This window comes from Emticicia agri (assembly GCF_004168285.1).
Classification (GTDB): Bacteria; Bacteroidota; Bacteroidia; order Cytophagales; family Spirosomataceae; genus Emticicia; species Emticicia agri.
This window is the reverse complement of sequence record NZ_SEWF01000024.1, coordinates 57672-107377: the sequence shown is the minus strand read 5'-3', so window position 1 is coordinate 107377 and position 49706 is coordinate 57672. Positions and strand designations below refer to the sequence as shown.

At 39.0% G+C, this 49706-nt stretch carries 42 protein-coding genes and 1 pseudogene (1 of these 43 only partly in view); 22 read left to right on the top strand and 21 right to left on the bottom strand.

Annotated elements, in window-relative coordinates; genetic code table 11:
- Window positions 1–38: 38 nt before the first annotated feature.
- Window positions 39–1202, top strand: a pseudogene (locus EWM59_RS16625) (IS256 family transposase); the annotation flags it as partial.
- A gap of 19 nt (window positions 1203–1221) precedes the next feature.
- On the opposite strand, the gene EWM59_RS28800 reads toward EWM59_RS16625, so the two are convergent.
- The 8 genes from EWM59_RS28800 to plsY all read right to left on the bottom strand — a co-directional run bounded on the left by EWM59_RS28800 (window position 1222) and on the right by plsY (window position 8684).
- Window positions 1222–1407, bottom strand: a complete 186-nt coding sequence (locus tag EWM59_RS28800) for a DUF1016 N-terminal domain-containing protein (RefSeq protein ID WP_207220002.1) — start codon at window positions 1405–1407, stop codon at window positions 1222–1224.
- Complete coding sequence (locus EWM59_RS28795; RefSeq protein ID WP_374755951.1) at window positions 1385–1684, bottom strand: DUF1016 N-terminal domain-containing protein; 300 nt, start codon at window positions 1682–1684, stop codon at window positions 1385–1387. Before EWM59_RS28795 ends, EWM59_RS28800 begins: the two co-directional genes overlap by 23 nt.
- A gap of 102 nt (window positions 1685–1786) precedes the next feature.
- Window positions 1787–2776, bottom strand: a complete 990-nt coding sequence (locus EWM59_RS16615; RefSeq protein WP_130022352.1) for a VWA domain-containing protein — start codon at window positions 2774–2776, stop codon at window positions 1787–1789.
- Between the two features lie 188 nt (window positions 2777–2964).
- Window positions 2965–3786, bottom strand: a complete 822-nt coding sequence (gene murQ / locus EWM59_RS16610; protein WP_130022351.1) for an N-acetylmuramic acid 6-phosphate etherase — start codon at window positions 3784–3786, stop codon at window positions 2965–2967.
- Window positions 3787–3946: 160 nt separating this feature from the next.
- Entirely contained in the window at window positions 3947–5065 is a 1119-nt protein-coding gene (locus EWM59_RS16605) for an FG-GAP and VCBS repeat-containing protein (protein ID WP_130022350.1), read from the bottom strand.
- A gap of 104 nt (window positions 5066–5169) precedes the next feature.
- The gene (locus EWM59_RS16600; protein WP_229239375.1) at window positions 5170–6558 is read right to left on the bottom strand and encodes an FAD-binding oxidoreductase; all 1389 of its coding nucleotides are present in this window, start codon (window positions 6556–6558) and stop codon (window positions 5170–5172) included.
- Window positions 6559–6564: 6 nt separating this feature from the next.
- Window positions 6565–7944, bottom strand: coding sequence for a dipeptidase (locus EWM59_RS16595; RefSeq protein ID WP_130022349.1), 1380 nt, complete (start codon window positions 7942–7944; stop codon window positions 6565–6567).
- A gap of 134 nt (window positions 7945–8078) precedes the next feature.
- Window positions 8079–8684 (bottom strand): glycerol-3-phosphate 1-O-acyltransferase PlsY, encoded by a 606-nt coding sequence (gene plsY / locus EWM59_RS16590; protein WP_229239374.1) that lies wholly within the window; start codon window positions 8682–8684, stop codon window positions 8079–8081.
- Between the two features lie 466 nt (window positions 8685–9150).
- Between plsY and EWM59_RS16585 the strand changes: the two genes are divergently transcribed.
- Both EWM59_RS16585 and rnhB read left to right on the top strand, forming a co-directional pair.
- Complete coding sequence (locus tag EWM59_RS16585; RefSeq protein ID WP_130022348.1) at window positions 9151–10539, top strand: MATE family efflux transporter; 1389 nt, start codon at window positions 9151–9153, stop codon at window positions 10537–10539.
- Complete coding sequence (rnhB, locus tag EWM59_RS16580) at window positions 10536–11129, top strand: ribonuclease HII (RefSeq protein WP_130022347.1); 594 nt, start codon at window positions 10536–10538, stop codon at window positions 11127–11129. The genes EWM59_RS16585 and rnhB overlap by 4 nt, the downstream gene beginning before the upstream one ends.
- Window positions 11130–11177: 48 nt before the next feature.
- Here the strand turns inward: rnhB and EWM59_RS16575 are convergent, their stop codons facing one another.
- The 3 genes from EWM59_RS16575 to EWM59_RS16565 form a co-directional block, all read right to left on the bottom strand.
- Entirely contained in the window at window positions 11178–12014 is an 837-nt protein-coding gene (locus tag EWM59_RS16575) for a sugar phosphate isomerase/epimerase family protein (RefSeq protein WP_130022346.1), read from the bottom strand.
- A gap of 114 nt (window positions 12015–12128) precedes the next feature.
- Window positions 12129–12929, bottom strand: a complete 801-nt coding sequence (locus tag EWM59_RS16570) for a PKD domain-containing protein (protein WP_130022345.1) — start codon at window positions 12927–12929, stop codon at window positions 12129–12131.
- 136 nt (window positions 12930–13065) lie between these two features.
- Window positions 13066–13848 (bottom strand): TIGR00266 family protein, encoded by a 783-nt coding sequence (locus EWM59_RS16565; protein WP_130022344.1) that lies wholly within the window; start codon window positions 13846–13848, stop codon window positions 13066–13068.
- 258 nt (window positions 13849–14106) lie between these two features.
- Here EWM59_RS16565 and EWM59_RS16560 point away from each other — a divergent pair, with 258 nt between their 5' ends.
- The gene (locus EWM59_RS16560) at window positions 14107–14526 is read left to right on the top strand and encodes a hypothetical protein (RefSeq protein WP_130022343.1); all 420 of its coding nucleotides are present in this window, start codon (window positions 14107–14109) and stop codon (window positions 14524–14526) included.
- Between the two features lie 40 nt (window positions 14527–14566).
- Here the strand turns inward: EWM59_RS16560 and EWM59_RS16555 are convergent, their stop codons facing one another.
- Window positions 14567–14872 carry a YtxH domain-containing protein gene (locus tag EWM59_RS16555; protein ID WP_130022342.1) on the bottom strand — a complete coding sequence of 102 codons (306 nt, stop codon included), beginning with the start codon at window positions 14870–14872 and terminating at the stop codon, window positions 14567–14569.
- Between the two features lie 126 nt (window positions 14873–14998).
- Between EWM59_RS16555 and EWM59_RS16550 the strand changes: the two genes are divergently transcribed.
- Complete coding sequence (locus EWM59_RS16550) at window positions 14999–15667, top strand: YdcF family protein (protein WP_130022341.1); 669 nt, start codon at window positions 14999–15001, stop codon at window positions 15665–15667.
- A 27-nt stretch (window positions 15668–15694) separates the two neighbouring features.
- On the opposite strand, the gene EWM59_RS16545 is transcribed toward EWM59_RS16550, so the two are convergent.
- Window positions 15695–16057, bottom strand: a complete 363-nt coding sequence (locus EWM59_RS16545) for a CoA-binding protein (protein WP_130022340.1) — start codon at window positions 16055–16057, stop codon at window positions 15695–15697.
- Window positions 16058–16272: 215 nt separating this feature from the next.
- On the opposite strand from EWM59_RS16545, the gene EWM59_RS16540 reads away from it, so the two are divergent.
- Window positions 16273–16854 (top strand): NUMOD4 domain-containing protein, encoded by a 582-nt coding sequence (locus EWM59_RS16540; protein WP_130022339.1) that lies wholly within the window; start codon window positions 16273–16275, stop codon window positions 16852–16854.
- A gap of 134 nt (window positions 16855–16988) precedes the next feature.
- Here the strand turns inward: EWM59_RS16540 and EWM59_RS16535 are convergent, their stop codons facing one another.
- Both EWM59_RS16535 and blaOXA read right to left on the bottom strand, forming a co-directional pair.
- A complete protein-coding gene (locus tag EWM59_RS16535; RefSeq protein ID WP_130022338.1) occupies window positions 16989–17747 on the bottom strand; it encodes a LytR/AlgR family response regulator transcription factor in 759 nt (252 codons plus the stop codon).
- Window positions 17748–17778: 31 nt separating this feature from the next.
- Entirely contained in the window at window positions 17779–18567 is a 789-nt protein-coding gene (gene blaOXA, locus EWM59_RS16530) for a class D beta-lactamase (protein ID WP_130022337.1), read from the bottom strand.
- A gap of 214 nt (window positions 18568–18781) precedes the next feature.
- Between blaOXA and moaD the strand changes: the two genes are divergently transcribed.
- Both moaD and EWM59_RS16520 read left to right on the top strand, forming a co-directional pair.
- On the top strand, window positions 18782–19024 hold the full coding sequence (gene moaD / locus EWM59_RS16525; protein ID WP_130022336.1) for a molybdopterin converting factor subunit 1: 243 nt from the start codon (window positions 18782–18784) through the stop codon (window positions 19022–19024).
- Window positions 19025–19041: 17 nt separating this feature from the next.
- Window positions 19042–19458 carry a molybdenum cofactor biosynthesis protein MoaE gene (locus tag EWM59_RS16520; RefSeq protein WP_130022335.1) on the top strand — a complete coding sequence of 139 codons (417 nt, stop codon included), beginning with the start codon at window positions 19042–19044 and terminating at the stop codon, window positions 19456–19458.
- Window positions 19459–19467: 9 nt separating this feature from the next.
- Here EWM59_RS16520 and EWM59_RS16515 read toward each other — a convergent pair whose 3' ends face one another.
- From EWM59_RS16515 to EWM59_RS16505, 3 genes are read right to left on the bottom strand one after another with little or no spacing between them, the layout of a single operon-like run.
- Complete coding sequence (locus EWM59_RS16515; RefSeq protein ID WP_130022334.1) at window positions 19468–20025, bottom strand: NTP transferase domain-containing protein; 558 nt, start codon at window positions 20023–20025, stop codon at window positions 19468–19470.
- On the bottom strand, window positions 20022–20504 hold the full coding sequence (moaC, locus tag EWM59_RS16510; RefSeq protein ID WP_130022333.1) for a cyclic pyranopterin monophosphate synthase MoaC: 483 nt from the start codon (window positions 20502–20504) through the stop codon (window positions 20022–20024). The genes EWM59_RS16515 and moaC overlap by 4 nt, the downstream gene beginning before the upstream one ends.
- A gap of 10 nt (window positions 20505–20514) precedes the next feature.
- The gene (locus EWM59_RS16505) at window positions 20515–22413 is read right to left on the bottom strand and encodes a RecQ family ATP-dependent DNA helicase (RefSeq protein WP_130022332.1); all 1899 of its coding nucleotides are present in this window, start codon (window positions 22411–22413) and stop codon (window positions 20515–20517) included.
- A gap of 292 nt (window positions 22414–22705) precedes the next feature.
- Between EWM59_RS16505 and EWM59_RS16500 the strand changes: the two genes are divergently transcribed.
- Both EWM59_RS16500 and EWM59_RS16495 read left to right on the top strand, forming a co-directional pair.
- Window positions 22706–25390: a T9SS type A sorting domain-containing protein gene (locus EWM59_RS16500; protein ID WP_165372197.1), complete on the top strand. Its 2685-nt coding sequence runs from the start codon at window positions 22706–22708 to the stop codon at window positions 25388–25390.
- A gap of 286 nt (window positions 25391–25676) precedes the next feature.
- The gene (locus EWM59_RS16495) at window positions 25677–26981 is read left to right on the top strand and encodes a D-alanyl-D-alanine carboxypeptidase/D-alanyl-D-alanine-endopeptidase (protein WP_130022330.1); all 1305 of its coding nucleotides are present in this window, start codon (window positions 25677–25679) and stop codon (window positions 26979–26981) included.
- A gap of 351 nt (window positions 26982–27332) precedes the next feature.
- Here EWM59_RS16495 and EWM59_RS16490 read toward each other — a convergent pair whose 3' ends face one another.
- Entirely contained in the window at window positions 27333–33302 is a 5970-nt protein-coding gene (locus tag EWM59_RS16490; protein ID WP_130022329.1) for a 3-coathanger stack domain-containing protein, read from the bottom strand.
- Between the two features lie 888 nt (window positions 33303–34190).
- Between EWM59_RS16490 and EWM59_RS16485 the strand changes: the two genes are divergently transcribed.
- The 4 genes from EWM59_RS16485 (at window position 34191) to EWM59_RS16470 (ending at window position 39611) form a co-directional block, all read left to right on the top strand.
- Entirely contained in the window at window positions 34191–35408 is a 1218-nt protein-coding gene (locus EWM59_RS16485; RefSeq protein ID WP_130022328.1) for an anhydro-N-acetylmuramic acid kinase, read from the top strand.
- Between the two features lie 98 nt (window positions 35409–35506).
- Entirely contained in the window at window positions 35507–37390 is a 1884-nt protein-coding gene (locus tag EWM59_RS16480; protein ID WP_165372196.1) for a 3-coathanger stack domain-containing protein, read from the top strand.
- Between the two features lie 109 nt (window positions 37391–37499).
- Window positions 37500–38321 carry a helix-turn-helix domain-containing protein gene (locus tag EWM59_RS16475; protein ID WP_310587870.1) on the top strand — a complete coding sequence of 274 codons (822 nt, stop codon included), beginning with the start codon at window positions 37500–37502 and terminating at the stop codon, window positions 38319–38321.
- Window positions 38322–38486: 165 nt separating this feature from the next.
- A complete protein-coding gene (locus tag EWM59_RS16470; RefSeq protein WP_130022325.1) occupies window positions 38487–39611 on the top strand; it encodes an epoxide hydrolase family protein in 1125 nt (374 codons plus the stop codon).
- Window positions 39612–39821: 210 nt separating this feature from the next.
- Here EWM59_RS16470 and EWM59_RS16465 read toward each other — a convergent pair whose 3' ends face one another.
- Window positions 39822–42377 (bottom strand): phosphoenolpyruvate carboxylase, encoded by a 2556-nt coding sequence (locus EWM59_RS16465; RefSeq protein ID WP_130022324.1) that lies wholly within the window; start codon window positions 42375–42377, stop codon window positions 39822–39824.
- Window positions 42378–42600: 223 nt separating this feature from the next.
- Between EWM59_RS16465 and EWM59_RS16460 the strand changes: the two genes are divergently transcribed.
- The 8 genes from EWM59_RS16460 to folK all read left to right on the top strand — a co-directional run bounded on the left by EWM59_RS16460 (window position 42601) and on the right by folK (window position 49605).
- Window positions 42601–43749: a cysteine desulfurase family protein gene (locus EWM59_RS16460; RefSeq protein ID WP_130022323.1), complete on the top strand. Its 1149-nt coding sequence runs from the start codon at window positions 42601–42603 to the stop codon at window positions 43747–43749.
- A 135-nt stretch (window positions 43750–43884) separates the two neighbouring features.
- On the top strand, window positions 43885–44361 hold the full coding sequence (locus EWM59_RS16455; protein WP_130022322.1) for a nucleoside deaminase: 477 nt from the start codon (window positions 43885–43887) through the stop codon (window positions 44359–44361).
- 33 nt (window positions 44362–44394) lie between these two features.
- On the top strand, window positions 44395–45507 hold the full coding sequence (locus EWM59_RS16450; RefSeq protein ID WP_130022321.1) for an XdhC family protein: 1113 nt from the start codon (window positions 44395–44397) through the stop codon (window positions 45505–45507).
- Between the two features lie 228 nt (window positions 45508–45735).
- On the top strand, window positions 45736–46431 hold the full coding sequence (locus EWM59_RS16445; protein WP_130022320.1) for a hypothetical protein: 696 nt from the start codon (window positions 45736–45738) through the stop codon (window positions 46429–46431).
- A gap of 65 nt (window positions 46432–46496) precedes the next feature.
- Window positions 46497–47687, top strand: a complete 1191-nt coding sequence (locus EWM59_RS16440; protein WP_130022319.1) for a molybdopterin molybdotransferase MoeA — start codon at window positions 46497–46499, stop codon at window positions 47685–47687.
- Window positions 47688–47967: 280 nt separating this feature from the next.
- Entirely contained in the window at window positions 47968–48378 is a 411-nt protein-coding gene (locus EWM59_RS16435; RefSeq protein WP_130022318.1) for a glutathione S-transferase family protein, read from the top strand.
- Window positions 48359–49117: a phosphoglycerol geranylgeranyltransferase gene (locus tag EWM59_RS16430; protein WP_130022317.1), complete on the top strand. Its 759-nt coding sequence runs from the start codon at window positions 48359–48361 to the stop codon at window positions 49115–49117. The genes EWM59_RS16435 and EWM59_RS16430 overlap by 20 nt, the downstream gene beginning before the upstream one ends.
- Window positions 49117–49605, top strand: coding sequence for a 2-amino-4-hydroxy-6-hydroxymethyldihydropteridine diphosphokinase (gene folK, locus EWM59_RS16425; RefSeq protein ID WP_130022316.1), 489 nt, complete (start codon window positions 49117–49119; stop codon window positions 49603–49605). The genes EWM59_RS16430 and folK overlap by 1 nt, the downstream gene beginning before the upstream one ends.
- A gap of 44 nt (window positions 49606–49649) precedes the next feature.
- Here folK and EWM59_RS16420 read toward each other — a convergent pair whose 3' ends face one another.
- Window positions 49650–49706, bottom strand: partial view of a TolC family protein gene (locus EWM59_RS16420; protein WP_130022315.1) — the 3' end only. It continues 1272 nt past the right edge of the window; 57 of the gene's 1329 nt are visible here — the last part of the coding sequence; its start codon lies off the right edge, out of view; the stop codon is at window positions 49650–49652.

Sequence of the window (49706 nt, the reverse complement as noted above, 5' to 3'; positions counted from 1 at the left end):
AGGGATTTTTGCGCCATTGATGAATCGGATCGCCGAAGCGACATTTTCTGGAAGCAGCTTTAGCGGGGGAATTGGAAAGCCATCTGGCAGAATCAAAAGCAAAAGGGATAGTTAATCGTAAAAATGGAAAGACAAGCAAACAGGTAAAGAGTTTATCTGGGGAATTTGAACTGGAGAATAGTAGAGACCGTTCAGGGACTTTTGAGCCTATGATTTTGCCAAAGAGACAGGTAATAATCACAGAAGAACTTGAAGCTAAAGTTATAGGTTTATATGGTTTAGGGATGTCTACCAGAGATATATCTTCACATATCAAGGAGCTATATCAAATGGATATTTCAGCTACGCAGTTATCAACCATTACAGACAAAGTAATTCCAGCCATGCAGGAATGGCGTAGCAGACCCTTAGAGAGCATCTACCCTATTGTTTTTATGGATTGCATACATTATAAAGTTAAGGAAGATGGCAGAGTGGTTTCACGAGCTATATACAACATTTTAGGAGTAGACTTAGAGGGGAAAAAAGACTTAATAGGTATGTACGTGGCAGAAACAGAGGGTGCTAAGTTCTGGCTTTCTGTCTTAACAGATTTAAAACGAAGAGGTGTAGAGGACATTTTAATTGCTTGCATTGATGGATTGAAAGGCTTCCCAGAAGCAATAGCTACTGTATATCCCCAAACCCAAATACAGCTCTGCATTGTCCATCAGATACGGAATAGTTTAAAATACGTTCCTGAAAAGGATAAAAAGGCTTTTATAGCTGACCTGAAACTTGTTTACACTGCTGTAAACAAAGAAGAAGGTTTTAGACAATTAGAAGCTTTAGAAGCTAAGTGGGGCAAGAAATATATTATTGCTGTTCAATCCTGGTTTACTAATTGGGAAAACTTATCAAGTTTCTACGAGTATGCAGAAGACATTAGAAGATTGATTTATACCGCAGCGGCGGCCGCAACAAATCCTATAGAGGGTTTTCATCGTCAAGTCAGGAAGGTTACCAAAACTAAAGGTTCGTTTACTTCAGATACAGCACTCTTGAAACTGATATATCTGGTTGTACAGAGAATCTCTCAAAAGTGGACTATGCCTGTCCGAAATTGGAGTGTTACTTTATCGCAGTTATACATCATTTTTGGTAATAGAATGAAATTTCATAATTTTGAAAAAACTCACTTGAAGACAACTCCAAGTGAGTAGTAAAAATACTTGACACAGTTCAGTTTACACTCCCCCATTTGGCTAAAAGTAAAACTTCCTCTTTATTCTTACTTAGTGCTATCCGATGGAATAGCATGCTTTTCATTTGTCTCTTTAATTCTCGTACACTCCAGTTTTCAATTTCCGTCTGGCGTACATAAAATTCAATTTCAAGAGGCTCATCAGACTTTAAAAATTTCTTCAAAATAATGACTCCAAGTTAATTTGTGAGACACTGTCTCACTATTTGGGAAACTAAGATATAATTTCCTCATATAGAAAACGTTGGAACGACTAAATCCTTTGCCATATAGTGTAGATAAATCTTGTGAAAGTTTATCAAGTAAACCACTACCATACTCGGCTTTTTCGTTTCCCTTTTGTTCAAATTCGACAATATACTGACCTATAAACCAGTAAGTCTGAACTAAAATAGTATTGATACTTTGAGCAGCTTTTTGGCGAGCGTTTTTTAACGTAATACCAATTTCTTAAAGTAGGTCTTCATATTTTTCAGACGGGGCTGACAATTTACTCATAATATGTCTTATCAATTACTTTTTCTAAAGATAAAAGATAGATTTTCAATCCTCCAAAATATTCCCAACAAAAGTATTCTTAAAAAAGAAGGCGGTGAGTAAGAAAGCTACTGCCCAGTTGAGGTAGATGTAATAGAAGTCTTCAACATCGCGGTAGACACTATCCTTGATTTTTACTTTTTCCAGACGGTTGATTTGGACGAAGATGTTTTTGAGAGTTTGGTTATCAGTAGCCGTAAAGAATTGCCCGTTGCCTTCTTGTGCAATCTTTTTCAGCGTAGATTCATCTACTTTTACATTCTGGCTGTCTCGTCCTACCAGAATGGTATAAACTTTTATGCCGAACGATTTGGCTAAATCTGCCGCTGTCAGTGGGTCGAGTGTTCCGGCTGTGTTGTCTCCGTCGCTTAGAATAATGGCTACCTTACTATTACCCGGTACATCTCTTAACCGATTAATGCAAGTAGCTAAAGCGCTCCCGATGGCCGTGCCGGACGTTTGTATCATGCCACTGTTTATCTCATTCAGATACTCATTCAGCATCTCATAATCGGTGGTAAGCGGACAAATGGAGTAAGAATCGGCGGCGAAAATAACTAACCCAATACGGTCTTGGAAACGTCCTTTAATGAACTCACGGGCTACATTTTTTGCGGCATCCAGTCGGTTAGGATTCAGGTCTTTTTCTAACATCGACTCTGAAATATCCATTGCCAGCATAATATCTATCCCTTCTGAAAACTGTTCCTTACTTTCTTTCACCCGTTGCGGACGAGCCAATGAAAGCAGAACGCAGGCAATACCTAATACGAAAAACAAAGGGGGGAGAAAACGCAGATAACTTACTAAACGGGTTTTAAGCTGGGGATTGCTCAACGACAACCCTAATTTTTGCTGACCTCTGTTATAAAATAACCATCGAAGCAGAAACAAAAAGGGGATTCCGGCTATGGCATACAGATAGATTCTATCAGCCCAAACGAACGAACGCAGGGTTTGAGGAGTAAGCCAATCTATCGAAAACCAATCCCACATGAGTTAATGATGAATTGTGAATTAGCGAATGATTGTCTGAACTCTGATTTACCTGATTTAATGATTTTAGTGATTGAAATAGAAAAATTGTTAATGTATTTAGCAATTAAGTTTAGTGATTATAAATCAATAAATTTAAATCAGTGTAATCTCAAAATCAGTTAAATCAAAGTTCAGACAATTTCCATTCAATTCTTATAATTATCTATCGCATTTCTAACACTGCCATATTGAAGTACCAGGGCATGAGCTTCGTCGTGTGGGATTTTCAGTTCGTTCATCACCATTCGGGTAGCTCTTTCAATGAGTTTGAGGTTGGTTAATTGCATATCTACCATTTTGTTTCCTCTTACTCTTCCCAGTTGAATCATCACAGAGGTAGAAATCATATTCAATACTAATTTCTGGGCAGTGCCTGCTTTCATGCGTGTACTACCTGTTACAAACTCCGGTCCTACTACGGCTTCAACAGGGTATTCTGCCTCGGCGGCTATGGCACTTCCGGTATTACAAACCACACAACCGGTCAGGATTCCATGCTGACGGGCTGTTCTTAAACCTCCTACCACATAAGGTGTACGACCAGAAGCAGCAATGCCAATTAAAGTGTCTTTTTCGTTGATTTTATATTTCTCTAAATCTATCCACGCCTGTTCTATATCATCTTCAGCATTTTCAACAGCTTTTCTGATGGCTTTATCGCCACCAGCCATTATACCTACTACCATGCCATGCGGGACACCAAAAGTAGGAGGACATTCGGAAGCATCTACTATTCCTAAGCGACCGCTTGTTCCGGCACCGATATAAAAAATTCTGCCGCCTGCTTTCATGCGGGGTACTATCTGACTCACTAAAGCTTCAATTTGCGGAATACACTTTTCGACAGCATGAGGTACTGTCTTATCTTCATTATTGATATTTACCAGTAATTCCCGCACCGACATCTTTTCAAGATTATCATAATGCGAACTTGATTCTGTTGCCAGTTTTTCTAAGCCAAGAGACATAATTAAGTTTTATAGTAGTTTTGTTTTATGTATCACGATTTTTTAAATCGTCGAAAGCGTCGTTAAAAGCAATAATAATATAAATGTATTCAACTTAACGTGTTGACGATTTCCGTAGCGACGAACCGTAAAAATCGTGCGGGCGGCGTACCGCATACAATTACTTATTCCAATAAATAATCAGGTTTTTAGAGGCTCTTCCTGCAGCAATTAAATCTATCTTACCATCACCATCTAAATCGGCACTTTGCATATCTTCACAAGCCATCGTGTTATCATCTATTGTATATTCGCTCCATTGCGATAGTGTTTTATCAGGGATATAAAATCTGATGCCTACTTTTTTATCTTTGTTAGGTTCACGCCAGCCTACGGCTATTTGTGGTCTGCCTAATTTCAGAAAGTCGGCTAAAGCAAGGGCATGCCCCTGACTCAGGTTTTCGTTCAGCACAACAGGTTCTTTCGTAGGGCTTACCCATACCAGTTTATTGCCGTGCATGGGCTGAACGGTTGCAAAATAGCCATTTTTGCTCACTTCTGTATATTTTACTTCTCCTATCTGCATATTTTCATGCGTTTTGCCCGATTTTTCCCACTTATCTATGTACTGATAGGTTCGCAAGCCTTCTTTTCCGCCAATAGTAAGCCAGGTAGTATTTTTATCTTCTTTTATCTCAAAATTATGTGTCAGGTGCATAGTCGAATCAATCAAGGTTCGCTTCCATTCGGTTTTAGGATTTTTGGGCATGTTATATCCCCATATTTTTACACCTGCGCCTTCGCCATTTTTGTTTCCTAATCCATGTAGCGGCACAACTACCAACTGGTAGGTATTTCCGGTTTTTACCCATTTCATCCGGTGAATGGTTACTTCATGATGCAATTCAACGGCTTCCCATTTTTGTGTAGGGTCGGCAGGACGAATCAGGTAATGAACCGAACCCGACTTACTAAGGTCGTTTGTCTCGCCCGGATTCCAGTTGGCACCAACAGCTACTTCTACTTTTCCATCGCCGTCTATATCTCTTGCGGCAATACAAACATTGTCACGGGCTGTCAGGTTCTCAATCATCACAAAACGTTTCCAGTCTCCGTTCCTGTACCAGACAAACTGTTTCTGGTCGGCCATTAATATATCCGGTTTTTTATCTCCGTCTACATCGCCAATGGCTAAACCATAGCCAATACTTACCTGATTGTCAATGGTTTGAGGAACGAAATTGGGTGTTTGCGCAAAACAAATCTGAACAAATAACAGCACACAAAGAAAAGTTTTCATAGGTTTGAGGGGAGTCAATGAAACATTTGCAAAGTTTATAATAAAATTTATTTATTACGACTGTCGGAACAATAAACTTTGATGGAGATAGTGGCTAAGAGAAATTAATCAAGTGATGGCAGTAGCTTGCCAGGATTCATGAGATTAAGAGGGTCGAGCGCTTGCTTGATAGCCCACATTGTATGTATGGCTTTACCATGTTCCAAGGTCATATAAGATAATTTACCTATCCCTATCCCATGTTCGCCTGTGCAGGTACCTTCCATTGCTAAAGCACGTTTTACTAACCGCTTATTAAGGGCTTTGGCTTTCTCAAATTCTTCCGGGTCATTCGGGTCAATTACAATCGTCAGATGAAAATTCCCATCACCTACATGCCCCAGGATGGGTGCATATATATCCGTTTCCTGAATATCTTTCTGGGTTTCAGTAATACATTTCGCTAATCTTGAAATCGGTACACAAACATCGGTTGACATCAATTGTCCATCTTTTCGCAACGCTACAGAGGCAGGAGCGGCATCGGTACGGGCACGCCATAGTTTAATACGGGCGGCTTCGTCTTTCTCCCAGATAAACTCATTCGCATCAAAACTATGAGCAATGGCTTCTACTTGTGTAATTTGCTCTTCTAATTCGGTCTGTGAACCATGAAATTCTAAGAAAAGTGTGGGTACTTCGGCATAACTCAGGGCAGAATAGCAGTTGATAGCTGTCATCATCTGCGCATCTAACAATTCGATTTTAGCCATTGGTATTCCTTTCTGAATAGTCTGAATAGCCGTATTCACTGCCGCTTCTACTGTGGGGAAAGAACAAACCGCCGCATAGATGGCTTGCGGATAACTATGGAGTTTAATAGTTAATTCAGTAATCACCCCAAGTGTACCTTCTGCTCCTACAAAAAGATGGGTGAGGTCGTACCCTGCCGAAGATTTTTTGGCTTTGCTTCCGGTTCTGATAATTTGTCCGTTAGCTAATACCACTTCAAGCGATAGTACATTTTCTTTCATGGTGCCATATCGCACGGCATTGGTCCCTGATGCACGGGTGCTTGCCATACCGCCCAGAGTAGCATTTACACCCGGGCCAATCGGAAAGAAGAAGCCGCTACCCTGTAATGCTTCATCTAACTGGTTGCGGGTAACACCGGGCTGAATGGTAGCGTACATATCTGCCTGATTGATTTCCAGCATCTGATTCATCAACCGGAGGTCTATGCAAACACCGCCTTTCAAAGCCAATATATGCCCCTCTACAGAAGTGCCTGCGCCAAATGGGATAATGGATATCTGATGAGTGGCACAAATCTTGACAATTTCAGAGATTTCTTCAGTAGAAGATGGATACACCACATAATCGGGCGGGGTGCAGGCATGATAACTAAATCCAACCCCATGTTCGTTCCGAATAGTTTCATTGTCTATAATACGGTCGTGTAATAGTTGCTGTAACTGCTCAAAAACGATTTGCTTCGCTTGTGTATCCATCATGATAACTTATTTCATTAAGGCTGCGTAATGCTTATAAAACAAAGGAATAGTTTCGATACCCTTAAAAAAATTAACCAGCCCATAATGTTCGTTTGGTGAGTGTAGCGCATCAGAATCAAGTCCAAAACCAAACAAGATAGATTTTAAGCCTAATTCTTTTTCGAATAATGCTACAATCGGAATACTTCCACCACCACGGGTTGGTACAGGTTTTTTGCCATAGGCTTCTTCCATTGCTAACATAGCGGCTTTATAGCCTGCCGATTCGGTTGGCGTAACATAAGGTTGCCCTCCATGATGGCGTGTAACCGTTACCTTCACTGTAGGTGGTGCAATGGCTTTGAAATGGGCGTCAAATAGTTCGGCTATTTCTTCCCAGTCCTGATCCGGTACCAGACGCATCGATATTTTAGCAAAGGCTTTCGAGGGTAAAACAGTCTTTGAACCTTCTCCTGTATAGCCTCCCCAGATACCATTTACATCTAAAGTAGGGCGAATAGAAGCACGCTCACGAGTGGTATACCCTTTTTCGCCTGTTACTTCGGCAATAGCCAAATCAGCTTTATAATCTTCTAAATCAAATGGTGCTGCTTCTAAAGCATCTCTTTCTTCCTGAGTCAGCTCGGCTACTTTATCATAAAAACCTTTCACAGTTATTTTTCCGTCAGCATCATGCAAAGAGGCAATCATCTGACACAATACATTTACCGGATTGGCTACTGCCCCGCCATATACCCCCGAGTGTAAATCACGGTTCGGCCCGGTAACTGATACTTCCATATAAGTTAATCCACGTAGACCTGTTTCTACTGATGGAATATCGTTGGCAATAATTGAAGTATCAGAAATAAGAATGACATCGGCTTTCAGTTTTTCTTTGTTTTCTTTTACAAAAGTACCCAGATGCTCAGAGCCCACTTCTTCCTCTCCCTCAAACATAATCTTTACATTGCAAGGCAGATTTCCATCGGCCAGCATCATTTCAATGGCTTTTACGTGCATATAAATCTGCCCTTTATCATCGCAGGATCCACGGGCAAAAATAGCCCCTTCGGGGTGTATTTTTGTCTTTTTGATAGTAGGCTCAAACGGCGGAGAATCCCATAATTCGTAAGGGTCGGCAGGTTGAACGTCGTAGTGTCCATAAACGAGAATAGTCGGTAAAGCTGTATCTACAATTTTTTCGGCATATACTACCGGGTGTCCGGCAGTAGGCACAATTTCGGCTGTATCAAGTCCGGCGGCTAATAATTTTTCTTTAATATATTCGGCTGCACGAATCATGTCAGGCTGAAATTTAGAATCGGCACTGACAGACGGAATCCTTAGAAAATCAAACAACTCATTTAAAAAACGGTCTTTGTTCTGGTCTATATAGGTACTCATATATATGTGTTATTGTTTGCCCGGGTATATCGGGCAAGCGTATTACTTGTTGATAAATAAAAGCAAAAAAATATCTTTTCTGTACTACAAAGTAAAGTAATTGATGGAGAGAATACAATTTTAGAAAGGGTGATTTATTTCTTAGTACCGAATTTATTTTCGGTTCCTTTCATTAAACGCTGAATATTATGGCGGTGAGTAAATACCAGAATAAGGAACAACGCAGCGGCAAAAGCAATATAATAGGGGTCTCGATTAGGGTTTACCTGCCACACGTTCAATGCAATCTGTACAGGAAAAGCCAAAGCACCTATCATAGAACCTAAAGAAACGTATCTGGTAAGAAAAACAATGATAAAGAAAACCACCATGCATATAATCACAGTCATCGGAAAAGACGCTGCTATCACACCTAATGCGGTTGCTACGCCTTTGCCACCTCTGAATTGAGCAAAAACCGGGTAAAGGTGCCCGATTACAGCAGCAAGCCCCATGAGCATTGGTAAATATCTGGTGGTATCAGGAAACAAAAAACTTGCAGCAAGCACAGCAAGAAAGCCTTTGAGGAAGTCGATGATAAGAACGATAATGCCTGCTTTTCGGCCAAAAGTACGTAAAGAGTTGGTTGCTCCTGCATTACCACTTCCATGCTGACGAACGTCTATTCCATGAAAGATTCTACCATACCAAACAGCCGTAGGGATAGACCCTAACAAATAGGCAATTACAACGCCCATCATAATCATACAAATTCCCTTGTTTAAATAATGAAGGCGCAAATCTATAAAAAAATTGTGAGATTTGAAGATTTAAAATTTTATTAAAATTTATAAATAGCTGATAGTGAGAGTATTGTCAATTGAAAATTTTTTTATAAAATTGTATATTTTTCTTAAAGAAGATTTTTGTTTATTATCTCTCACGATAAATATCATATATAAAAGTTTGTTGTATTTCACAATACAAGTTACTAAACCGATTTAGGTTCAGGTGAAAATTTTTTTGTAAACATTAAATCTTTTTTCTTGAGTCAATGTTATTTAAGAAGACATACTATTTTTATGGGTTAAGATATAAGGTCTACGCTTCCCACAACAAACATTTAATTCCTGAAAAAGTGTGCCTGTCTTTAGGTCTTCTGCTAAAGATTATTGTACAACAAACGCAAATTTGGCAAAATCAGGCTTGCTATTTCCTTCAAAAGCTATGAAAGTAAATCTATTATCTGCTTCTTTTAAAGAAGAAACAAGTAAAACTTTATCGTTGGCTATACCCATTATAGTGGCTCAGTTAGGCAGTATTCTTATGGGGGTAACCGACAACATTATGGTAGGCCACTATTTAGGTAAAATAGGCCTGGGTGTGGCAGGCATTGCCAACTCTATTGCTTTTGTGATTTCGTCTATTGGCATCGGAGGACTTGCGGTTGTAGCACCATTGATATCTAAAGCCAAAGCAGAACGAAATATACCGGAAGTCAATCGTCTGTTCAGAGCAGGTTGGTGGGCTGCCGTTTGGTTCGGACTGATATTGGGAGCGATAGGGTTTATTTGTGTTTACTTTTTTGATATTTTTCAGCAATCTGCCGAAATCAATGCCAAGTCCCCTACTTTCATGGGTATCATTATTGTATCAAGCTTTTTTACTTTTCTGTTTATTGCTTCCAAGCAATTATCAGATGGATTGTCGCGTACATATGTAGCCATGATTATTACTATACTCGGGCTTGTCTTCAACTTTGTATTCAATGCCATACTTATTAATGGCTATCTTGGTTTTCCGGCTATGGGGCTCAATGGTGCGGCTGTTTCTACACTTTTTACAAGAATATTGATGGTGATAGCAATGCTGGCATATTTGTATAAAGCCAAAGCATTCAGAAAATACCTTAACCGGAAATATAATCCACTACCTGTAAGTGATTTAGTGAAGTATATTTTTAAAATCGGAGTGCCAAGTGGTTTACAGTTTTTCTTTGAAATAGCTGCTTTTTCGTTAGCAGTCATAATGATGGGATGGTTGGGCGAGAATCAACTGGCGGCTCATCAGATTGCTATAAATGTGGCATCTGTAACTTATATGATGGCTGCAGGCCTGGGTGTGGCAGGTGGTATAAGGGTAGGTGAGGGTAGAGGATTAAAAAATATTCAGAAAATAAAAATGTCAGGCAATGTAGCATTATTGCTGGTCATAGCTTTTATGACCTTAATGATGTTTTTAATGATTGGCCTGGACAGGTTTTTAATAGGCTTATATATTTCAGACCCTGAGGTAGTAAAAATAGCAGTCAGACTGATGCTCATAGCGGCCGTTTTTCAGTTGTCAGATGGCATACAGGTAGTAGCCTTGGGTATTCTTAGGGGCATTGCCGATGTAAATATTCCGACCTGGATTACCATGTTTGCTTATTGGGTTGTAGCTTTGCCATTAGGTTATTTCTTAGGCTTCACTCTGAAACAAGATGCTATCGGCATTTGGATAGGGTTATTTGCAGGCTTAACTATGTCGGCTATTTTGCTTACTTCACGCTTTTATTATATGGTAGGTAAAATGAAAAAATCTGAACAGTATTCTTTAGAAACAGCAGGTGCATGAAAGAGAAAAATCTTTGGTCATACTATAACAAACACGTAATAGAAGCAGGTCTTGATGAAGCTGGTAGAGGGTGTCTGGCCGGACCTGTATTGGCAGCAGCAGTAATTCTACCCAAAGACTATAAACATTCATTGCTGAATGATTCAAAGCAACTAACCAAAAAACAACGCAATAAGCTACGTACAGAAATAGAAAAAGATGCACTGGCCTATTATGTAGCAAAAGCTACAGAGGCCGAGATAGATAAAATTAATATTTCAAAGGCAAGTTTTTTAGCGATGCACCGGGCAGTAGAAGCTTTGAAAATTCAGCCGGAACATTTGTTGGTAGATGGCAATCGCTTTGTGCCTTATCCGCTTATTCCGCATACTTGTATTGTAAAAGGCGATGAGAAATTTTTGTCAATAGCCGCCGCTTCTATTTTAGCCAAGACCTATCGTGACGATCTGATGGAAGAGTTAAGTTTAGAGTTTCCCTCTTATCGATGGCATGAAAATGCGGGGTATCCTACCATCCATCACCGAAATGCCATTCTTCAAAACGGGCTTACGCCTTATCACCGGTTGACATTCAAGTGTATTAAATATTAAGTGTTATGTGTATCACGATTTTTCAAATCGTGATACAAGTAAAAACTATCAGAATTTCAAATCTTTCAGATAAGCCGCATCGTTTTTCATACTTTCAATCGGGCTTACCGGATATTGCTCCTGCTCTACCAGATAATACTTAATACCTGCATCTTTTGCTGCACGCAATAGGGTTTTATAGTCAATAATCCCTTTTTCCAAATCTGTTTGTTTGGGTTTAGGGTCTTTGGTTTCCAATTGTTTTACATGGCAAAGTTCGTAGCGTTTGCCATATTCTTTCAGGTGAGCCAATGTATCTTCGCCTGAGGCTTCAATCCAGCACATATCTAACTCAAACATCACTAACGATGGGTCGGTATTTTCTAATAAAATACGCTGACCTTTTACACCGTTTGCATTTTGGAAAGAGTATGAGTGATTATGATAACCGTATTTGATACCATATTTTTTGGCAGTTTCGCCATGTTTACTGAAAGTCTCTGCTTTTTGTTTCCAGGCATCAGCCGATGGTTGCATACCAATAGCCGGACAAATCACATAACTTAAACCGGCTTCTGCACATTTCGCAATCATTGCCTCGTTGGTATCAGGCAAACCTAAATGGGTACTTACCATTTTCACACCGATATCAGATAAATAACTTTTTGCCTCTTTCGGAGTCATTCCCCAGAACGGGTCTTTCGAGTAGCTCTCAAAGTACTCATAGCCCATATCAGCCAATTGTTTCATATAACCTTTAGGGTCTTTAGGCAATACATCACGGATACTGTATAGCTGACAACCAAATTGTTTCAGCGTTCCTTTAGCTTCTACTCTGTTCGCTATCAGGGCCAATGCTGCCAGAGAAGCAGATTGTTGTAAGAATTTTCTGCGATCAATCATCATAGTTTTTTGCAGGAGGTTTTGGTTTTAATTAAATACACGGCAAGTTAGTAGATTTTATAGCACAAATGGAATGATAAGTATCATTTTTTTGTGATGTTAAATCATAATTTAATCTTATCGTTCGGTCAGACAACAAGTATTATCATATCTGATAATTAATATACCTTTGAGATCTTCAACTTCAACCTTATACTTAATCCAAAAACTTTCAGTATCACAGCTACAGGTTTTATTATCTTTTTTTAATACTTCTATCACTTCTATTTTTTGAGGACTATTGTAATGAGACAATCGGCCTCCTATATAATACTTAAGATACATACCTGGTCGGCGATCGGGTCCTAATATATATTGTCCTATTTCATTATAACCTTTTATGAAAATAGTTTCTATAAAGCGCTCAAAAGTTTTAGGACCTTCTCTTTTAGGATCATGAGTAATAACAAAATCAATGGGTACTGAGTAGTCTTTGTATATTGATGTCTTATAAGCACAACAAAACCAAAACTGATTCTCAAATTTTACTCCTTCTTCACCATCAATAAATGAGAGCTTTCCTAAACTAAAGGTGCCTTCAAAACTCATGCGAGTTGGAATCCTTACGGTTTCAACAAGTACTTTTCGTTGCTTTGTGTGACTCTTACCATTAGCCGAAGTGGCTGTTAGCGATACCATATAAGTAGTATTCTTTATATACTGAATAGTTGTGTCAAAGGCCGTAGAGGTAACATCGTTGCCAAAATCCCAATGAAATTTTGAGGCATTTTTAGAAGTGTTTTTATAAATTACTTTGCCGTGCGTATCAACTTTAAAAGTAAAATCGGCTTTTGGTGCTATAGGGTCATCTATAGAGCAACTTTCAGAAATGCAAAAAAAGAACCCTGCAAGGGTAAAACAGTATATTGCTTTTTTCATGAGGTATAGATTGATAGTACAATTGTATCTTAATATGGATAAAAAAGCACCATATTTCTTAATCTTTAACGTATAATTAACAAAAAAAGGCACAGATAGCCAACTACCTGCGCCTTTACCTAAAACATATAAAATCTTAACCTTCAAACATTTTACCTAAGCCACCTAATACAGAGCCGCTTTCTTTATTGGCATTACCGCCATAAGGAGCCAGACGCTGAATCAGTTTTGAAATAGGCAATGACTGAATCCAGACTTTACCTGTGCCACGAAGCGTAGCCAAGAATAAGCCTTCACCACCAAAAACCATCGATTTAAGGCTGCCGGCCCGCTCAATATCAAATTGGAGTTGTGGTTCGAAACCTACTACGCAACCCGTATCTACACGTAAAGTTTCATTATTCAACTGGCGTTCGATAACCACACCACCAGAGTGAATGAATGCCATGCCATCGCCTTGTAGTTTTTCAAGAATAAAACCCTCGCCACCAAAGAAACCTGAACCGAGGCGTTGGTTAAAATGGATAGAAATGCTTGTACCCATAGCCGCACACAAGAAAGCATCTTTTTGCACAATCAGGGTGTTACCCATAATCTCAGATAGATTAACTGCTTTAATAGTTCCCGGATAAGGTGCTGCAAAGGCTACTTTACGTTTCATCTGAGGGACACGGTTGGTAAAGTGAGTCATAAAAATAGACTCGCCCATCAGCGCACGACTACCTGCCTGCAATAATTTACCAAAAAAACTTTGTTGTGGCTGCGAGCCATCACCCATTTTGGTTTCAAACTGAATGCCGTCTTCCATGAAGAGCATTGAGCCTGCCTCGGCAATGACGGTTTCATAAGGGTCAAGTTCGATTTCGACAATCTGAATGTCTTCACCAAATATTTTGTAATCAATTTCGTGAGAACGCATAGCTATATAATTGGGTTTATAATTTTGCGACGAATATAGAGGTTTAGCAGAATATCTTTCAAAAAAAACTACATAAATGGGTAGATTGTTGAGGGAGTGGTAAATTTCAGAATATTTTAAAATCTTTCCAACCTTTTAGCCTTATTTAGTATCATTGTAGTAGATGTAGAGAATTTTAGACAATATGACGTGGAACGATTTTTGGACTAAAAACTCTGATAATACGAAAGATAGCTTAAAAAATTAAAGAAAGACGTTATGAAAAGGTTAATGGTATTGATGATGGTGGCATTGGCAACTGCCTGTGCAAAAGACGAGGTAACAGAACAGAAGGCTTCGTTTGGTAGTACAATTGAAACAGCTTATTCTAAAGCAGTAGTGCTACAGGAAGGTGTTGAAGTAAAAGTAACAAAAATAGAGGACAGTCGTTGTCCGAAAAGCGTGGTTTGTGTTTGGGAAGGAATGGTGAAGGTTTTCATAAGTGTTTCTGAAAAAGGTGCAACAAAGGAAGCAGTGATTGAAATAAAAGGTGGCGAGCAAAAGCCTGCTTCTACTACAGTAGAACTGAATGGTACTACTTATGCAATTGAGGTAACAGACGTATCGCCTTATCCACAAACACCAGACCCAATCAGTTTGCAGGATTACAAAATCAGCTTTACAATCAGGAAAGCTTAATAAAAAAAGAAAGGCTAACCAATCGGTTAGCCTTTCTTTTTTACTCCTGTGGTTCGGTTGGCGGCGGTGTCGGATTTTCAGGTTTGTTACCACCGAATAAATCCTGTAAGAATTTTTCAGCTCCCGGAAAATACTGCTTCAACGCTTCTGCTCCTTCGGTTTTCAGTTTCTCAAAATATTCAGGTGCCTTGTCAAGTGCTTCTTCTGCTTCACCCTTAAATTTTGTACCTTTCTCTTTTAAATCGGCCAATGCCTTTTCTCCCTCTTCGGTCTGTAAATATTTGTGTAACGCTACACCCGCAGCTGCTCCCAGTACGAATGTGGCTAAGTGTTTTGCATTTACCATTGTCTTAAATTGATTTGTTTTAATTAAATAACCAAAACTTAATTTCTGACGAAATTATGCAGTAAAAGTATCAATAATTTATGATGATAATCTATAATTTTGCCCATAGGTAAAAAATATTGATAAATGGACGAAAACCTTATTGACTATTACGCCCGCCTGTTGTTTGACTATCATTTTTTGCAACAGCCACTACAAAAGGCTGATTGTATTTTTGTATTAGGCAGCCACGACCCCAGTGTGGCCGACTACGCTGCCCAGTTGTATAACGAGGGTTTTGCTCCATATATTATTTTTTCGGGTGGAGTAGTGCGTCCGGTAGGAGAATTAAGAAATACAGTGCCCAAAACTGAGGCAGAAGCATTTTTTGATATTGCCATAAGCAGGGGGGTGCCTGCCGAAGCTATTCTGTTAGAAAACGAAGCTACTAATACAGGGGCAAATTTTATATGTACAAAAAAACTACTGCAAGAGAAGAACCTGAATTTTAAGCGTTTTATACTGGTTCAGAAACCTTATATGATTCGGCGGACTTATGCTACGGCAATGGTACAGTTTAAAGAATTTGATTTTGTTGTTTCAGCTTTGCCCGATACTTATGATTCGTATATAGCTCGTTGTCTGGCTGAGGGTATTACTAAAGAACGGGTAATTAGTAATATGACAGGAGATTTACAAAGACTAAAGATTTATCCCGACAAGGGTTTTCTGATAGCGATGGACATACCGGAAGAAGTCTGGTCGGCTTACGAGAGGCTGCTGGAGTTAGGATTTGAAGGACGTATGGCAAGTTGAGTAACTTGCCATTTAATAAACAGCTTGTTAATATTGCCCTGTAGAAAGCATCACAAGGGTGCACGCCTCTAAAGGTTCTATTTTATTTTTAGCGAGCAAGGCTTCAAACTCAGGATTTTCTGTGCCCGGATTAAATATCACTCTCTTGGGTTTTAAACCTACAATATACTCATAATACTCGGGCTGACGTTTGGGGCTGATATACATCGTAACAGTATCTACACGCTCTAATGCAGGTTTACTGGTGTGTATTTCGTTACCGCCGATTTTCCCCTGGTCTCTGCCTATAAGTTCAATTTCATGGCCATGATATAATAACCTGTTGGCAGCTAAAAATGCGTAACGTGTTGGGTCGGTGGATGCGCCTATAATTAAAGTTTTTTTTGACATATGCCGTGCTTTATAGAATTAAAACATTTATATAAATAGCTTTCGTTCCTGAGTTTTGTATTAAACCTTTATTTTAAAAAACAATTTTTTGTATAAAATGTTGTTATAATGCAAGAAATCCTTAACTGTCGATACTTATACCCATACTTCTGCTGGCATACTTTTTTATTATAGATATGACATAGTTAAGAATCAATAATTATATAATTTTTGTGATGAATAGAGGACTGAATAGTGAAAAAAATGCTCTTTGGGCAGAACGATGGACACCCGTTGTCATTGACGTAGAAGGAGTTGAAAATCCGCCTCGCTATGAGGTCTCAAATTTTGGTCGGCTCCGTAGCTTGCAGAACGATGCTAAAGGTACAATTATCAAAGGCTCGGTTATTCAGGGATACAGATCACTGAATGTAAGGTTACCTAAGGGAAAAACGTTTAACCGTTATATTCATAAATTAGTGGCCGAAACTTTTGTGAAAAGAGAAAGTGCTGACCATAAGTTTGTTATCCACCTCGACTACGACAAAATGAATAACCATTTTGAAAACCTGAAATGGGTAACAAAAGATGAAATGGTAGAACACAACCGCGAAAATCCTGCTGTAAAGAATAAACCGATTCCGAGAAACACAAAGAACTACAAGCTGACTGAAACAAAGGTCAGAATGATAAAAAAGATGCTTCAGAACGAAAATACCCGACTGAAAATGATAGCAAAACAGTTTGGTATTACGCATACACAACTGAATCGTATACGCTCGGGCGAAAACTGGGGCTATCTGAAAACAGAAGAGTAATAATTGCTTGCTTATTGATGTGATAGAATACTTTGCTGAAGTATCCGGGTCTTCTCTGTGTACATTTATACAAAAATAAAACAGGAACAACATGCGCTGCTCCTGTATATATTTGTAAACTTTTTAGTTGAAGTTTACCGAAGAGTTATTTTGCCCAGCTCAGTCAGAAAATCCTCTTTTCTGCGACGGGCTACTTCTACCTCATAATTGTCTGACATGATAGCAAAGCCGCCTTCGCCTTTTACGTATTTTTTTACGTGACGCAGGTTAATCAGGTGTTGATTATGTACCCTGCAAAAGTTATAAGGGGTCAATAATTCCTCATATTCTTTTACATTTTTTGAAACAATGATTTTCTTTTTGTCGGCCAGATGAAAAACAGTATAGCTACCATCGGACTCACACCGGATAATTTCTGAAATCGGAATATAAAAAACGCCTTCCTGTGTCGGAAGCGCCAGTTGCATATTTTCGTTTTTAGGTGTCCGGATATTCTGCAACAATAATTCTATACTATGATTGGTGTCTTTCTTCTTGATTCGGTCTATTACCTTTTCAACCGAATAATCAAGGTCATCTATATCTACAGGTTTAAGCAGATAATCAATGGCACCAAACTTAAAAGCCTGAATGGCATACTGGTCATAACCCGTTACAAATATTACCTCAAACTTTACTTCGGGCATGGCATTGAGCATATCAAATCCGGTTTTGCCTGGCATTTGTATATCTAAGAATACCAGATCCGGTTTCAGGCGTTGGATAGTAGCAATACCCTCATCTGCTGAATGAGCGGCACCTAAAAGTTCTATTTCAGGATAACGTTCCAATAATTTGGCAAGAGCCTGGCTGCCTCTTACTTCATCATCAATAATCAGGGTTTTAATTTTCATAAAAGATAGTTTTCTATAGCGTTTTTGGGTATTAGATAATGCCTAATTTTTTTAAAATGGTATTGGTTATTTCAATCCTGTCTGCTCCAAAATTGGGCATATCTTTTTCTACAGGTTTATAGATGCGGGTAGCAAAAAAATATATATTGTCTTTCTTTTCTATATACCCTACATACCAACCTATGTCTTTAGGAGGCGTATCGTACCAACCTGTTTTGGCTCTCAGCACATAGTCAGCTGTTTTTTCCCGAATCATGATTCTCTTTACAATCTCAAATGTTCTTGCAGAGAAAGGCAGTTTCTCTTCATGTAGTTTTACCAGAAACTCAATCTGGTTTTTAGGAGATATATTCAGGCTCGACCCCAGCCAGAAAGTTGTCAATCCTGCACTAATGTCTTTATTGCCGTAATCAAGGGCTTGCAGGTATTGCTGATAGTTTTTCTCACCAATTCTACGGGCCAGTTCCTGATAAAACCAGACTGTTGAATTTTTATAAGCATTTTTCAAATCGTGGTCGGTATTCCATGTTTCAATCCGGCGCTTCTGTCCGTCCCATTTAATTACCTCATTTTCATCTTTAATCACTCCTGTTTCTAAAGCTATCAGCGAGTTAGGTATCTTGAAAGTTGAAGCCGGTGAAGTGGGTCTGACAAACTCGGCTTTATCGCTTACTATATATTCTTTCTTTTGATAATCGTATAAAAAGAAGCCGCCTTCTACATCTTTTTCCTTAAAGTATTGGCTAAAATCTTCAATTTTCTGAGAGAAAATATTTTGCGAAAATCCGAGAATAAAAATAAAAGTAAGTAGTTTTTTCATTCTAATGAAGCATGAAGTAAATTTGGACTGATTTCTAACAAAAATAGGTAGCTCACGAGGAATTATCGATGAAATAGTCTGTTTTTTTGCGAAGATTTTTATTCTACAAAAAATCAGGATGTCAGAGTTATCTAACAATCATCTGTCAGCTATTTTACTGAAAGCAATTCAATCAATGTTTTTAGTGTTATAATAGAAAATATCCATTGAAAAAATGAATTTAAAAGTATTATGTTTCGGTATTACAAGAGACATTATCGGTCAGTTTGAATATAGGCTTTCCCTGCCGACAGAAGCAACCGTAGCTGATTTGAAAAATCAGCTTTCAATGCAATTTCCTAAGTTTGCTACTTTAAAATCGTTGCGTATTGCCTTGAATGAAGAATATGCAGAAGATACGATGACGTTGAAAGAAAATGATGAAATAGTACTGATTCCACCTGTGAGTGGAGGTTAAAAAATCTGATGCCAAGTATGATAGATATTCAGCTTTTACATACCCCACTTTCTGAACAGGCTTGTCTCGATTTTGTGAAAACCGACGATACCGGAGGAATTGTGGTTTTTGTAGGAACCGTACGCAACCAGACCAAAGGAAAAGCTGTAGTAAGGCTTGATTTTGAGGCCTATGAGCCAATGGCTATTTCAGAAATGCGGAAAATAGCCGTACAGGCTGTTGAGCAATTCTCTCTCAAAAAAATTTCGGTTCACCATCGGGTAGGAACTTTGGCTATTGGTGAAGTACCGGTAGTGATTGCGGTTTCATCAGCACATCGGAAAGCCGCTTTTGATGCCTGTGAGCTTGTAATTGATACCCTGAAAGAAACAGTACCCATCTGGAAAAAAGAGATTTTTGAAGATGGAGAGGTATGGGTATCGGCTACGCCTTAATAGTACTAACTATGCTTTAAGATTGATTTTAAAATCGTTAAATTCTGCCTTTGTATTCACATTCTTCAAAAAGCCTTTGTCTTCGATGTGTATCAACTGCACATCATTGTTTTGCAGAAATATCTTAGGGCTTTTATGGCCTGCCTTTATAAAGTCCCTCATCAGAGGGTATGTTTTGGGCTCATAAATAGTAATCAAAGGTTCAGGTGCATTGATTTCGGGGTTATAAAAGGCCGTTGCCATTTTTCCCGGATTCCGATGCCTGACTAATATTTCGAGGGCTTCTTCAGATACCAAAGGCATATCACAGGCTAATACCAGCCATGCCGTTTCAGGATTGTACTCAAATGCAGACAGAACGCCACTCGCAGGGCCGTTGGCAAGAGTATCAATAATGACATTTTCAGATAGCCCTTGTTCTTGTCTGGAAGAAAAATAGACGTCTGAACAAAACTTGCTTAACAGTTGAAACAGGTATTCTCTTTGGGAGAGTCCATGATAATTAAGCAGGCTTTTATCTGTTCCCATACGTGAGCTTTTACCCCCAATCAGAATCAGTCCGTTCATTCGGTATCTAATTTAAAATCTCTTTTACCTCCGGTTTTTTCAATTAAACGGGTTTCTTTAATGACAATATTGTGCGAAAAAGCCTTACACATATCATATACTGTCAAGGCCGCAATGCTTGCTCCGGTCAGTGCTTCCATTTCTACGCCTGTTTTGCCTGTAAGCGAAGCAGTACACTCTATTACTACTTCTTTTTTCTCATTCAGCATAATCGTAAGCTGGCAGTTTTCAAGCCCTAAAGGATGGCATAGGGGTATTAAGTCTCCTGTGCGTTTAGCGGCCATTACTCCGGCAATAATAGCTGTCTGAAACACCGGCCCTTTTTTGGTATGAATTTCGTCGTTCTGTAGCTTTTCGAGTATGGCTTCATCTAAAACCACAACGCTTCGGGCTTTGGCAAGGCGTCTGGTAATGCTTTTTTCGCTTACATCAACCATTGATGGATTGCCCGAGGCATCTATATGAGTAAATTCTGACATATATTTCTTTTTATTTCTTCTGTAAAACCCCTAACTCGCTATACCATATTTCTTCATTTTCAATCATTTTTCTGATTACTTCCGTCACAAAGTCTTTATTACTAAAGAAATGATAATCTACTACATGAATGATATTGGCAGGCAGAATCTCCAGTATTTTTTGTCTGTACCTGGCATAAATATCAAGAGGTACTTCCCGTTTTTTTTGTTTCAGACAATTGTCGCATATACCGCAGGTAGCTTCGGTGTATTCATCGAAGTATTGCTGTAAAAACTGCATCCGGCACCTTCTTTCCTCTTGGGCAAACTGTACAACGGCATCAACCCTTTCAGTATCTTTTGTTTTTCTCCGATGATATTCAGCCCTGTCAATGGCTAAATAATTAGCATCTTGTCGGGCAGTCAGAAAAGTGAGCTGAGGTTTGCTTTTTTGTTTCTGGTAAGTAGCTATTCCTGCTTCATGCAGGTATTCAAGCATTTTTTCTACCTCTGCACTTTGTGCAAAGAAATTGCGGGCTATGGCACTCTCTGCAATGGTTGTGAATTCGGTAAACAATTGACCGCCATACATCCGTAGCAGTATTTTGGTAAACTTATCATAATTGGCATTTTTAATCTGAAAATTATATAAGCCATGATTGTCTATTTTAAAAACCAACTTGGAGGGACTGAAAAACGAATCGCTTAGTTGTATGAGTCCCTCATCTTCTAATTTTTTCAGGGCATTGTGGGTATCATTGGCTATTAAACCAAAAGTGCCGATAAATTCCTGAAAGTCGAAATCATAGCTTTCAAAGTTTTCTGCGCCTACGGCCAGTTTAAAATAATTGGCTAATGCCTGATACACTCGTTTCAGGTTCTCTATAGGGGGATATTTCTGCTCTATCTGTTTATAAATATCCGTCAGGTCAGATTTAAAGTAGAGCAGTATCGCATAAGATTTTAACCCATCTCTTCCGGCTCGCCCGGATTCCTGATAATAAGCTTCGAGGTTTTCGGGCAAATCAAGGTGTACAACTACTCTTACATCGGGTTTGTCTATGCCCATGCCAAAGGCATTGGTAGCTACTATTACCCTCACCTGATTTTTAATCCATGCTTCCTGTTTTTTAAAGCGGTCGCTCATGGCCAATCCGGCATGATAAAACTCAGCACTTATTCTGTTACGATTCAGCCAGTCGGCAATCTCTTTGGTTCTTCTGCGGCTTCTTACATATACAATGGCAGAACCTTGTACTTTCTGAAGAATCTCAAACAATTTTCGTTCTTTGCTTTCTTCGCAAAAGGCTGAGTAAGAAATATTGTGCCGGGCAAAACTCTGCTGGAATATTTTAGTGTTGCGTAAGCCTAATTTTTGCTGAATATCCTGCTTTACATCTTTGGTAGCTGTGGCCGTAAGGGCAATCATAGGGGCATTAGGTGCAAATTTTCTGAAATCAGGAATTTTCAGATAAGGTGGCCGGAAATCATACCCCCATTGCGAGATGCAGTGTGCTTCGTCAATAGCTAATAAACATACTTTCATCCGTTTTGTACGCTCCTGCATAATTTCTGTCAGCAGGCGTTCAGGAGAAACATAAAGAAACTTATAGTCGCCATAAACAAAATTATCAAGGGTATAATCAATTTCAGTGCGGTGCATGCCCGAATAAATAGCTGCAGCTTTAATTCCTCTTCTTTTTAATTGCTCTACCTGGTCTTTCATCAGAGCAATGAGTGGCGTAATCACAATGCACACTCCCTCCATTTGTAAGGCAGGTACCTGAAAACAAACAGATTTCCCCCCGCCCGTCGGCAGAATCGCCAGCGTATCATTTCCGGCCAGTACAGAATTAATAATTTCGTCCTGCAAAGGTCGGAAAGAATCATATTTCCAATATTTTAATAATATTTCTTTTGATGCTTGCATCGTTCAAAACCCGGTTTCCGTCTATAATGCAAAGATAAGATTTCGGTTTGTTAATCCGATATTTTGCTTTAAGCAGGCAGTAATTAGTTTTAAGAAAAAGATAAAACCGGGGCTTTTTAGAAATTGAGCCGATAAATAATACTTATGGGATTATTTCTAATATTCGCTCCATAAAAGCGTTATTATATTCGTTAGAATTTCTACCTTGTATAAAAATTCAAAACAACCTTTACCCATTGAATTACGTATTTTTTTTAGACCCTGCAAAAATCAGGAAATGAAGTTAAAGATTATGAGAAAAATTTACCTATCTGGCATACTATCTCTCTTGGTAATGTCAGCAATTGCCCAGAAAACTGTTAAACCACGCCATGAAGAGCTTGCGAAGACAAACCCTAATAAAATTGAATTTATGAAGGGGAAGATGATTGTGTGTCCGGGCAATTATGTTGATGCAAACACTTATATTCCTCCTGCCAAAGAAGTAGAAGATGCGCTGAAAGGGAAATATGTGCGCTCTACTGCCAAAGCTACTTTTATCGTAAACTACAGTGGCTTTTCGCCTGCTGCTCAGAAAGCCTTTCAATTAGCAGTTGATATATGGTCTAATCTTATCAGTTCGCCAGTGCCTATTCGTATTGATGCTATCTGGCACCCGATTGATAGTGGTAATAATGAGGGTACTATTTTAGGACAGGCAAGCCCGGGTGATTTTACACGCAATTTCCCCGGACAACAGAGGGTCAGTACGTGGTATCCGATTGCATTAGCTGAGAAAATAGCCGGGCAAGAACTGAACTCAGTTAATGAGCCTGATATTGTAGCAGAGTTTAACAGTTCTGCTCCGTGGTATTTAGGTACCAGCACACCAGGCCGTAATGAGTTCGATTTTGCCTCTGTTGTTTTGCATGAGCTGTGCCACGGTTTAGGTTTTACTTCCTCATTGCGTTCTACTCAGACCTCAACTACTGCGGCATGGGGGTATGAAACAGGTTCACCTTTTATATTCGACCAGTTTGTAGAAAATGCCACAGGTCAGCTATTAATTGATACCGGTAATTTCCCTAATCCGTCTGCAGCATTGCGTCAACAATTAGTTGGTAATAATTTATTTTTCAACAGCCCTGTTTCTGAGGCTAAGGGTGAGGAGAAACCCCGTTTATATGCGCCTTTTACTTATCAGGCAGGGTCGAGCACTTCGCACGTTGATGATAATACCTACACTTCAGGCAATCCTAATTCACTGATGACATCATCAGCAAGTTTAAGAGAGGTGATTCGTGACCCCGGCCCGTTAGTAAAAAATATGTTTGCCGATATGGGCTGGAAAGGTACGTCGGTTATACATACCCCTATCAAGAATATTGAAACTGCTGTAAAAACTGTAACAGTGAAGGCTACTATTACGAGTGATACCACCTTAGTAGCCGGTAGTGCCAAGGTATATTATAGCGAAAACGATACAATTACCAAAGCAAAATCAATAAACCTCACAAGAATTGGCACAACCAACGATTACACGGCTGTTATTCCCATTACTTCGGCAAGTTCAATCATCAGATACTATATTGTGGTAGAAGATAATTATAAGCGTAAGAATACTGTTCCTGCCGAAGCCCCTCTTGAAGGCTATTATGGTTTTCAGGTCGGAGAGCAAGACGTTTCTTCTCCTTTTGTTACCAGTCTTCCGTTGACTTTCGTTCCATCAAATTCTAAACCCGATATTTTTCTGAATGCCGAAGATGATTTTGATCATGGCATTGATACGGTATATGTAGAATACATGGTAAACGGACAAGCAAAAACGCCTGTGGGTATAAAGAAGTATAATCCGGCTACAGACGACAAAGCTTATTCGCAAGGCAGAAATGATATTTATGCTTATTTAGGAAAAGGTGTTTTTGGTGATTTGAAAAAAGGCGACCACGTTTTATACCGCATTGTAGCCGTTGATAATTCGAAGAATAAAAATACCACTGTGTTGCCTTCAAACCTGAAAACCCCGGGTACTAATGTGGACCTTACACCAGACTATTTTGAGTTTGCGGTAGTAGATTTGGTTACACAAGCACCTATTGCGCAGTATAGTACAGATTTTAATACCCCTAACGAAGATTTTGCTGGTATAGGCGGCTGGAGTATTACACAACCCTCAGGTTTTGATGATGGTGCCTTACATTCGGCTCACCCTTATAAAAATGGAGGAGACGAAAACCTGGAGTATAATGCCATTTCTTTGCTACTGAAACCTATTGAAATAAAAATGGAGGCAGATTCGGCTAATATAACTTTTGATGAAATTGTATTAGTAGAACCGGGTGAAACCGGGTCTGCTTTTGGAGATGGTGATTTCTATGACTATGTAGTAGTGGAAGGCTCGTATGATGGTGGCGCGTCCTGGATACCGTTTGAAGATGGCTACGATGCAAGCAGTGATAATCAATGGAAGCAAACCTTTAACAGTACAACAGCAGGAACGGCTATTGGCGCTAATGGACAGCCTTTTCCTACGGTTGACTCAAAAGGGGTAGGTACCAAAGCACTATTCCGCCCAAGAACTATCAGAATGTTGATTACTGATAATTTTGTGGGAGGAGATGTGGTATTGATTCGTTTCCGTTTATTCTCTGACCAGTTGACTCATGGCTGGGGTTGGGCTATTGATAACCTGAAAATTCAGTACCCATTGCCACCGCCGGTATTGTCCGTAGAACCGGGTTTAGAAAAATTAGTTACCTTATCGCCGAATCCATCACCTGATGAGATTCAAATCAGTACTTCGCTGGCTAGACCGGGCCGTGTGAAAATGGAGGTATTTGGGGCAAATGGTAAAAAGGTAATGGACAGAGAGTTTATTACAGAAATAAACACATTCAACCAGAAAATTGATGTAAGCAACCTGAATGCAGGTACTTATCTGGTTCGCTTACATACCGAGAATGGTTCAGTAGTAAAAAGATTTGTGGTAAACAGATAATACACAATCATTGTTATAAACAGAAGAGCCTTCCTATTTGGGGAGGCTCTTCTGTTTATTGGGGGTTAGAATAGAAAATTAATGACCTGATTGATAAAAAAATGAAGGTTTATAGAAATCTATGGGTTGTATTGAATAGTTCTGTTAATCCGAGAGAACAGAACAAGCGAAGATGATTTCAGATAGATACCCGAAATCGGGAAAGTTTAAATAATTTCAAGAAATAGGCTTTATTAATCGTTGCAATCATTTAATCTTGATGTAAATTCGCAAAAAAATAAAAAGTATGCAGAAAATCATTGTCCTGACCTTATTAGCTTTTGCTGGAATTTCTTGTACAACCTCACAGAAATTATCGAACAAAAAACCTTATGCCAGACTATTGGATACTTCGCAGGTATTTGCGCAGAATTTTACCGGAATGGCTATTTATGACGTAGACCAAAAGAAAACCCTTTTTGAAAGAAATGCGGATAGATATTTTACACCTGCTTCTAACACCAAGTTGTTTACCTACTATGCCTGTATTAAAACACTGGGTGATTCGATTCCAGCATTACGCTATGTTATCAAAGATGATTCGTTGATTTTCTGGGGGACAGGCGACCCCACGCTTTTTCATCATGATTTAAAAAACACCAGCGCATTTGATTTTCTGAAAAGCTATAAGCGAAGTAAATTATTCTTTTTTGCTGATGGTAACTTTACGAACACTGCTATGGGTGAAGGCTGGGCATGGGACGATTTCAATGATTATTATTCAGCCGAAATATCACCTATGCCAATGTATGGAAACATTGTCAGAGTAAGTATTGATAAAGGAGAATTCTCGCCGCAACCGGGTATTTTTGAGAATAGCTTTTATAAAAAAGATGAAGGAACTACCATTACCCGGGTTCAGACAGATAATCTGTTTTTATTGCCTAAATCGATGTTGACGAAGAATAATTATAAACAGGATATTCCGTATAAAACATCGATAGGCTTAACGCAGCAATTGTTGATTGACACACTCAGAAGAAACGTAAATCTCTTGCATATTCCTGTGTCGAAAGATGCCAAGACTATCTACAGTATGGCATCAGAAGATGTGTACCGGCTAATGATGCAGGAGAGCGATAATATGCTGGCTGAACACTTGTTACTACTTTGTGGGGCTAACTTAAAAGATTCGCTCAATTCTTCTTTCGTAATTAAATCAATTACTGAAAAATACTTACAGGATTTGCCCGATGCTCCTAAATGGGTAGATGGGTCAGGATTGTCAAGATATAATCTTTTTACGCCCCGTTCAATTGTAAAACTCTTAGAGAAACTTCGTGCAGACGTACCACAGCAAAAACTCTATTCTATTCTGCCTGTGGGTGGGCAATCCGGTACGCTAAAAAACGGCTATAAGAATACCGATAAACCCTTTATTTTTGCTAAAACAGGCTCTTTAAGCGGTGTTTATAACCTGAGTGGCTACCTAATTACAAAAAAAGGAAAAACCCTGATAGTGAGCTTTATGAACAATAATTTTAATCAGTCCACTACTAAGGTTCGTAAAGAAGTAGAAAAAATACTCACCTGGATTTATGAGAATCAGTAGTTATTTTATTTCTGCAAAGTATTCTTTGGCAAAGACACGAAAGTAAATCCAGGCAGGTATTTTGTCGAAATAAGGTTGCAGGAGTTTGTAACAAAAGCAGCATACGCATAAACAAGGACGCAACTAATGATATGAAAATTTAACATTGGCTAAAGTTCATTTCGTTTCAGGATATTTCATAATAATCATACACTTAGGTAAAATTTATGCAATGCAGTTGTCAGAAATTTAGCCTGAAATGGTTTTGTCGAAATAAGTAAATATAAGGAGGCTTATAATTAGAAATAAGATAGTTTCTATTAATAGTTAAAGTAAACGAGGAATCCCGCATTGAGATTCCTCGTTTATTTTTTACTTGGTAACTGTTATCTTCTGATACGTTTTCTTATCTTTAGTAATCATTTGTATAAAATAATCACCTTTTGTAAGGGTTGCCGTTTCAATTTCGGCAGTATAAGTACCCCCTTTGTAGTGAGTATTATCTATGACTTTCAACACCTCGCCTGCAAACGCATTGTAAAGAGTTAATGTTACCTCTTCGTCTTTGTCTAAAGTAAACTGGAAATAGATTTTCTTGTCGCTCACCGCAGCCAGTACATTAGGTTCATAGCTGATAGAAGAAGTAACCTGAGTAGTAGGTGTACTTGCTTCGGTATTGAAAGAAGGGGTATTGTCAGTATCTGCCGTCAGGTCTGGTGTATCTTTTGTAGGGATACTATATCCTGATGACACTGGAGGACAACCTTCTATAATCGCTTTGAAAATTGCTCCTGCTTTTACCTCAAAACCAGGTTTCATTACCACCGATTTGGCTCCTTTCATCGTTACATTTGTTGGTGAAACTATTGTTCCATTAGATTCCAACAAAGATTTTTGATAAGTGCCTGCGGCTATTGATGTATTCCCATTGGTATTATTACTTACAGTATATACATTACCGCCATTCAAACAATCATCTGCATCATCATTCCGGATAATACCGGTCATGGTATAACTTGCTCCGATACCATAGTCTCCTCCTTCATTCACAGTAATAATAACAGTTTCGTCGCCTTCAAATTTCGTGTCACCAATCGGGTCAATCAGTAATCTGGCACTCTTCTGACCAGACAATATAGTAATAGTACCAAATGAGCCGTTAAACTGATTGGAAGTGATTTTTTTGCCATCAACACGAGAGGCCGGGAAAAACGAGGCTGTGTAATCAGTACCGGCACTGGCACTACCTGACACCGAATAGTTAATCAGAAAATCGTTTGGCGCAGCGGCTGGTAGATTGAAATAAAAATCTAAGGTTCCGTTGGCATTTTCTAACATAGAAATAGAAATACTTCCTGCATTGGTCAATACTCCTGACTGAACTGTAGGTATCGTATTATTGGAGTTCATCGAAAGTGCCTTGTTTCCTGTAGCCGCCACTGAAGTGCCAAGAATAAATTTCCATGAATCAGGCGTCGTTTTCACGTTGCCATACAAATCCTGAATATTCTGTAACGTTACCCTGATGCTATCTGATGTTGCACCCATAGAAGCCAGCGGTACAATCATGATTTTATTATCAAAGCACCCTAATTGTGCCGCAATAATTGCGTTTGTTTTCAGGTTTTTAATAGTCAGGTTATTATTATTCAAATTAGCACAGCCCAGAGTTTCATTGAATGTGGCTGAAATCTGGTCTCCTATTACATAATTGTCATCTGTGGGTTCTGGGCTTCCGAATAATTTAGGAGCCACTCTGTCAATAATACCTGTAATAGTTTGAGAGTACGTAACATTACTTGCACACAACAACTTTAACCGAACATTGTATTTCCCATCAATTATATTGCTTATATCCCAGTTTACCTGTGTTCCACTTGGGTCAGCAGATAATTGAGCTGCTGTTCTGGTAAAGGCAGTAGACCAGTTGCTTGTTCCCTCTTTCGAATACTCTAAAGACACACTCGTCAGGTTAGCTATTGTATAGTCTTTCATGATAACCGGAACAACATTGGTAATTACACTAAAATTGTTGTCTGGCGAAAACAAGGTTATATTACTGCAAGGGCTATTGAAAAACGCACTTAATGCTACTGATTTTTTAATAGAACCATCACAGGCATCACTAAGATTGAATTTGAGTCCGGTATAAGAATAAATATTTGAAGCACCTCTTTTTACTTTTACAACTACCTGCACACTGCCTAAATACCCGATAGTATAAGCCGTGTTACCCACTACAGGACTACCTCCGATTGTTACGACAGCCCCTGATGGGTTACTTGACTGGTCAAATGATAACAAATAAGTTCTTGATTCGCCACTCTGGCTGGTATTAGAAAGCAGAAGGGTAAATTCGGCTTCGCCTGCAGCCGGAATATTCGAGACAGAAGGTATCGCACATACTAATTGCATCTCATCACGTGGTTGTGTACCCTCCTCCCACGGACAACTTGAGGTACCGGCTACCAATTGAAACACAGGCGTATCATATACTGGGTCTTTTTTAATATCAATGGAAAAGTAATCGCCATTATCGCCATCGTCCAGAGAATACCCCGTTGTAGTTGACATAATAGTCGTATTAGTTGTGCTACCACCTGTTTCTACTTTCGAATTAATAATTACGCCTCCACTTAGCCCGCTACCCCCGATTTCCATACCTAATTCTGTCGCCAGTTCCTCATTCACTTCTAATCCAAACTCAATGGTACTGCTTTTGGTAGAAGTGGCAGTAGTGGTATTCCTTATTTCTCCTGCAGCACCATCAAACGATATATTTTTTTCGAAAGGGGCTCTTTTTTTGTTAATTGCATTGTTAGCCAAAGTTTGCTCCCATACCGATACCTGATTACTATATCTTGCTCTTTCAGGAGGCGTATTAGACGGATTATCTCTGAAAGCCCTGAGTGTAGGTATTACTGTTTTGACGATGTGATCTTCTGAATACACATATTCAGTAGCAAAACCATCCGGAGCAATAATAAAATCATCTTTGAGTGTTAATAGACATGAATTTTTATAAGTGAGTACATGGGTTTTTGAATAGAGAAGATTCATCGCAGAACCAATATATACATCTCCTTGTGCTCCTACCACATCTTCATTATTGGCGGTTGAAAATAGCTGGGTATTTGATATAGAAAGAATTGATTCACTACTGGTTACATTACGTGCACCCGTGTTTATAGACCCCTTAATACTTCCCCAGAACGCACTTTCTACTGTCAGACCGATGCCTGCTTCAAATTTTGTTCCTAATTTTACATCTACCCAGCCATTGGTATTATCAGTTTCTGACCTGAAAAACCGGATAGCCTGTTCGCTTGTCTTGTTGGCTTCCCAAAAACTATAGCTTAAATCGCCTTGTGGGTCGTGCAATATTTTAAGAGGTAATTCGGGAGATATGGTAGTGAATGTGCCAATATCTGATTTCAACCCTGTTACTACTACATTTTTATTGATGTCGGTAGCAGACCTTTTATATTTATCCGCATATTGCAGGTTAAAAGTTTTGAAATAGGGACACACAATGTTTGGTAGCCCGCCTTTTAGTTTTTTTGAAATAGTACCTGTAAGATTAGCAAAAATAAAATCCTGGTTGGTATCATCTTGCTGAATATTGGTATGTAAGTAAACCAGACTATCTTTTGCAGGGCAATTTTTGGCCGGTGCTCCCTGCCATACTTTGATAGTAAAGGCTGTGCTGTCATTCTGCGCCATTAATGAATAAGGCTTAGCCAATTGAGCTGGAGTACATACATTACCTGTCGGCGTACAAATGGTATTCAGACCAATCACTTCTAACACAGGGGCTCTTGGATATACCAGGTTCAGTATTTTGTCTTTTTCATCAATATCACGGGTAAGTGAGTCGTGAACTAACACCTTCTGATTCATGAAGTCTTTAACCGTTAGTGGATTCAGATCTGTACCACTTCCTCCCGGAATGAAAGATTCAAAACTAACCCTATATTTCCCGGCTGGCAGGGTAATAGAATAAGCACCGGAGGTAAGGTTTGTGGTAACTGTTTTAATGAGACAGCCTGTTACCGGATTTCCATTTATATCAGGTAAAATCTGACTGAATTTAAGCGTAGCCTGCCCGATATATTCATTACATCCGGCAAAGAAAGTTCCCGAAATCGTATGTGTAGTATTGTCTACAAAATTAACGTTCTCTGTCGACGGACTCTCTCCAACAGGCAATACCAGTTGGGCTGGGGTAAATGTATGATTTTTATACCTCGGTTTAATCGTGTAGTTACGTTGCTCATCCATCGAGAGCGCATAGGTACCGTCGGTAAGAGTTTTATTGCCTAAATAGGTATTATCAACCAAAAACTCAACATTGGCTGCAGGACATACGATTGGCGCCTGAACTGTCCCGCCCACACAAGTAGCACACTCTTGGGTAACTTTCCCTAAAACACTGAATACAGTCTTATCGACAAAATTGGCATCAGGCGGCACAGGCAATGTCTGGCTTACAGTTCTTGTCAGCGAAGTTTGCTCAAAAATATGTACACCTTTAGAGGGTGTTATTGTAAAATTGGCAGTAGCCCCGGAGCCAATAGCTGTTGAACCATAATAAACACCCGGAATGGCGTAAGTACCATCTGTTCCGGTAGTAGTGGTATAAGTCTTATTGGCTAATCCACCTGTAACAGCTGTGGTTCGTTTGGCTGAAATCGTTACATTATTAACCCCTGCCCCTGTTTTACTGGTAACACGGCCTTGGAGTACCCCATTCGGGTTGATAACTGTTATGGTTTGCTCATTAGAATAGACCGCTACCACCGTAGGGCAGGCATTGGTTGCTTTTCTTCTGAATTTTGTGGTGACAGTGAGTTCAGGTAAAGAGTAAGCCTGATTAGTTCCTGCAGGTGTGGCAGGCCCCCAACCACTACCCTCATCTTTTTCCCAACTAATAGTTATGCTTGGGATTCCACTGGCATCTGCCACAGAAGTCATTGTTCCGAGAGGTAGCTCACGGGGTGAGGGTATCATCGTGCTACCGCCAATAGTTCCGGCAGAAATAGTAGGCGTGTATCTGTTAAAAGTAACTACATTGCTTCCGGCCCCACTACCGCAATCCTGTGCTTCTCTCTGAAACTCAATTATTTCATTGTTTTCGATGCTACCCAGATTTGAGGCACTCACCCCATTCCCTGCCGCTGTATAATCAGCCCATGCACTCCAGTTTCCATTGTTAAAGGTTCTTCTTTTCCAGTAATAAATAATGTTTCCAAGCGTTGAAGTCGAATTGGCGGTGCTGTTGATGGCCGGAATGGTGGCATTCGGACAAAGAGAAAGGCTTTGACCATTATTCGTAGAAATAGCAATAGTTCCGGCTGTAACAGATATTCCTGACACCTGAAGTGTAAGTTTGAAATCTCCAAGAGCTGCCGCACTGTACCCTTCTACAATAACACCGTATAAGCCAGGGCATAAATCACTTTGCAAATATGATTTCTGATTGCCTCCATCATCATCATCTCCATCTACATAGCTGTTAAAAGAACCGTCTTCGTTTAATCTGACTAAATGTATATAGGTGTCAAAATTGGATTCGGAATAGACAGTAGAGAAGATAATTCTTTTAGCACTTGTAATCCTGAATTTATAAGTTACATCATTTCCTGGTTTGAAAGATAAAGCAGTCGCATCAGTCCATTGATTTTTATACCCTAAAGCCGTAGCAGCACCTGCTGGTACGCCCCTGTTGGTATTTATATGCGCATAGGTTGTATTTGATAAAGTACCAAAATCCAGGGCTGATGTTTTTTCGCCATTGGTAAAGCGCCAGGTAGATTTTATTCTTTCTAAGGTATTATTGGTTCCTCCGGCTATATCAGGATATGAATACCAGCTTGCCTGTGTATAATTAGTGGCAAATCTGTAACCCCATCCATACCCACGATTATCGTCGTCGCTATCCCAGTTACATTCACTTCCGGCATCATCTTCCCAGGAAAAAAAAGTATAATCAAATCGTCCATTTGTGCTACCATAGAGTGTACCGATATTATAATCAACCACCGGTCCCCAGCGGTTAGCATCGGTATGATCTACATAACAGGTTTTAGGCTGGTTACTTGCGCCTGAAGAAAGATCAAACAATATGGGCGCCTCACCAAAACCGTTATTTAAAGCAACTTTTGCAGTATGTGTTTGTTCTCCTGCTGTAGTTGGGTCTGTATCAATATATCCATACCCCTGAAGGTAGTGTATTTCTATGGTATAGCTGCCATTAATTACTTGTGCAATTGATTGCTTACTGTAGATAAATAAGAGTAGAATAGTGAATAATTTCAGAATTTCAGGTAAACGTGTTTTCATAGTATAGTTTTAAAATTTAACGCAAAAAATATAAAGGTATCCGCCACAAAAAGTAGCTTTTCATTCGTGGATGAGAAGAAATTTATTGTTGGTTTTCAGACAATACATTCCTTTCTATCAAGTATGAGAATACCTGCAATAGACTTGTGATAGATTTGGTCTGGTAATCAGTTCTGTTGATAATTACCTATAAACAGGTCTTCAAAAAACTTTAGGTAGAAATAAGCCTATCGCCATTTTCAAATGCTCAATAGTGTAGTTCACCTCTGTTTAAAAATAATAAATGGTTTCGGGACTTATACACTTCAAGGTTTTCGGATTGCTGACTTTTTGAGTTTAACATATCAAACAAAAAACCTTGTAAATTTATGTGGAGAATTAGGCATAAAGATAGGCTTAAAACCTAAGAAATGTAATTTTTTAGGACTAAAAAGCAGGTATTTTTGAAAATAAATTCAATATATAATCTATAAAACGATATGTGAGAAATAATTACCCCGTTAGATAGGTTTTTTTGAAATTGATTGAATGATAAAAGGCTAATAATCCGATAAACAAATCAGATATAAAATTCTTGGAATACAATCAGACTATTAGCGAAGACCTTAATACAAATACAGAACAGACATATAAGTAAGTATGCCTTACCAGGCGCAAAACATGCTTGAAAATTTACCACATTGTAATTGACTGCGCAGATAATAAAATAAACGAGACAGGATAACAAATATAATAATCATTGTAAAGAGAAGTTTTTTATTAGTAGAAGATTCCATGATAAAGCGTACTAAATATAAACATTACGAGTAAAAGAATACGCTTCGTTTTTCAATACTAAGCCTTATTTTTGTGAGTAAGAATTAAAAGAGTTAGTAAATACTGATAGATATGAACCAGAACATAGAAAAACTATATAGCATAGCACAGCGTGATGAAAGAATGATAATCGGGCTGATGTCGGGTACCTCAATGGACGGATTAGATGTAGCACTTTGTAAGTTCAGAAATAGTGGAGGAGATACTGAAATAACCTTGTTACATTTTGGCACATTCAGTTTTTCGGAAGACATAAAAGATGAAATAAGAACAGTGTTTGCCAAAAAAGAAATAGACTTCCAACAACTATGTGTACTGAACCCGTGGATTGGAAATCTGCATGGACAAATAGTGAATGATTTTCTGAAAAAATTAGCAATACCGGCAGAAAAAATAGACATAATTGCCAGCCACGGGCAAACGGTTTTTCATTCGCCTAAAATCCTTCATGGACTTGAGAAATTTCCGAACGCTACATTGCAGATAGGCGATGGAGACCATCTGGCAGTAAAAACCGGAATTATTACGCTTTCTGATTTCCGGCAGAAACATTGTGCCGCCGGAGGAGAAGGCGCACCTTTAGCCGTTTATGGAGATTATCTGATTTTTTCTAAAAGAGGCGAAAATAGGATTTTGCTCAATATGGGAGGGATAGCCAACTTTACTTATCTGGCAGGCAGTTTAGATGCCAACGAAGTATTTGCTACTGACACAGGTCCGGGCAATACTATGATTGATGCCTATATGAAGAAGTTTTTTGATTTACCCTACGATGAAGACGCTAAAACTGCCAGTCAGGGAGCGGTAAATCAGGATTTGTTGAAAATATTGAAACAGGATGATTTCTTTGCAAAACCCTTTCCAAAAACCACAGGTCCTGAATTATTTAACCTCGAATATCTGTTCAATGCACAGGAAAAAAGTAAAACCCGGCACCTGTCAAGTGAAGATGTTCTGGCTACTTTATGCAGATTTTCGGCAGAGACGATTGCCGAAGCGATTCAGAAACTCGTTTTTCAACTGCCTGAGTATACTGCCAATCCAGCATCATTTAAGATATATGGAAGTGGTGGCGGGGTGCATAACCCTTTAATCATGCAGTTTTTAAAAGAACTATTGCCTGATTTTGATTTTCTGAGAACCGACGACCTCGGTATTTCGGGCGATGCCAAAGAAGCTGTTTTGTTTGCTACTCTTGCTAACGAAGCTCTGGTAGGGGGTAAAACCGATTTTGGTTCACGTAAAGGAGTACCGAGTGTATCAATGGGTAAAATTTCATTTCCACTATAAAATTTTCTGTACATTTGTGTACCGTTACAACCTGAATGGTAGAGTTACTGTCATGGTATGTAAATCTAAGCAACTTTATAAGCCCCCCTATAATCAATATGTTAAATCGCATCTTTGTCAGGATTTATGTGGTCATGTCGTTTTTAAGTCTTAAAAGCGCTGCCCAGATTGTACTTTCTCACCCCATGGAGCGAATGGTGTTCCAACGTAATAATTCCAATCAGGGAACTATCACTATTGCAGGTACTTATCTGTCAGAAGTAGATAGAATCGAGGCCAGAGTAGTGCCTAAATGGGTTGGTTCGGGCACATCAACCAATTGGATTGTTATTCAGAATAACCCCTCTAACGGTTATTTTTCAGGTACTCTTACCGTTCAGGCTGGTTGGTATCAGTTAGAGGTAAATGCTTTCAAAAACAATAATCTGGTTGATGGCAAAATTATCCAGAGAGTGGGTGTAGGAGAGGTATTTGCCATAGCCGGGCAATCAAATGCGCAGGGTGGCGCAGGGGTAAGTACTTCGGCTACCGACGATAGAGTCAGTACCATTGATTTTACAGACGCTTATTCAGATTATAATAGACTACCTGTGGGTTTCTCTAAATTAGAGGGCGACTCTACTGCTATGGGTCCTTTTCATTATGTTCCCTGGGCTTGGGGAAGGTTAGGCGATTTACTGGTACAGAAACTCAATGTTCCGGTGCTTTTTTATGGAGCAGCTCATGGTGGAACCTCAAGTACGCAATGGGGAAATTCTTCTCAGGGTTTGCCTTTTGACGGTCCGGATTGGATACGCAGGGAGCATGGAGCACCTTACCGTGCTTTGGAGAATTCGGTTGCCATTTATGCCAGTCTGACAGGTTTAAGAGGGGTACTATGGCATCAGGGGGAAAGCGATCCTGATACAGACCCGGGAACCTATTATACTAACCTGGTAAACGTTATCAATGAAACCAGAGAAAATTCTGAGCATGCTGATTTAGCCTGGGTAATAGCACGTGCTTCCCGGAATCCTGATGAACACCCCAATACAATAGCCGGACAAAATGCCTTGATTAATAATGATGCAGGGCTACCTTATGTTTTTGCAGGACCTGAAACAGACCTGATTTTTGGAGGAGATAAGCGCACAGATGGTATTCATTTTGATACCTATGCGGGGCAGGCAGAGTTTGCCAATGCCTGGAATGCAAGTTTAGATAATGATTTTTTCAACAATTCAACGCCCATGATGCCAGCACCTTTATTAGCTTTGACTCTGGCATGTAATCCTAATAATCCATCACAGCCGATTACTTTATCTGTTCCGGGTTCTTATAGCCAGTATTATTGGTCAAATCGTAATAATACAGACAATGAAGCCAGAGGCCGTAATTCAAGTGGTTGTTGTAATTTTACTTTTTTACCTCCTGCAGGTTATGAACGCCTGAACTGGACAGCGATAAATAATAATACGAATACTTTGACAGCCGCACCCGCACGTCTGGCAGCTTCTGCCCGGAAGCCTTCGAAGAAGACCTTTTTTAGTCCAATCGTCAATTTATCAGTTTTTCCTTTGCCCACCACACCCACATTTACAACCTCTGCTACACAGGTACGTCCCGGCGAGAGTGTTACTTTAACGGGCTCGGGTTGTAATGCTTCTTATCTGTGGCCGAATGGTGCAACTACCAATCCGCTTGTCATAAGTCCGCCATCAACAACTGCCTATACAGTAAAATGCAAAACCCTTAATTGCAGTATAACTTCCAGTTCTAAAAATGTTATTGTTTCTTCCTGCTTTCCTACCAGTTTATTTCTGCAGGGGTCTGTAACAGATGACGAATCACCTTATCAAAGTAAACAGACTATCCAGAGCACCCAGAAGATACAGCTAAGTGGCAAGATTGATTATACAGCTAAAAACAAAGTAGAACTTTTACCGGGTTTTGAATCTAAAAATGGTTCGGTATTTAAGGTTTCTATTCAGGATTGTAATTAGTAGGAATGGAGAAGAGAATGAGCAGTAAGTTATAAAACTAAGTGACGATTTTAAATTTTATTGAGTAGTATAGATTTGTGGGCAGCTTAATCCTTAAATCGCATAAAATTTGATTTTCAAGAGGTATATTCCACCCTATCCCATGTCGCAGTACATAGAGCATATCATCTATGCTCAAGGTTCACAGCCTTTGCCCTATCTGATGGAATTGCCCGATGGCAGAATAAACCTGATTATTGAACTACAAGAGCATAGTATAAATACCCTATACTGTGAGAGTAATTTTGAAGGTAAACGTACTATGAAACACGGCTGGGTATCCGGGGCAAATGCAAAAGCCATTACCTATCAGAATAATAATGATTCCGCTATTATCAGCATTCGCTTTACTGTGGGAGGCTTTTATGCACTCACAAAAATTCCGATGTCTGAAATAATCTATCCCGGTTTAGAAATTGAATTATTATTGGGCAGTTCATTTAACAGACTATACCAAACTCTGATTAATGAAACAGAAATAGAACGTAAATTTCAGCATATCCAGCGTTATTTCCTACAATACATAACTGACAATACTTTTGACAGTTCGGTCGTGAAATTTATTGACAAGAACATAGATAAGCCCATCGACTGGCTGGTAAATAAATCGGGGTATTCGCAAAAGCATCTGATTCATCTATTAAAGAAGCAAACCGGATTTTCTCCAAAATATCTGCAACGCCTGCAAAGGTTTCATAAAGTAATTAAGGCTATTCAGCAATCGAACGGACAACTGCATTGGACCTCAATTGTGTATGAGCATGAGTATTTTGACCAGGCTCATTTTATTAAGGAATTTATACATTTTACTGGTATTAGCCCCGTAGAATATTTCAAAATCAACAATTCTTCTGAGCATCATAAAGTTCTTACAGACATCATACTGTTTTAGAGCCTGTTTAAATATTGTCTTTCTGACCGCGCGGCGGCCGCTTGTCTAACTGAAAAAACTGCCTTTGTAGGTCGAATTATAATGTTTAAACAGGCTCTTAGGTAAATTTTTTACAATGGCAGGTGAATGAATCTGCCGATCTTTGTCATATAAATAAAAACAACTATGGCAACAATCAGCAAATTCAGAATTAATGTCCAACAAAATGTATTGGATGACCTCACAACAAGATTAAAAAATACCCGCTGGACAGAAGAACCTCAAGGCTCCGGTTGGAGTTATGGGACAAATTCTGCGTACTTAAAAGAGTTGGTAGATTACTGGCAGAACAGCTATGACTGGCGTAAACAAGAAGAAGCGTTAAATCAGTATCCTCAGTTCACTACAGAAATCGATGGAGCCACCATTCATTTTATTCATGTAAAAGGCAAGGGAGCCACAAGCAAACCATTATTGTTGATTCATGGCTGGCCCGATTCTTATTATCGATTCTACAAATTAATTTCACTATTGACTGAACATGAAAATTCATTCGATTTAGTCATTCCTTCTATTCCAGGCTTTGGTTTTTCGAGCCATCATGCCGTAAATAGTGATGTAACGGCTGATATATTTAATCAATTAATGGTTGAAATACTTGGGTATAAGCAATATTTTGTCGCAGGGGGCGATATGGGCAGTGTCATAGCCAAATCAATGGCTAATCAATTTTCTGAACAGGTAAAAGCCATTCATATTACTGATGTAGGTTATCCGGACGGAACTGAAGACTGGAGTACCATGTCAGAGGCTGAACAGCAATTTGGTCAGGTGATTCAGGGCTGGTTTTTTAGTGAAGGCGCTTTTAATATGATTCAATCTACCAAACCTCAATCTTTAAGCTATGGTTTGAATGATTCTCCTGTGGGTTTAGCGGGTTGGATATTGGAAAAATTCAATTCCTGGAGTGATAACAATGGTGATATAGAAAATAGCTTTACCAAAGATGAATTAATTACCAATATTATGATTTACTGGGTAAGTGAGACAATCAATAGTTCAATCAGAACATATGCCGAAAATGGAAGGGCTGCTTACATGGGAGGTTTGAAGTCTTCTCAGAAAGTAAATGTACCTACGGGAGTTTCATTATTTCCGAAGGAAGCACAGTTCCCGCAAGAATGGGCCGAAAGAATGGTAAATTTAGTGAGTTTTACAAAACTGGAAAAAGGAGGGCATTTTGCACCAATGGAAGTTCCGTATGTGTACGCAGTAGAAATAACCAAATTCTTTGAGAGGTTTGAGATATAGTGTTGTAGGAAATAAGTATAAAATAATTGCCACAAATTACACTAAGACACTATGTTACACAATTTGATTTCTATAGAATAGTGTAACATAGTGTTTTTGTGTACTTTGTGGCAAATTGGTATTTCTGTAAGATTACTACGCAAACAAGCCCGAAAAATGTACATCACATTATCCGGGCTTGTTTGTTTAGGAATCTATCTGAGCTTACAATTACGCCGAGTTTCTACTGGCATTGATATTACCGAATAGTGAGCGGGTAACCATTTTTTCGTAAACTAATCTCAGTTGTTCGTCGGTAGTTTCTTCTATTTTTTGCAAGCCATATTGCTGAATCGTCAGCAATGGTAATACAATATGCTCACGGTAATCGATAGACATTTTGCTTAGTTTTTCATTTTCCATTAAGCTTTCCTGCTCTGATACCAGTAACATATTTTTTACCGTCAATTGATATTCATCAAAAAGAATCTGCCAGAATTCGCCATATTCCGGGTCTTTTTTCATATAATATGTCAACGGGAAATAGGTTTTTGTTAAACCCATCATACTGTTTTCCATCAGGGTTTTAAAGTACAGGGAGTTTTCGTAGAGTAATTTCAAGTCCTCTAAACGACCCTCATCTATTACTTTTTGCAGGGCTGTGCCGAAGCCAAAATAGCCAGGCACATTTTGTTTCAACTGACTCCACGAACCAACAAACGGAATGGCTCTTAAATCAGACAAAGTGAGTTTTTTACCCGAACTCCGCTTACTTGGGCGGCTACCTATATTGGTTAAGCCATAGTATTTCAAAGGGCTTTTGTTTTCAAGATAGGGTACAAAAAGCGGGTGCTCTTTCAACTCGAAATATTTTTTTACCCCTTCTTCTGCTAATTCTTCAATCAGGTTGCGTTCCTGCTTGTTAATGATTGATTTATCATCCTGAAAAACATCGTTAATGATACCCGCCGATAACAATTGCTCGAAATTATACATGGCCTGTGAGCGTGAACCATACATAGAAGTAATGGTTTGCCCCTGGATAGTTACCTGAATTTCATTATTGGCAATTGTTGGCCCCTGTGAAGCATAAAACTGATGGGTTTTACCACCACCACGGGCAGGAGGGCCCCCACGTCCATCAAAAAATATTACTTCTATCTGATTTTTTTTCGAGATGCGTGTCAGTTTTTCTTTGGCCTGATAAATCTCCCAGTTGGCTTTTACATAACCACCGTCTTTGGTGCCATCAGAAAAACCTAACATAATGGTCTGGTGATTCGCACGGTTTTCGAGATGGTTTTTGTAAAAAGGTAACTGATAAAGATTAGTCATGGTAGTCTGTGAGTTGTCTAATCCCTCAATGGTTTCAAACAACGGAACTACATCGACTTTGATTTCAGATTCTTTGAAGCCGCAGAAACGGAACAGAGCCAATACTTCTAATACCGAAAATACAGAAGTAGAATTGCTGATAATATAACGATGGCAGGCTTTTTCGCCATTCAATGCTTGTATTTCTCTGATGATTCGAACCGTTTTGAAAGTGTCTTTTGTTAAAGCATCTTCAAAATCGTCTTCGTTAATAGCCAGTTCTTTTTCTGTTAAAAAGGCTAATTTATCGGCATCGCTCCATTCATCGTAAGGCTTATCAGAAATACCATATTTCTGATTAATCTGTTCCATTACTTTTTCATGGATACTGCTGTCTTGTCTGATATCCAGACTGGCAAAGTGTAAACCAAATATTTTTACTTGCTGAATAAATCTGTCTAATAAATCAAGAAATACGCCTTTATGTCGGGTAATCAGTAGTTGTCTTACTTCATCTAAAGAGGTCAATAATTCATCTAAACTTAAATCATGCTTAAGCCCGTTCATATTCGTATAAATACGATTACTGATGGCTGTTAGCAAAGGCATTACTCCTTTGAATGTGAGGCGGCGGCAAATGATTTTAAAGTCGTTATAATAGCATTTCAGAATACTTGTACGAAGTTCTATGGATACTTTCTTTGATATTTCGGCAGTTACAAAAGGGTTACCGTCACGGTCGCCACCCGGCCAGAAGCCTAATTCTAATACCGGATTGAAATGTCCGCTACCATTCTGAAAATAGGCTTTTATTTTATCATGAATTTCGCCGATAACCTGATAATATACATGGCGAAGATAGAAGATAATACTCTGGGCTTCTTCTAAAGGAGTTGGTTTCTGGTCGTTGATAAAAGGCGTTTTGCCCAACTGTTGCAGCAAGGCATCAATGCCATTAATATCGTTTTTAGGAATCAGTTGCTCTAAATCCTGAATAATGCGTAATACACTACTTGGGTAAAACTGTGTAGGGTGAGCCGTAAAAACAATGCGTACCTTAAAATTCTTCAGTTTCTCGTGTGCTTCTGCTAACTTGTTTTGTTGCAGGGCCAGGTCAAGCGTACCTTGCAGAGTCCCCTTTCCGTTCAATGGATTGAGTTTTTCAAAGGCTGAATCTTCTACACTATCAAATAACACAACCTGGCGCTCGATATAGGTAATAAACCGGAACAAAAGGTCTATTCTTTCCTTTTCTTCTTTAATAGAAGTATATAGCTTGAAAAACGTATCAATGATTTCTTTGGGTTCTTTGCCTTCGTTAAAACCCGATTCAGACATATCATGCAGAAAAGGCATTAACTGACCAATCTTAGTCATTTTATCATAAGGCAACCTTGAAAAAAGGGTATTAAATACAAGGTATTTATTATGAATTTCTTGCGTAAAAACCGAATCTATAGAATTTCCAAGCATTTTTCTTACGGGTATTAATGTTTTGATGAAACAAACTACGTAAAAATCTACTGTATTTTGATTATTTTACAGAATAAAGTTTGGTTTTTCTTGAAAAAGTTAAAATATTTCAAAAGATAAAACAATTATAAACAAAGTCATGCCTTTTTAGGGTTCAATAATCTATAAAATCAGTAATTTTACTCTTTCAAAAATAAGACAAAAAACTGTTTCCGGCCAACTGATGAAATATCCTATCTATATGGACTATAACGCTACTACGCCTCTTGATAAAGAGGTATTAGAGGCTATGTTGCCGTATATGACAGAACACTTTGGGAATGCCGCAAGCCGATTTCATGCCTACGGCTGGAAAGCCGCTGAGGCTGTAGATATAGCACGGCAACAAGTGGCTGATTTGTTGGGTGCTTCTCAAAAAGAGATTGTTTTTACGAGTGGCGCAACAGAATCAGTTAATCTGGCTATTAAAGGGGTCTATGAAGCCTTTAGTAGGAAAGGTAATCATATTATTACGGTTGAGACAGAGCATAAAGCGGTATTGGATACCTGCCAGCATTTAGAAAAGTTGGGTGCAGAAATTACTTATCTGCCTGTTACGCATACAGGCGATATAGATTTAGAACTGCTCGAAAGAAGTATTCGGACTACTACTATTCTGATTTCAGTCATGGCCGCTAATAACGAAATCGGCGTTGCTTATCCGCTCAAAGCCGTTGCAGAAATAGCGCATCGGCATCAGGTATTATTTCATACTGATGCCACGCAGGCAATAGGAAAACTGCCGATTGATGTAGTAGCCGATGAAATAGACTTATTGAGTTTATCGGCACATAAAATCTATGGACCTAAAGGAGCAGGCGCATTGTATATCAGAAAAAAACTGACTATTGTTGCACAGCAGGATGGAGGAAAACATGAAAGAGGCTTACGCTCAGGAACCCTGAACGTAGCCGGAATTGTTGGTTTAGGTAAAGCCTGTGAGATTTGTATGCAAACATTAGCTGAGGAAGCCACAAGACTGTCGGGCTTACGGGATTCACTGGAAAAAGGTGTTTTAGAAGCCGTACCCGAGGCAACCATCAATGGTAATAGGTCTGTACGCTTACCCAATACAACCAATATCTGTTTCGGCAAAATAGATGGTGAACAATTATTGATGAGCCTGAATGAGATAGCTGTATCGAATGGATCAGCTTGTAATTCGGCTTCTACCGAACCCTCTTATGTGCTAAAGGCATTAGGTTTAGATGATGAGTCGGCCTATGGTTCTATCAGGTTCAGTTTAGGTAGAATGACTACACAGGAAGATGTTGATTTTGCTGTCAGGCATATTGCTGAGGTAGTGGGGCGTATGAAGAGCGTAAGGGTTTAAATGTATGCGGTACGCCGCGGACGATTTTTTAAATCGTCTGGTAGTGCAAGAAAAAATTTATATTTAAGCAAGGTTTAGCAAGTTAATATCCATTATACTTATTGAATAACGATTTAAAAAATCGTGGTACAGAAGATGGAAGAGCAAAAAAAAGAATTCATGCGTAAGGCTATCGAACTGTCTTTAATAGGTAGTCAGGAGGGGATAGGACAAGGGCCTTTTGGGGCTGTGATTGTTAAAGATGGCAGAATAGTAGGAGAGGGACACAACAATGTGATAGCGTATAACGACCCGACTGCCCATGCCGAAGTAGTGGCTATCAGAGATGCGTGCAAGAATTTAGGAACCTACGAATTACAGGATTGTGAGATATATACCTCATGCGAACCCTGCCCGATGTGTCTGAGTGCTATCTATTGGGCAAAGATAGGAAAGATATATTATGGCAATACCCGTGACGATGCTGCAGAAATAGGCTTCGATGATGCGTTTCTTTATCAGGAAATACCTTTGCCGCTTGCTGAAAGAACCATTGCTATTGAACCTTTAGCCAGAGAAGAAGCTCAGGTAGCCTTTGTACTTTGGGCAAAAAAAGAGAATAAAATAGATTAAGAAACAACTGTTATGCCCTTTTTCAGGATATATATGAAAGAAATAAAGCAAATTGTTGAAGCCTATCAGAAAATTGATTTCAGCCGGAATCGGGCAGCTTTGGCAACGGTGGTACGTGTAGAGGGGTCTTCGTATCGGAGAACAGGGGCAAGAATGTTAGTCATGGAGTCCGGCGAATGGATTGGTGGAATCAGTGGCGGTTGCCTGGAAGGTGATGCCCTGAAAAAAGCAAGGCTGGCTATGTCGCAGAATAAAGCTACTCTGATTACATATGATACCTCTGACGACGACCCTTACCAGATAGGGGTAGGTCTGGGGTGTAATGGGATTATTGATGTACTGATTACGCCACTTGACCCTGAGAACGAACAAAACGCTGTTCGTCAAATCAGCCATTGTCTCGACCACCGCAGCCCAAATGTATTAGTTACTGTAACAGCTTTAAACAAAAGTAATAATAAAATTCAGTTAGGACAGGTTTTCAGATTCGACTCAACCGAGCATTTTAGTGAAACCTTTACTTTAGAACCCATCAAAGCACAAGTGAAAGAAGAAATTCGTCTGGCGCTGGCAACTACCAAATCTGTTTCGCAACACTATACGTTGGCCGATGGTCTAACTGTCAGTTTATTCATTGAGGTTATTCCGCCGCCGATACAATTATATGTATTCGGTAGTAATTATGATGTGTACCCGATGGTACGAATGGCGAAAGAATTAGGGTGGAAAGTGATAGTGGTTTGTAACCCCAATAAAATGCACCCTTCGCTTTTTGAAACGGCTGATGCTGTAATGCCTAAAGATTATGTGCCTGTAATTGACAGCTATACTGCAGCTATCTCAATGTGCCATGATTATGAAACTGATTACCGGAATCTGCAAACATTGTTAAAAACAGATATATCTTATATCGGGCTTTTAGGGCCTAAAAAACGAACTATCAAGATGTATGACCGGATGCAGGAAGAGGGTAATCCGATTACTCCGGAAAATGAAAACCGTATTTACAGCCCCGTTGGTTTAGATATTGGTGCCAATACACCTGAAGAAATTGCCTTATCTGTATGTGCCGAAATCCGTACAAATTTCTCGGGTAGAGACGCTAACAAACTTAAATTCAGAAATAAACCAATTTATGATAGCTAAAATTTGGTTTTTTCTGAGAAGTAAAATATAATTGTTCTCCCATACATATCACCTTCCTGAAATTCCTTATCTGAAAGAGCCATTGCTATTGAGTTAAAACTGCTGTTAGTTAATTATGTACATTAGCTTTTGTAAAATACTATTTGCATGTCGCTTAAATTCGTATCCTTTTATGGGGTAGTTGTTTTATTGACTTCCCTGTTTTTCCAGTTTGTCCCCTTGCCAAAAATGCTTTCTTGGCAAGAAATGCTGCTGTCTAAATTATTAAATCAGGCACCTGTATTACTCTGCTTAGGTTATTTATGGGTGCAGCGAAACAGGATAAAAGAAGCCAATATTTTTTATTTGTTGACCGCTTTTCTTCTGCTGAATGTGTTTTCTGAAGTCTATTACTACTTTGTCAACGAGGATTATTTGTTGATGATTAATATTTGCCATAACAGCCTTATTTATCTGATATTAGCAATGCTTTTTAAAAAGCAAAGCCCGCAGGTTAGAGGGCAGATTCTTAACCCTAAAAACATCAGCTATGCAGTTTTGGCAGGATTGTTTTTTATCGTAGGTTTTAGCTTCTCTCTGCTGAAAGTCTATCAGAAACATTATGCTCCTAATAAATTATTTTTCTTTGTTTTATTGATAGCGATGGTTATGACTACCACAACTGTATGTGTTAGCTTTTTTGTAGATAAACCTTTTTCAAGAAACTGGTATAAGCTGGTGGTAGGCACAATTGCTATGGCAGTACTTGATGTTTATTTATATCTAAGCCTTTTCGTATTTGATGCGTATTCTAACCTTATCTATACGATTGGTAAACTTATTTTCTCAATAGGTATTTTATTAATTGTAGAAAGAACCATGCGTAAATGTCTGAACAAAGCTCCTCTGATTGTACTATATAAAAAGGTGTCTGATATAGGTTAATTTATCTGTATCTTTACCAAAACAGATGTTTTAAAATGTATGGTAAATTCATACAGATATATTTTATGATAACAGTTGAACAAGCCGAAGAAATTATTCTGACTCACAAGCTGACTCTTCCCACCGAAAAAGTGGCTATTGAAGAGGCTTTGGGACGGATTTTAGCTGAAGACCTGCAAGCAGACAGAGATTTTCCGCCTTTTGACCGTGTGTCTATGGACGGCATTGCAGTGGCTTATGCCCGGATAGCCGAAGGACAAACCGATTTTCTGATTGCACAAACCGTAGCCGCAGGTAAACCACAGGCTACTTTGAATAAACCGGAACATTGTATAGAAGTAATGACGGGAGCCATGTTGCCCATAGGTACTGATACCGTAATTCGGTATGAAGATATAAACATAAAAGATAAAATAGCCACAATTCAGGTTCTGCCTTCTAAATCAGGGTTGAATATTCATGAAAAAGGAATAGACCGTAAGCAAAACGACATCATAGTACCCAAAGGTAAAAAGATAAGTCCGGCCGAAATAGGGATAGCTGCAACTATCGGGAAAAACGAATTAGCGGTACAAAAGCAAGTAAAAGCCATTGTTATTTCGACAGGTGAAGAGATAGTACCCATCACTGCAACTCCTTTACCGTATCAGATTCGTACGTCTAACAGTTATGCTTTGCAGGCTTGTTTGAAAAACTGGGGAGTAGAAGCAGATACAGTTTTGCTGCCTGATAGTCAGGAAGTAATTGAGCAAAAGATAGGTGAGTATCTGACTACCTACGATGTATTGATTTTGAGTGGAGGAGTATCTGCCGGAAAGTTTGATTTTGTGCCAAAAGCTTTAGAGAGCCAGGGTGTTGATAAGTTATTCCATAAAGTTTCTCAAAGACCCGGTAAACCTTTCTGGTTTGGCGTGAAAGAACAAAAAGCGGTCTTTGCTTTACCCGGTAATCCGGTTTCTACTTTTATGTGCCTGCATCGGTATTTCAAACCCTGGCTTGATGCCTCGCAGGGGCTCCTTACAGAACCCATCAGTGCTGAGTTAGGCAAAGATTTTACAGTAAGATTTGCGTTGACTTTTTTCTTGCAGGTAAAATTAGAAAAAACTGCCACAGGTACATGGAAAGCCATGCCTGTTGACGGAAATGGCTCGGGCGACCTGGCAAATTTAGTAGAGGCAGATGCTTTTATGGAGCTACCTTTAGGAAAAGAGGTTTTCATGAGTGGTGAAAAATACAAGATATGGTTATATAGATAGGGGCATGAAAAACTTTATCCTGTTCGTTAGTAAAGTTTCTTGCCCTATCGGGATTTGCAGATAATGTAATAGCTATATAAAAAATTAGCCTGAAAAACCGAAACTTTTATAGGGGTACCAAAGTTTACTATTGAAAGACAAGATTAATTCGTATAGATACTAAAAAATAGTTTGCCGTACGTTTATTTATTGCACTTTATGGCTTAAATTGCTATAAACAGGCAGTAATCTTTCTTTTTTTGGCATTTTTCAATAATTTTGAACAAAAATCTGTGGGAAAGTGAAAAATCTGAGAGAAACTATAACAAGAGTACCGATTGTACCGCCAAAATCGAATCGTGAAGAACGCAAAGAGTTATTACAGGAGTCTATAGATAAATATTTAGGAGCCATTGAAACCCAGATAGGAGACTTGAAAAAGGTAGGTAAAAATGCGTTAGTTATCGGAGGAATCATTGTTGCAGTATATGCAATAACAGAATTACTTTTGCCTGAGGGAAAGGAGGAAATGCAGGAAAACGAACCGTTAAGCATAGCAGAACCTGAACCTGAAAAAGTAAAAGAAGGAGATTCTTTACTATGGGGTGCTTTAAAAGGTGCTGCTACTTCAGTTCTGCTGGCTGTTGCAAAAGAAAAATTGTTAGAATTGATTGACCACCTCACAACAAAAGATGCCGAAGCAACTTCTTGATAAAATATTACAGAATAAACAGCAAAAGAAAAAAGCTTTAGCTGTTTTGCTCGACCCTGATAAAGTTGAGGCCACCGCTTTTAATCATTTCTTATACAGTTGTGTCGAAAATCGGGTAGATTTCTTTTTTGTAGGCGGTAGCCTGATTACCAATAATGTGATGGCTGAAATGATTGAAACCATTCATAGCCAGACCAATATTCCGGTTATCATTTTCCCGGGGAATAGCCTTCACATAGAACCCTCTGCCGATGGTATATTGTTACTCTCGCTAATTTCCGGCCGTAATCCCGACTACCTGATTGGTCAGCATGTGATTGCCGCACCCATTCTGAAACAAAGTGGTTTAGAAATCTTATCAACAGGTTATATTCTGGTAGATAGCGGACGTCAGACTACGGTTTCGTATATCAGCCATACAACGCCTATTCCGCATGATAAACCTGATATTGCTGCTTGTACAGCCATAGCAGGAGAATTGTTAGGCTTAAAACTCATTTATCTTGATGGAGGTAGCGGAGCCATGTATCCTGTATCGCCTAAGATGATTCGTCGGGTAAGAGAAAACATTGATGCTCCTCTTGTAGTAGGAGGGGGTATTAATTCTGCTGAAAAAGCACATGATGCCTTGGAAGCAGGTGCTGATATTATTGTAATCGGCAATGCTTTCGAGAAAAATCCTGCTTTGCTTCCTGAAATAGCGGAGGTAATCCAATCTTTTAATCTAACAACAGTTTAGTGAAAATCAATCAGGTTTATCTTGGGCTTGGGTCAAATCTTGGAGAAAGACAAGCAAACTTAGACCTGGCCTGCATACGTATTGCCGAAACCATCGGGGCTATTGTAGCACAATCAAGTATCTATGAGACTGCTGCATGGGGGCTAAAAGAACAAAATGATTTTCTGAATCAGGTTATTTGTATTAATACCGAATATGAGGCATCAGAAGTGTTGACAAGGGTACTGGCTGTTGAGCAGTCGATGGGTAGAATACGTGAAGTAAAATGGGGTGCACGAATCATAGATATTGATTTACTCTATTATAATGCTGACATCATTCAACTAAACAACCTCACCATTCCTCATCCATTTATTCAGGAGCGTCGGTTTGTATTAACACCACTGGCAGAAATTGCTCCTGACTTTATTCATCCGCAATGGCAGCAAACCAACGCTACCTTATTAGCTAATTGCACCGATACAAGCGAGGTTATAAAAAAACAATAGCTACGACAAGATGCCGTAGCCAGTTTTTTAAGAAATTGTATTTATTAATTAATTTTCCATTCTCCGTCTTTGTAGAAATCCAATATTTTTTGTTGTAATAA

What these genes read in the sequence shown, in the direction of transcription:
- EWM59_RS16615 (WP_130022352.1), bottom strand. Translation starts at nt 2,776, where the DNA reads ATGTGGGATTGGTTTTCGATAGATTGGCTTACTCCTCAAACCCTGCGT.
- murQ (WP_130022351.1), bottom strand. Translation starts at nt 3,786, where the DNA reads ATGTCTCTTGGCTTAGAAAAACTGGCAACAGAATCAAGTTCGCATTAT.
- EWM59_RS16605 (WP_130022350.1), bottom strand. Translation starts at nt 5,065, where the DNA reads ATGAAAACTTTTCTTTGTGTGCTGTTATTTGTTCAGATTTGTTTTGCG.
- EWM59_RS16600 (WP_229239375.1), bottom strand. Translation starts at nt 6,558, where the DNA reads ATGATGGATACACAAGCGAAGCAAATCGTTTTTGAGCAGTTACAGCAA.
- EWM59_RS16595 (WP_130022349.1), bottom strand. Translation starts at nt 7,944, where the DNA reads ATGAGTACCTATATAGACCAGAACAAAGACCGTTTTTTAAATGAGTTG.
- plsY (WP_229239374.1), bottom strand. Translation starts at nt 8,684, where the DNA reads ATGATGGGCGTTGTAATTGCCTATTTGTTAGGGTCTATCCCTACGGCT.
- EWM59_RS16585 (WP_130022348.1), top strand. Translation starts at nt 9,151, where the DNA reads ATGAAAGTAAATCTATTATCTGCTTCTTTTAAAGAAGAAACAAGTAAA.
- rnhB (WP_130022347.1), top strand. Translation starts at nt 10,536, where the DNA reads ATGAAAGAGAAAAATCTTTGGTCATACTATAACAAACACGTAATAGAA.
- EWM59_RS16575 (WP_130022346.1), bottom strand. Translation starts at nt 12,014, where the DNA reads ATGATGATTGATCGCAGAAAATTCTTACAACAATCTGCTTCTCTGGCA.
- EWM59_RS16570 (WP_130022345.1), bottom strand. Translation starts at nt 12,929, where the DNA reads ATGAAAAAAGCAATATACTGTTTTACCCTTGCAGGGTTCTTTTTTTGC.
- EWM59_RS16565 (WP_130022344.1), bottom strand. Translation starts at nt 13,848, where the DNA reads ATGCGTTCTCACGAAATTGATTACAAAATATTTGGTGAAGACATTCAG.
- EWM59_RS16560 (WP_130022343.1), top strand. Translation starts at nt 14,107, where the DNA reads ATGAAAAGGTTAATGGTATTGATGATGGTGGCATTGGCAACTGCCTGT.
- EWM59_RS16555 (WP_130022342.1), bottom strand. Translation starts at nt 14,872, where the DNA reads ATGGTAAATGCAAAACACTTAGCCACATTCGTACTGGGAGCAGCTGCG.
- EWM59_RS16550 (WP_130022341.1), top strand. Translation starts at nt 14,999, where the DNA reads ATGGACGAAAACCTTATTGACTATTACGCCCGCCTGTTGTTTGACTAT.
- EWM59_RS16545 (WP_130022340.1), bottom strand. Translation starts at nt 16,057, where the DNA reads ATGTCAAAAAAAACTTTAATTATAGGCGCATCCACCGACCCAACACGT.
- EWM59_RS16540 (WP_130022339.1), top strand. Translation starts at nt 16,273, where the DNA reads ATGAATAGAGGACTGAATAGTGAAAAAAATGCTCTTTGGGCAGAACGA.
- EWM59_RS16535 (WP_130022338.1), bottom strand. Translation starts at nt 17,747, where the DNA reads ATGAAAATTAAAACCCTGATTATTGATGATGAAGTAAGAGGCAGCCAG.
- blaOXA (WP_130022337.1), bottom strand. Translation starts at nt 18,567, where the DNA reads ATGAAAAAACTACTTACTTTTATTTTTATTCTCGGATTTTCGCAAAAT.
- moaD (WP_130022336.1), top strand. Translation starts at nt 18,782, where the DNA reads ATGAATTTAAAAGTATTATGTTTCGGTATTACAAGAGACATTATCGGT.
- EWM59_RS16520 (WP_130022335.1), top strand. Translation starts at nt 19,042, where the DNA reads ATGATAGATATTCAGCTTTTACATACCCCACTTTCTGAACAGGCTTGT.
- EWM59_RS16515 (WP_130022334.1), bottom strand. Translation starts at nt 20,025, where the DNA reads ATGAACGGACTGATTCTGATTGGGGGTAAAAGCTCACGTATGGGAACA.
- moaC (WP_130022333.1), bottom strand. Translation starts at nt 20,504, where the DNA reads ATGTCAGAATTTACTCATATAGATGCCTCGGGCAATCCATCAATGGTT.
- EWM59_RS16505 (WP_130022332.1), bottom strand. Translation starts at nt 22,413, where the DNA reads ATGCAAGCATCAAAAGAAATATTATTAAAATATTGGAAATATGATTCT.
- EWM59_RS16500 (WP_165372197.1), top strand. Translation starts at nt 22,706, where the DNA reads ATGAGAAAAATTTACCTATCTGGCATACTATCTCTCTTGGTAATGTCA.
- EWM59_RS16495 (WP_130022330.1), top strand. Translation starts at nt 25,677, where the DNA reads ATGCAGAAAATCATTGTCCTGACCTTATTAGCTTTTGCTGGAATTTCT.
- EWM59_RS16490 (WP_130022329.1), bottom strand. Translation starts at nt 33,302, where the DNA reads ATGAAAACACGTTTACCTGAAATTCTGAAATTATTCACTATTCTACTC.
- EWM59_RS16485 (WP_130022328.1), top strand. Translation starts at nt 34,191, where the DNA reads ATGAACCAGAACATAGAAAAACTATATAGCATAGCACAGCGTGATGAA.
- EWM59_RS16480 (WP_165372196.1), top strand. Translation starts at nt 35,507, where the DNA reads ATGTTAAATCGCATCTTTGTCAGGATTTATGTGGTCATGTCGTTTTTA.
- EWM59_RS16470 (WP_130022325.1), top strand. Translation starts at nt 38,487, where the DNA reads ATGGCAACAATCAGCAAATTCAGAATTAATGTCCAACAAAATGTATTG.
- EWM59_RS16465 (WP_130022324.1), bottom strand. Translation starts at nt 42,377, where the DNA reads ATGCTTGGAAATTCTATAGATTCGGTTTTTACGCAAGAAATTCATAAT.
- EWM59_RS16460 (WP_130022323.1), top strand. Translation starts at nt 42,601, where the DNA reads ATGAAATATCCTATCTATATGGACTATAACGCTACTACGCCTCTTGAT.
- EWM59_RS16455 (WP_130022322.1), top strand. Translation starts at nt 43,885, where the DNA reads ATGGAAGAGCAAAAAAAAGAATTCATGCGTAAGGCTATCGAACTGTCT.
- EWM59_RS16450 (WP_130022321.1), top strand. Translation starts at nt 44,395, where the DNA reads ATGAAAGAAATAAAGCAAATTGTTGAAGCCTATCAGAAAATTGATTTC.
- EWM59_RS16445 (WP_130022320.1), top strand. Translation starts at nt 45,736, where the DNA reads ATGCTTTCTTGGCAAGAAATGCTGCTGTCTAAATTATTAAATCAGGCA.
- EWM59_RS16440 (WP_130022319.1), top strand. Translation starts at nt 46,497, where the DNA reads ATGATAACAGTTGAACAAGCCGAAGAAATTATTCTGACTCACAAGCTG.
- EWM59_RS16430 (WP_130022317.1), top strand. Translation starts at nt 48,359, where the DNA reads ATGCCGAAGCAACTTCTTGATAAAATATTACAGAATAAACAGCAAAAG.